This is a genomic window from Bradyrhizobium yuanmingense (genome assembly GCF_900094575.1).
In the GTDB taxonomy this organism is placed as follows: Bacteria; Pseudomonadota; Alphaproteobacteria; order Rhizobiales; family Xanthobacteraceae; genus Bradyrhizobium; species Bradyrhizobium yuanmingense.
Genome location: NZ_FMAE01000002.1, coordinates 902,995 through 957,136 on the forward strand (window position 1 = coordinate 902,995; position 54,142 = coordinate 957,136).

The 54,142-nt window shown below is 65.6% G+C and carries 58 protein-coding genes and 1 tRNA gene (2 of these 59 running past the window's edge); 32 read left to right on the forward strand and 27 right to left on the reverse strand.

From position 1 onward, the window contains the following. Positions 1-14 carry the final stretch of a GFA family protein gene (locus GA0061099_RS09310; protein ID WP_035996716.1) on the forward strand. It extends 409 nt beyond the left edge of the window, so 14 of the gene's 423 nt are visible here — the last part of the coding sequence; the start codon falls outside the window, past its left edge; its stop codon occupies positions 12-14. Between the two features lie 80 nt (positions 15-94). Here the strand turns inward: GA0061099_RS09310 and GA0061099_RS09315 are convergent, their stop codons facing one another. Continuing rightward, positions 95-319, reverse strand: coding sequence for a hypothetical protein (locus GA0061099_RS09315; protein WP_036020653.1), 225 nt, complete (start codon positions 317-319; stop codon positions 95-97). Positions 320-553: 234 nt separating this feature from the next. Between GA0061099_RS09315 and GA0061099_RS09320 the strand changes: the two genes are divergently transcribed. Beyond that, the gene (locus tag GA0061099_RS09320; protein ID WP_036020657.1) at positions 554-838 is read left to right on the forward strand and encodes a hypothetical protein; all 285 of its coding nucleotides are present in this window, start codon (positions 554-556) and stop codon (positions 836-838) included. A gap of 135 nt (positions 839-973) precedes the next feature. On the opposite strand, the gene GA0061099_RS09325 is transcribed toward GA0061099_RS09320, so the two are convergent. From GA0061099_RS09325 to GA0061099_RS09340, 4 genes are all read right to left on the reverse strand, one after another. Further along, positions 974-2,908 (reverse strand): sensor histidine kinase, encoded by a 1,935-nt coding sequence (locus GA0061099_RS09325; RefSeq protein WP_036020659.1) that lies wholly within the window; start codon positions 2,906-2,908, stop codon positions 974-976. Further along, positions 2,905-3,588 (reverse strand): response regulator transcription factor, encoded by a 684-nt coding sequence (locus GA0061099_RS09330; protein ID WP_036020692.1) that lies wholly within the window; start codon positions 3,586-3,588, stop codon positions 2,905-2,907. The genes GA0061099_RS09325 and GA0061099_RS09330 overlap by 4 nt, the downstream gene beginning before the upstream one ends. Positions 3,589-3,747: 159 nt before the next feature. Next, a complete protein-coding gene (locus GA0061099_RS09335; protein WP_036020661.1) occupies positions 3,748-3,975 on the reverse strand; it encodes a hypothetical protein in 228 nt (75 codons plus the stop codon). 137 nt (positions 3,976-4,112) lie between these two features. Further along, entirely contained in the window at positions 4,113-4,979 is an 867-nt protein-coding gene (locus tag GA0061099_RS09340) for an alpha/beta fold hydrolase (protein WP_036020665.1), read from the reverse strand. Positions 4,980-5,121: 142 nt separating this feature from the next. On the opposite strand from GA0061099_RS09340, the gene GA0061099_RS09345 reads away from it, so the two are divergent. Both GA0061099_RS09345 and GA0061099_RS09350 read left to right on the forward strand, forming a co-directional pair. Beyond that, positions 5,122-5,499, forward strand: coding sequence for a VOC family protein (locus GA0061099_RS09345; protein ID WP_035996730.1), 378 nt, complete (start codon positions 5,122-5,124; stop codon positions 5,497-5,499). Between the two features lie 19 nt (positions 5,500-5,518). Next, positions 5,519-6,403, forward strand: coding sequence for an arginase family protein (locus tag GA0061099_RS09350; RefSeq protein ID WP_036020669.1), 885 nt, complete (start codon positions 5,519-5,521; stop codon positions 6,401-6,403). 94 nt (positions 6,404-6,497) lie between these two features. On the opposite strand, the gene GA0061099_RS09355 is transcribed toward GA0061099_RS09350, so the two are convergent. After that, positions 6,498-6,582: transfer RNA gene (locus GA0061099_RS09355), tRNA-Leu, on the reverse strand. A 155-nt stretch (positions 6,583-6,737) separates the two neighbouring features. On the opposite strand from GA0061099_RS09355, the gene GA0061099_RS09360 reads away from it, so the two are divergent. After that, a complete protein-coding gene (locus GA0061099_RS09360; protein WP_036020670.1) occupies positions 6,738-7,277 on the forward strand; it encodes a disulfide bond formation protein B in 540 nt (179 codons plus the stop codon). 3 nt (positions 7,278-7,280) lie between these two features. On the opposite strand, the gene GA0061099_RS09365 is transcribed toward GA0061099_RS09360, so the two are convergent. Continuing rightward, the gene (locus GA0061099_RS09365; protein ID WP_036020673.1) at positions 7,281-8,366 is read right to left on the reverse strand and encodes an AbrB family transcriptional regulator; all 1,086 of its coding nucleotides are present in this window, start codon (positions 8,364-8,366) and stop codon (positions 7,281-7,283) included. A 100-nt stretch (positions 8,367-8,466) separates the two neighbouring features. Then, complete coding sequence (locus GA0061099_RS09370) at positions 8,467-8,748, reverse strand: PsiF family protein (RefSeq protein WP_036020676.1); 282 nt, start codon at positions 8,746-8,748, stop codon at positions 8,467-8,469. A 200-nt stretch (positions 8,749-8,948) separates the two neighbouring features. On the opposite strand from GA0061099_RS09370, the gene GA0061099_RS09375 reads away from it, so the two are divergent. Then, complete coding sequence (locus tag GA0061099_RS09375; RefSeq protein ID WP_035996745.1) at positions 8,949-9,431, forward strand: hypothetical protein; 483 nt, start codon at positions 8,949-8,951, stop codon at positions 9,429-9,431. A 108-nt stretch (positions 9,432-9,539) separates the two neighbouring features. Here GA0061099_RS09375 and GA0061099_RS09380 read toward each other — a convergent pair whose 3' ends face one another. Then, positions 9,540-10,088, reverse strand: a complete 549-nt coding sequence (locus GA0061099_RS09380; RefSeq protein WP_035996748.1) for a TetR/AcrR family transcriptional regulator — start codon at positions 10,086-10,088, stop codon at positions 9,540-9,542. Positions 10,089-10,195: 107 nt separating this feature from the next. Here GA0061099_RS09380 and GA0061099_RS09385 point away from each other — a divergent pair, with 107 nt between their 5' ends. The 3 genes from GA0061099_RS09385 (at position 10,196) to GA0061099_RS09395 (ending at position 11,842) form a co-directional block, all read left to right on the forward strand. Then, entirely contained in the window at positions 10,196-10,624 is a 429-nt protein-coding gene (locus GA0061099_RS09385; protein ID WP_035996751.1) for an acyl-CoA thioesterase, read from the forward strand. Positions 10,625-10,627: 3 nt separating this feature from the next. Further along, on the forward strand, positions 10,628-11,071 hold the full coding sequence (locus GA0061099_RS09390; RefSeq protein WP_036020678.1) for a PaaI family thioesterase: 444 nt from the start codon (positions 10,628-10,630) through the stop codon (positions 11,069-11,071). Between the two features lie 111 nt (positions 11,072-11,182). Next, positions 11,183-11,842 (forward strand): DsbA family protein, encoded by a 660-nt coding sequence (locus GA0061099_RS09395; protein ID WP_035996797.1) that lies wholly within the window; start codon positions 11,183-11,185, stop codon positions 11,840-11,842. 80 nt (positions 11,843-11,922) lie between these two features. Here the strand turns inward: GA0061099_RS09395 and GA0061099_RS09400 are convergent, their stop codons facing one another. The 3 genes from GA0061099_RS09400 to GA0061099_RS09410 all read right to left on the reverse strand — a co-directional run bounded on the left by GA0061099_RS09400 (position 11,923) and on the right by GA0061099_RS09410 (position 14,278). Beyond that, positions 11,923-12,129, reverse strand: a complete 207-nt coding sequence (locus GA0061099_RS09400; protein WP_035996755.1) for a hypothetical protein — start codon at positions 12,127-12,129, stop codon at positions 11,923-11,925. 80 nt (positions 12,130-12,209) lie between these two features. Beyond that, positions 12,210-13,280 carry a carboxylesterase family protein gene (locus tag GA0061099_RS09405; protein WP_074447651.1) on the reverse strand — a complete coding sequence of 357 codons (1,071 nt, stop codon included), beginning with the start codon at positions 13,278-13,280 and terminating at the stop codon, positions 12,210-12,212. Between the two features lie 26 nt (positions 13,281-13,306). Then, positions 13,307-14,278 (reverse strand): S1C family serine protease, encoded by a 972-nt coding sequence (locus GA0061099_RS09410; protein WP_036020684.1) that lies wholly within the window; start codon positions 14,276-14,278, stop codon positions 13,307-13,309. 264 nt (positions 14,279-14,542) lie between these two features. On the opposite strand from GA0061099_RS09410, the gene GA0061099_RS09415 reads away from it, so the two are divergent. From GA0061099_RS09415 to GA0061099_RS09440, 6 genes are all read left to right on the forward strand, one after another. Continuing rightward, the gene (locus tag GA0061099_RS09415; RefSeq protein WP_036020686.1) at positions 14,543-15,961 is read left to right on the forward strand and encodes a M20 family metallopeptidase; all 1,419 of its coding nucleotides are present in this window, start codon (positions 14,543-14,545) and stop codon (positions 15,959-15,961) included. Between the two features lie 259 nt (positions 15,962-16,220). After that, on the forward strand, positions 16,221-18,011 hold the full coding sequence (locus tag GA0061099_RS09420; protein ID WP_035996767.1) for a peptide ABC transporter substrate-binding protein: 1,791 nt from the start codon (positions 16,221-16,223) through the stop codon (positions 18,009-18,011). A gap of 26 nt (positions 18,012-18,037) precedes the next feature. Next, a complete protein-coding gene (locus GA0061099_RS09425; RefSeq protein ID WP_025033623.1) occupies positions 18,038-18,997 on the forward strand; it encodes an ABC transporter permease in 960 nt (319 codons plus the stop codon). After that, entirely contained in the window at positions 18,963-19,880 is a 918-nt protein-coding gene (locus tag GA0061099_RS09430; protein WP_035996800.1) for an ABC transporter permease, read from the forward strand. Before GA0061099_RS09425 ends, GA0061099_RS09430 begins: the two co-directional genes overlap by 35 nt. Beyond that, positions 19,880-20,875, forward strand: a complete 996-nt coding sequence (locus GA0061099_RS09435) for an ABC transporter ATP-binding protein (protein WP_035996773.1) — start codon at positions 19,880-19,882, stop codon at positions 20,873-20,875. Before GA0061099_RS09430 ends, GA0061099_RS09435 begins: the two co-directional genes overlap by 1 nt. Further along, a complete protein-coding gene (locus GA0061099_RS09440) occupies positions 20,872-21,840 on the forward strand; it encodes an ABC transporter ATP-binding protein (protein ID WP_036020704.1) in 969 nt (322 codons plus the stop codon). Before GA0061099_RS09435 ends, GA0061099_RS09440 begins: the two co-directional genes overlap by 4 nt. Positions 21,841-21,869: 29 nt before the next feature. On the opposite strand, the gene GA0061099_RS09445 is transcribed toward GA0061099_RS09440, so the two are convergent. Together GA0061099_RS09445 and GA0061099_RS09450 are read right to left on the reverse strand one after the other, a co-directional pair. Then, a complete protein-coding gene (locus tag GA0061099_RS09445) occupies positions 21,870-23,774 on the reverse strand; it encodes a sensor domain-containing diguanylate cyclase (protein WP_036020705.1) in 1,905 nt (634 codons plus the stop codon). 173 nt (positions 23,775-23,947) lie between these two features. Continuing rightward, positions 23,948-24,169, reverse strand: a complete 222-nt coding sequence (locus GA0061099_RS09450) for a dodecin (protein WP_036020706.1) — start codon at positions 24,167-24,169, stop codon at positions 23,948-23,950. A gap of 179 nt (positions 24,170-24,348) precedes the next feature. Between GA0061099_RS09450 and GA0061099_RS09455 the strand changes: the two genes are divergently transcribed. After that, the gene (locus GA0061099_RS09455; RefSeq protein WP_036020708.1) at positions 24,349-25,230 is read left to right on the forward strand and encodes a DMT family transporter; all 882 of its coding nucleotides are present in this window, start codon (positions 24,349-24,351) and stop codon (positions 25,228-25,230) included. Between the two features lie 20 nt (positions 25,231-25,250). Here the strand turns inward: GA0061099_RS09455 and GA0061099_RS09460 are convergent, their stop codons facing one another. The 6 genes from GA0061099_RS09460 to GA0061099_RS09485 form a co-directional block, all read right to left on the reverse strand. Continuing rightward, entirely contained in the window at positions 25,251-25,808 is a 558-nt protein-coding gene (locus GA0061099_RS09460; RefSeq protein ID WP_057028390.1) for an HNH endonuclease, read from the reverse strand. Between the two features lie 200 nt (positions 25,809-26,008). Then, positions 26,009-26,986, reverse strand: coding sequence for a peptidyl-alpha-hydroxyglycine alpha-amidating lyase family protein (locus GA0061099_RS09465; protein WP_036020714.1), 978 nt, complete (start codon positions 26,984-26,986; stop codon positions 26,009-26,011). A 144-nt stretch (positions 26,987-27,130) separates the two neighbouring features. After that, positions 27,131-28,891, reverse strand: a complete 1,761-nt coding sequence (locus tag GA0061099_RS09470; protein WP_036020728.1) for a flavin-containing monooxygenase — start codon at positions 28,889-28,891, stop codon at positions 27,131-27,133. Between the two features lie 163 nt (positions 28,892-29,054). After that, a complete protein-coding gene (locus tag GA0061099_RS09475; protein ID WP_035996868.1) occupies positions 29,055-30,581 on the reverse strand; it encodes an acyl-CoA synthetase in 1,527 nt (508 codons plus the stop codon). Positions 30,582-30,603: 22 nt separating this feature from the next. Then, complete coding sequence (locus GA0061099_RS09480) at positions 30,604-31,785, reverse strand: ABC transporter substrate-binding protein (protein WP_036020716.1); 1,182 nt, start codon at positions 31,783-31,785, stop codon at positions 30,604-30,606. Positions 31,786-31,819: 34 nt separating this feature from the next. After that, positions 31,820-32,794 (reverse strand): NAD(P)H-dependent flavin oxidoreductase, encoded by a 975-nt coding sequence (locus GA0061099_RS09485; RefSeq protein ID WP_036020731.1) that lies wholly within the window; start codon positions 32,792-32,794, stop codon positions 31,820-31,822. Positions 32,795-32,975: 181 nt separating this feature from the next. Here GA0061099_RS09485 and GA0061099_RS09490 point away from each other — a divergent pair, with 181 nt between their 5' ends. After that, positions 32,976-33,863: a LysR family transcriptional regulator gene (locus tag GA0061099_RS09490; RefSeq protein WP_036020719.1), complete on the forward strand. Its 888-nt coding sequence runs from the start codon at positions 32,976-32,978 to the stop codon at positions 33,861-33,863. On the opposite strand, the gene GA0061099_RS09495 is transcribed toward GA0061099_RS09490, so the two are convergent. Continuing rightward, complete coding sequence (locus GA0061099_RS09495; RefSeq protein ID WP_036020722.1) at positions 33,860-34,513, reverse strand: DNA-3-methyladenine glycosylase family protein; 654 nt, start codon at positions 34,511-34,513, stop codon at positions 33,860-33,862. The genes GA0061099_RS09490 and GA0061099_RS09495 overlap by 4 nt on opposite strands. Before the next feature lie 123 nt (positions 34,514-34,636). On the opposite strand from GA0061099_RS09495, the gene GA0061099_RS09500 reads away from it, so the two are divergent. The 3 genes from GA0061099_RS09500 (at position 34,637) to GA0061099_RS09510 (ending at position 37,688) form a co-directional block, all read left to right on the forward strand. Beyond that, positions 34,637-35,464, forward strand: coding sequence for a nucleotidyltransferase domain-containing protein (locus GA0061099_RS09500; protein ID WP_244429300.1), 828 nt, complete (start codon positions 34,637-34,639; stop codon positions 35,462-35,464). After that, on the forward strand, positions 35,461-36,333 hold the full coding sequence (gene gluQRS, locus GA0061099_RS09505; RefSeq protein ID WP_074447652.1) for a tRNA glutamyl-Q(34) synthetase GluQRS: 873 nt from the start codon (positions 35,461-35,463) through the stop codon (positions 36,331-36,333). The genes GA0061099_RS09500 and gluQRS overlap by 4 nt, the downstream gene beginning before the upstream one ends. A 101-nt stretch (positions 36,334-36,434) precedes the next feature. After that, positions 36,435-37,688: an ATP-binding protein gene (locus tag GA0061099_RS09510; protein WP_036020741.1), complete on the forward strand. Its 1,254-nt coding sequence runs from the start codon at positions 36,435-36,437 to the stop codon at positions 37,686-37,688. Here GA0061099_RS09510 and GA0061099_RS09515 read toward each other — a convergent pair. Next, positions 37,615-38,508, reverse strand: coding sequence for a YihY/virulence factor BrkB family protein (locus GA0061099_RS09515; protein WP_035996826.1), 894 nt, complete (start codon positions 38,506-38,508; stop codon positions 37,615-37,617). The two genes, GA0061099_RS09510 and GA0061099_RS09515, sit on opposite strands and share 74 nt — an antisense overlap. Before the next feature lie 312 nt (positions 38,509-38,820). Between GA0061099_RS09515 and GA0061099_RS09520 the strand changes: the two genes are divergently transcribed. The 6 genes from GA0061099_RS09520 (at position 38,821) to GA0061099_RS09545 (ending at position 42,889) form a co-directional block, all read left to right on the forward strand. Continuing rightward, positions 38,821-39,015, forward strand: coding sequence for a twin transmembrane helix small protein (locus GA0061099_RS09520; protein ID WP_036020744.1), 195 nt, complete (start codon positions 38,821-38,823; stop codon positions 39,013-39,015). Positions 39,016-39,018: 3 nt separating this feature from the next. Further along, on the forward strand, positions 39,019-39,591 hold the full coding sequence (locus tag GA0061099_RS09525; protein ID WP_035996833.1) for a cob(I)yrinic acid a,c-diamide adenosyltransferase: 573 nt from the start codon (positions 39,019-39,021) through the stop codon (positions 39,589-39,591). Positions 39,592-39,718: 127 nt separating this feature from the next. After that, positions 39,719-40,468 carry an electron transfer flavoprotein subunit beta/FixA family protein gene (locus GA0061099_RS09530; RefSeq protein ID WP_036020746.1) on the forward strand — a complete coding sequence of 250 codons (750 nt, stop codon included), beginning with the start codon at positions 39,719-39,721 and terminating at the stop codon, positions 40,466-40,468. Next, positions 40,468-41,412 carry an electron transfer flavoprotein subunit alpha/FixB family protein gene (locus GA0061099_RS09535; RefSeq protein ID WP_036020748.1) on the forward strand — a complete coding sequence of 315 codons (945 nt, stop codon included), beginning with the start codon at positions 40,468-40,470 and terminating at the stop codon, positions 41,410-41,412. The genes GA0061099_RS09530 and GA0061099_RS09535 overlap by 1 nt, the downstream gene beginning before the upstream one ends. A 196-nt stretch (positions 41,413-41,608) precedes the next feature. Continuing rightward, positions 41,609-42,490, forward strand: coding sequence for a 3-hydroxybutyryl-CoA dehydrogenase (locus GA0061099_RS09540; protein WP_036020751.1), 882 nt, complete (start codon positions 41,609-41,611; stop codon positions 42,488-42,490). 204 nt (positions 42,491-42,694) lie between these two features. Then, positions 42,695-42,889 (forward strand): glutathione S-transferase family protein, encoded by a 195-nt coding sequence (locus GA0061099_RS09545; RefSeq protein ID WP_036020754.1) that lies wholly within the window; start codon positions 42,695-42,697, stop codon positions 42,887-42,889. 4 nt (positions 42,890-42,893) lie between these two features. Here GA0061099_RS09545 and tlpA read toward each other — a convergent pair whose 3' ends face one another. Then, on the reverse strand, positions 42,894-43,559 hold the full coding sequence (tlpA, locus tag GA0061099_RS09550; RefSeq protein ID WP_036020769.1) for a thiol:disulfide interchange protein TlpA: 666 nt from the start codon (positions 43,557-43,559) through the stop codon (positions 42,894-42,896). A gap of 100 nt (positions 43,560-43,659) precedes the next feature. Here tlpA and argH point away from each other — a divergent pair, with 100 nt between their 5' ends. The 3 genes from argH to lysA all read left to right on the forward strand — a co-directional run bounded on the left by argH (position 43,660) and on the right by lysA (position 46,733). Continuing rightward, on the forward strand, positions 43,660-45,057 hold the full coding sequence (argH, locus tag GA0061099_RS09555) for an argininosuccinate lyase (protein ID WP_036020757.1): 1,398 nt from the start codon (positions 43,660-43,662) through the stop codon (positions 45,055-45,057). Positions 45,058-45,150: 93 nt separating this feature from the next. Continuing rightward, entirely contained in the window at positions 45,151-45,444 is a 294-nt protein-coding gene (gene lptM / locus GA0061099_RS09560; protein ID WP_036020760.1) for an LPS translocon maturation chaperone LptM, read from the forward strand. A gap of 23 nt (positions 45,445-45,467) precedes the next feature. Next, positions 45,468-46,733, forward strand: a complete 1,266-nt coding sequence (gene lysA, locus GA0061099_RS09565) for a diaminopimelate decarboxylase (protein ID WP_036020763.1) — start codon at positions 45,468-45,470, stop codon at positions 46,731-46,733. Positions 46,734-46,864: 131 nt separating this feature from the next. On the opposite strand, the gene GA0061099_RS09570 is transcribed toward lysA, so the two are convergent. Together GA0061099_RS09570 and GA0061099_RS09575 are read right to left on the reverse strand one after the other, a co-directional pair. Next, positions 46,865-47,755, reverse strand: coding sequence for an NAD(P)-dependent oxidoreductase (locus GA0061099_RS09570; protein ID WP_036020771.1), 891 nt, complete (start codon positions 47,753-47,755; stop codon positions 46,865-46,867). A 135-nt stretch (positions 47,756-47,890) separates the two neighbouring features. Continuing rightward, the gene (locus tag GA0061099_RS09575; protein WP_028134137.1) at positions 47,891-48,274 is read right to left on the reverse strand and encodes a carboxymuconolactone decarboxylase family protein; all 384 of its coding nucleotides are present in this window, start codon (positions 48,272-48,274) and stop codon (positions 47,891-47,893) included. 169 nt (positions 48,275-48,443) lie between these two features. On the opposite strand from GA0061099_RS09575, the gene GA0061099_RS09580 reads away from it, so the two are divergent. Then, on the forward strand, positions 48,444-51,134 hold the full coding sequence (locus GA0061099_RS09580) for a TIGR02302 family protein (protein WP_036020765.1): 2,691 nt from the start codon (positions 48,444-48,446) through the stop codon (positions 51,132-51,134). Between the two features lie 116 nt (positions 51,135-51,250). On the opposite strand, the gene GA0061099_RS09585 is transcribed toward GA0061099_RS09580, so the two are convergent. Then, entirely contained in the window at positions 51,251-51,625 is a 375-nt protein-coding gene (locus tag GA0061099_RS09585) for a response regulator (protein WP_074447653.1), read from the reverse strand. A gap of 37 nt (positions 51,626-51,662) precedes the next feature. Next, positions 51,663-52,541: an MJ0042-type zinc finger domain-containing protein gene (locus GA0061099_RS09590; protein ID WP_036020774.1), complete on the reverse strand. Its 879-nt coding sequence runs from the start codon at positions 52,539-52,541 to the stop codon at positions 51,663-51,665. A gap of 180 nt (positions 52,542-52,721) precedes the next feature. On the opposite strand from GA0061099_RS09590, the gene ftsE reads away from it, so the two are divergent. Both ftsE and GA0061099_RS09600 read left to right on the forward strand, forming a co-directional pair. Continuing rightward, the gene (gene ftsE, locus GA0061099_RS09595) at positions 52,722-53,381 is read left to right on the forward strand and encodes a cell division ATP-binding protein FtsE (protein ID WP_018646542.1); all 660 of its coding nucleotides are present in this window, start codon (positions 52,722-52,724) and stop codon (positions 53,379-53,381) included. Further along, positions 53,374-54,142 carry the 5' portion of a cell division protein FtsX gene (locus GA0061099_RS09600; protein ID WP_036020788.1) on the forward strand. It continues 200 nt past the right edge of the window, so the window shows 769 of its 969 coding nt (coding positions 1-769); it begins with the start codon at positions 53,374-53,376; its stop codon lies off the right edge, out of view. Before ftsE ends, GA0061099_RS09600 begins: the two co-directional genes overlap by 8 nt.

The following is a 54,142-nucleotide window of genomic DNA, read 5'->3' on the forward strand; positions in this document are numbered from 1 at the left end:
TGATGCAGGAATAGCGGCGCGCCTTTGGCATTTTTTCGAGAGGGCGGCAGAGCGCCGCCCTCTCTGGCTTCTTCCAAGAGAGAAGGATCAAGGACTAGCCTCCGCGCGATTCGACCACCTTGCGGCAGGAATCGGACAGCTTCGACTTGTTCTCGCGCAGGCAGGCGTTCATCTGCGGCGGCTTGCCGATATGCTCGGCGCAGAATTTGCTGGCGTCGCCGCGGCAGGCCATTTGCTCCTGCACAGATGGACCGGACTGTGCGGCAGCAGGCAGGGCGGCAGCTGCGAGCAGCAGCGCGGCAAGAACCGAAATCTTCATAGAGCACCTCTTTGGAATTCTCGTTGGTCCCGACCGGGATCAATCGGGCCGGACCATTCCGCAAAGGCCGGGCGCCGGTCCATGCCATGTTCATGGCAGCGGCCAGTCCTCCCGCCCGCGGTACCCCCATCTTCATGGCATGTATCCGCGCGCCGACTTTTGTCATTCAGGCTGCACCTCGGCTGCGAGACCCGGTGATTGCGTCGGGACGCCGAACGGAACCAGGAGAGCAAGATGTCGAAGAGAGCTGGAGCGCTGGGCGCAGGGCTGACGGTCATGGCGCTGGCGGGCGCGGCGACGGTGTCGCTGGGCACGAGCCCGGCGCAGGCCGTGGTCTATTGCAAGACCGTTGGCGTGCCCAAGGGCTGCGTGGTGCGGCCGACTGGCGCCGTGGTGGTGGGAGCGCCGGTCGCGCGGGCTGCCGTCGCGACCCCCGGTGTCGGCGCGCCCGGTGTCGGTGTGCGTGCCGGCACGCCGATGAATCGCGGCGGCCCGGTCAATCGCGTCGGCGTGCGCTGATATTTCCGCTTCATTGAATTGATGCATCGCTTCGGGCCAAGGGGCCTGCGGACGACCCCCCCGTCCTCCGCAGGCAATTTTACCCGGCCCGTCCCCTCTCTCCGTGCGCCCCACACGTTCGGGGAGGGGGCCCTTTCAGCCCGCGGCCATGTCGCTGTCGGGAAAACGTTGCGGCAATTTCAGCCGCACGCGCGTGCCGGAGGAATCAGACGTCAGGTCGAGCACCGCGCCGCAGCGCGCGGCGCGGCTTTTCATGTTGCGCAGGCCGCGCGCGGTCTGGCCGGCCCCCGCGGCCTCGCCATTGCCGGCCAGCGCAAAGCCGCCTCCGTCGTCAGTCACGCTGATCACGCCATACGGCCCCTGGCCCGCGTCGAACGTGTCGATGGTCACCGCGATGCGGCGGGCCTGCGCGTGCTTGACCGCATTGGTCACGGCTTCGTCGAGGATGCGCACGATCTGGACGACGTGCCATGGCCTGAGCTCGGGATGCAGCGGCAGGCCCTGCGGCGTCGCCACGCGCCAGTCGAGCGTGATGTCGTGCGGGCGCAATTGGGCCGTGGCGCGCTCGCGCCAGGAGCCGAGCGCCAGCATCAGGTCGCCGCCAATGTCGTCCATGGAATCGATCACGAGACGGAGATCCTTCAGCGCCGCGCGGGCGGCGTCCGTGATGCTCGCGCCCGTGCTGCCGCGTTCGGACAGCGCGACGATGCTCACCAGCTGGCCGCCGAGGCCGTCGTGCAGGTCTCGCATCAGGCGCGTGCGCTCGTTGGCGAGCGCCGCCGCGCGGGCGCGCTCCTCCTCGCGGGCAAAGCTCGCCTTCAGCCGCTCCTCGGCCTCCCGCACCCGCGTCACCAACTGGCCGGCAAAGCTGTCGACCTGGTTCAAGGCGCGGGCGAAGCGCCAGGTCAGCCCGGCGCCGATCGCGACCAGCATCGCCGAATAGGACAGGCGCGAGACGAAGATGCGATCGTTGCTCACGATGTCGAGCACCGTGAGCATGTCCTGGACCCAGCAGACCAGCACGATGGTCACCGCGCAGCCGATCGTGAAGCTCGCCGCGTCTTGCCGTCGCACCACCGCGGTTGCAGTGACGCAAGCCATCAGAAACAGGCAGAGCCCGACGGTGGGAATGCCGAGCACCAGGAACAGGATGCGCGGTAGCGGCGGGCCCCCGATCAGCCCGACCACGAACACGAGGACGCCGGGCACGAACAGCAGCGTGCCGTAGCGCGGCCAGCGCCAGCCGAAGAACAGCACGCCGAACACGACGATCAGCGCGCTCTCAATCGGTGCGGAGGCCAGCAGCACCGCGGCCAGGTGCGATACCGTAGCCGGCGGCACCGGCGGCGGCGCGAATGCCTGCACCACGCCGAGCACCATCGCCGTCGCCAGTACGCCATAGACCGGCTCGTGACGCCGCATCAGCCACATGATCGCGAGGATGACGGCCAGGATCGCCTGCCAGGCGGAAAACACCACCGGCAGGGTGACGAACAGCAGCGTGCGTGTCTCATAGGCCGGGCGCAAGGCGGCATCCGGCCCGACATAGACGGTGTCGAGGAAGCCCTTGAGCGGGCCCCATACGAACAGCCGCACCGTGATCTCGTTTCCGCCCTCGCGCAGCAGCGACGCGGGGATGGCGGCGATCTGCGGCGTGTTGCGGTCGGGCCGGTTGGCGTTGGTGTCGCGTCGGGAGTCGAGCACGACGACGCCGTTGACGGCGACCTCCACCGCGTTGCTGAAGCGCGGCAGGAACACCGACCAGCCCGAGGCCGCATCGCCGCTCCGGAACGTGAAGGTGCCGGCGTAGATCGGCGGGTCGGCCAGCGAATAGCGCGACGAGGTGAAATGGGGCAGCGTCACCGGGCGCGTCAGACCGTCCTCCCGCGCCGAGAAATCGTCCACCGCGTAGTCGTCGGGATCGCTCGGCTGCAGCAACCGAATCCCCAGGATCGTGACGATCACGATCAGCGCCTGAAGCAGCAGATAGGGCACGAGGCGCGAGGCGATTAGCCGGCGCCGCGGGCGTGTCGGTGCCTTCGTAGGTGCTTTGGCCGCGATCTCGCTCACAGCTTGATCAGGCCCTGCTGCACCGCCTCGAACACCGCCTCGCTGCGCGTATGCACCTCGAGCTTGCGATAGATGTTCTTGATATGGCCGGGGACGGTCTGTTTGGACAGGCCGAGATGGCTCGCGATCTCGGCATAGCTGAAGCCTTTGGCGATGCCCCACAGAATATCGATCTCGCGCGGGGTGAGCCTTGCCGTATTGAGCGCGGGGCCGGGCGGCGGCTCCGCCGAATTCTGCGCGGCACCTTGCGTCCTGCGCACGATGAAGCGGGCGATCGAGGCCGAGATCGGCGAATGTCCCGCGACCAGATCGCGCACCGTGGTGGCGATGTCGGTGGGGAAGGCGTCCTTGAGCAGGTAGCCGGTGGCGCCGACCGTGATCGCGGAGATCACGCTTTCCTCGTCGCCGAGCGCGGAAATCACCATGATTTCGGTGTCGGGGAAGCGCTGCCGCATCTCGCGGATCAGCTCGACGCCGTGGCCGTCGGGCAGTCGGAGGTCGGTCAGCAGCACGCGCGGCGCCCCGGCGGCGAGGGCCTGCCGCGCCTCCGCAAGCGTACCGGCGCTGCGGACCTCGTAACCGGCCTTGGCCAGCGCATCCTGCAGCCGCCAGCAGGTCGGCGCATCGTCCTCGACGAGGAGGATGGTGATGGCTTCACCCGTCTCGCCTTGTTCGGTCATGATCATGGTCCCGCGATCCGCGTGTCCCCCGCGGCGCGAGGCAAGTCTAACCGCAGCCCGAAGACGGTGACACCCATAATCATGGGGGCGGGAAAGTCACGGGACTGCCATGTGCCGACCCAACGTTGCCGCGCGACGGAGTGCCGCCGCCAATCCAGCTTACGAAAGATCAACCCGCGGCGGCGGATATCGCCGCGCCAGGACCGATAGCGACAGCGGCCGTTCGTCTTCCGGTAGCTCCAAATAGGCCAGCACGAGCGGCCGCTTCCAATCGCCGACGCCGAAATCCATCGCCGTCCATTTCTGCGGCTCGGGCCCTTCGAGCCCCCGGACCCAGACGAAATAGCGGGGAAGGTCGTCCGTGTCCGTCGTGCGTCTCCTGGCCATCGAAGCGGTCCGCTGCGTCAAGATCGTTGCCGCACGATATAGGGAATATCTGGGGGAAGTCGAACGTCCCGGGACGATCGGGGAAGCTTGCCGCCCGCGCCGGTGCCGGTTGGCGACAAAAGCGCTGTCGTTGCCCGTTAAGGTTCGATCCGTTCGAGAAATGATCGCGTCAGCGCGACAACCTCATCGAGGTTGGTTTCGAGCAGCCAATGGCCGCCATCCAGGAAATGCAGTTCGGCATCCGGCAGGTCGCGGAGATAGGCCCGCCCTGACTCCTCAGGCATGTAATGGTCCTGCGGCCCCCACAGGATCAATGTTGGCGGCTTGTGCTGCTGAAGATATCGGCGGTGCTCGGGAAACCATTGGCGGTTCGCCTTGAGGCCAAACAGAACGTCTGCGGCGGCGTCTTTCCGCCGCTCGGTCATCAGCGACCAGTGCAATCGCCAAAGGTCCGGCGCGATGAGCCCAGCCAGATCCGCACGCACGTCATTCAGGAACTCGTCGCGGAAATTCTCTTCAGTGATAGCTTCCCTCATCGCCGCACGCATCTCCTGATCGGGCAGTGACCAGAACTTCTCGATGTCGGCGTATGCCGGGCCAAGCGCATCTTCGTAAGGTATGTCGCCGTTTTGAATGATCTGGGCCACCACCCTTTCAGGCCGCATGATCGCCAGCCTGGCTCCGATCGGTGAGCCGAAATCATGAAGGTAGATCACGAAGCGTTCGATCTTCAGCTGCTTCACGAACTGGTCGAGCCACGCGGCATAGCCGTCGAAGCTGTAATCGAAGTCATCAGGTGTCCCGCTATAGCCGAACCCGGGATAGTCGGGAGCAATCAGCCGCCATTTATCGGCCAGTCGCGGCATCAGATTGCGGAATTCGTAGGATGAACAGGGATAGCCGTGCGGTAGCAGAACGACGGGCGCGCGTTCAGGACCGGCTTCTCGGTAGAAGGTATCCACGGATCCGATCCGGACCCTGCAATGTCTGACGCGTGTGTCCATGTCTTGCTTCCTTTGTAGATAAAGCAACTTCGGGGGCGGGGTTCCCGGCATCTGCTTCGTGGTGGGTAGAACCGCAGGCGGCTCTGCGGAACAACGACCGGAAGCTCACCGTTACGAAGCAACACCGGAACGGGAGGTCGTTGTGATCCATCATGTCTCCGTCGGTACGAATGATGTTCAGCGTGCGAAGCGCTTCTACGATGCGGTCTTGCCGGTCGTCGGGATCACGCCGATGGCCGAGGACGAGGGTGGACTGGGCTACGGAAGCGGGACGTTTCACTTCAGCGTTCAAGTTCCGATCGATGGAAAACCCGCGACCGTGGGTAACGGCAGTCATATCGCCTTTGCCGTCGAGAACCGCGCGATGGTCGATCGCTTCTACGCAGCAGCATTAGAGCATGGTGGCAGCGACGCTGGCGCTCCCGGGCTGCGGCCGAGTTACGACCTCAACTATTATGGGGCGTTTGTCCGCGATCCAGACGGTCACAAGATCGAGGCCGTGACCTACTCGGCACAATAGTCGCGAGCGGGAAGGCGCCATGCCGACCATGCCCTATGCAATTATCGAAGCGCCTTCGACGCTCGGCCTTGCGACCGACGGCGTGGAGCGCTTGCCCGAACAGCTGCTGAAGCTTCGACTTGCGGAGCGCATCGGCGCACGCCGCGCCGGGCGGCTGGTGGTGCCTTCGAAAGATCCGGTGCCGGATCCCGAGACCGGCATCTTGAACGCCGGCGCAATAGCGGCGTGGTCGCCCCAGCTCGCCGACGCGGTGGAAGCGGTGCTTGTCGCGGGCGAGTTTCCGCTGGTGCTGGGCGGCGATTGCACGATCTTGCTGGGCTCGATGCTCGCGCTTCGACGGCGCGGCCGCTACGGCCTGTTGTTCATCGACGGCCACGCCGATTTTTTCCAGCCCGAGGCGGAGCCCAATGGTGAGGGCGCCTCGATGGACCTTGCCTTCGTTTCCGGCTACGGCCCGTCCCTCCTGGCCGACATCGAAGGTCACGGTCCTCTGGTCCGCCCTGAAGACATTGTGGCGTTTGGATATCGCGATCACCAGGATCAGGCGGAATATGGAAGCCAGCCGCTTCCCGAAGAGCTCAAGGTGCTTGATCTTCCGGCTGTGCGGGCGCGGGGCATCGAGGCCGCTGCACGCGAAGCCGTCGATTACCTGATGCGAGCCGAGCTGGACGGCTTCTTCATCCATCTCGACGCCGATTGTCTCGACGATGCCATCATGCCGGCTGTCGATTTTCGCGTGCCGGGTGGGTTGTCGTGGGACGAGCTATCGACCGTGCTCCGGGTTGGCTTGGCGAGTGGCAAGGCGGTCGGCCTGGAGATCACCATTTACAATCCGGGCCTGGATGAAGACGGCAGCGCCGGGCGTGGCCTGGCCGATGTGCTCGCAGCAACGCTCGGGTCGTAGCTCGAGTTTGCTGAACCAGTTCGACTTCGCCAAGAGGCTTCGCCGGACACGCTTCGCCCTTCTAGCCCCCACGCGAAGCCCAAAGGGCGAAGCGTGGTGCCCCTGGCCGGAATCGAACCAGCACTCCTTGCGGAACTCGATTTTGAGTCGAGCGCGTCTACCAGTTCCGCCACAGGGGCCCTCGGTCGGCCCCATAGGCGGCGTCGCGAAGCCGGCGGACTATAGCCATGGACGGGACGGGGTCAACCCGCGCCAAAGTGATCCCGGCCGTTCTCGACAGCCGCATGGGCCGGGGCTAGAGGCTTAGGGCGCGCGAGATACGAAAGAGGCTGCCGTGACCACCCAGAGTGCCGCCATACCTGCGTTCAAGCCGGGCGCCACGAGCCCCGCGCTGACCGCCGCGGTCCTGGTCACGCTGATCGGCGCAGCCACGATTGCGGGCGCCTGGTTCTTCCAGCTCGTCCTGGAGATCCTGCCCTGCCCATTGTGCCTGGAGCAGCGCTACGCCTATTACCTTGCGATACCGCTCGGTGTGCTGACGGCGCTGGCGGCGCGAAGCGGCGCGCCGCGGCCGCTGCTGCTGGCTGGGCTGGCGATCCTCACCCTGGCCACGCTCGCCAATGCCGGCCTCGGCGCCTACCATTCCGGGGTCGAATGGGGGTTCTGGAAGGGGCCGACCGATTGCTCCGGTCCGGTCGTCAACCTCGGCAGCGCCGCCGATCTCTTGTCGAAGCTCGACACCGTGAAGGTGGTGCGCTGCGACGAGGTGCAATGGCGCTTCCTCGGCCTGTCGCTCGCCGGCTACAACGTGCTGATCTCCCTCGTGATGGCCGCCATCGCCGCGTGGGGATTCGTGCGGACCGCGAAGCGCTAAAGCTCAATCATCCACGTCGTCCTGCGTGCGCCCGAACAGGTGCACGATGCCCGGCGTTGCGATCGTCACGAAGACGAAACGCGACAGGTGGTGGGCGCCGACGAAGATCGGGTCGATGTGCAGCGTCAAGGCCAGCGCCAGCATCGCGTCCATCGCGCCCGGCGCGAAGGCGACGACGACGTCGGAGAATTTCACCGGGGTGGTCAGCGCCACGATGCCAACGAAGATGGCGGAGACGGCGATGGCCACGGCAAACGAGCCCAGCGCAGCGCGGAGGTGGCCGGCGAGCGTCTTGATCCGCATCCGCGCGAAACGGCTGCCGATCAGTGCGCCGATCCCGATCAGCGCAACGCCACGCACCCAGTCCGGCAGGCCGCCCTCGACCCATCCGGCACCATGCAGCACGCTCGAGGCGATCATCGCGCCGAACATCCAGCTCGCGGGAAACCTGATCAGCCGCAACACGAGCGCTGCGGCCAGCGACGCGGCGGCTAGCTCGAGCAGGTCGAGCGGCGAGGCGATGGTCGTCGTCAACGACGGTGCAGCGGAGGGCGTGACGCCTGCAATCGCCAGCACCATCGGCAGCGCGGCGGTCAGGATCATGACGCGCATGGTCTGCACCACCGCAATGCCCGGCAGGTCGGCGCCGCGCTCGACCGCCAGGATCGTGATCTGCGACAGCGCGCCGGGACTGCCGGCCAGGAAAGCGGAGGTGCGGTCCCAGCCATGCATGCGCTGGAGGTAATAGCTCGACCCGAACGTGGAGCAGAACGTGGCGAGCGCAAGCAGGCCGATGGTGACGGGGTAGGCGCTGACCTGCTGAAGCAAATGGCGCGAGACGACCGAGCCCAGCGAGATGCCGAGCAGCACCAGCACGGTCTGGGTCAAAATCGGCGGCAAGGTCAGCTGGCGGCCGGCGATCGCGGCGATCCCGACCGCGATCATCGAGCCGGAGATCAGCCCGCCGGGAAGGCCGGCGAGCAGAAACACAAGGCCGCCGGCGGTGCCGATGACGAGCGTCTCCACCGTGCTCAGGATCGTGGCACGGCTCGGCCATTCGAACGACAGGGAGGCGGTGATGTGCTTCACGCCACCTTATCGCAAATCAGCGCGAGGCGCACAATTGCAGGCTCATCATGCCGCAATGCGCGAGGCCTTCCGCGGAGGCTCGGAAGGAATCGTGACGGGCTTATTTCTTGTCGGCTGCGGGAGCGGCGACTGCGCTGCCGGCCTTCGCCTCCTTTTTGCATTCGCGACGGAATTTCTTGCGCTCCTTCCCCTTCAATCCCTTGGCGTCCGCCTGCCTGGAGCATTCCAGCGATTCCGCCGATCGCTCCTTCGTTGCCTTCTTGTCGTCGACGGTGGCGGCAGTGTCGGTCTTGGCGGCCGGCGCGGCGGTCTGCGCGAAAGCGGTGCCGGTGACGAGCAGGGAGGCGAGAGCAACGGCGGCGAGGCGGGACGTGAAGGTCATGTGGTGCACTCTGCTTGCGAGAATTGCGAAGGGCTGGAACGTTGGCTCGCGTTGCTGAACGCGACATGAATGAGTTGAGCGGCAGGATCACTATATTTTGCCGGCGCAACCCATCGCATCCTTGTCGCAAGCGGCCGGCACGCTAGGATAGCAATCCTCAATTCACTTCCGTCGGGGAAGATCAAGCAGGAGACCCAGGGATGACCATTCAGACGAAATTGTTGTATGCGATCGCAGCGTCCGGTGTCGCGGCATTGCTGACGAGCGCGCCGGCACAGGCACTGACAGCGCAGGAGTGCAGCGCGAAGTACCAGGCCGCCAAGAAGGACGGCTCGCTCGGCACCATGAAGTGGAATGACTTCCGCAAGGCCCAATGCGGTGCCGATGCGACGCCCGCCGCTGCGCCGACAGCGGCTGCGCCCACAGCTCCCGCGGAGCCGAAGCAGGCCAAGAAGGAAGAGGCACCCGCCGCCGCGCCGGCCCTGCCGGCCGGTCCTGCGGTCTACCCAAACGCGGTCGATCCGAAATATGCCAAGGAGACGCCCGGCAAGGCGCGCCTGCACACCTGCGTCGACCAGTACAATGCCAACAAGTCCACCAACGGCAACGGCGGCTTGAAATGGATTCAGAAAGGCGGCGGCTATTACAGCGAATGCACCAAGAAGCTGAAGGGCGCCGCCTGAGCTTCGCAGCGAAGGCCGGAGCAAGGCTCCGGCCGATTCGCCTGAATTCTCGCGCATGATCTTGGCAGAACACCTGCGCTCACCCGGCCCTTGGGGTCCGGATCATGCTTAGTCCAGCAGCTTCTCGGCAGATTTCGCCACGAGCTGCGACCGCTTGCGCGGACCGCTCTCGACGAACAACAGGCTCTGGCCGAAGATGAAGCAGTAGAACAGAAAGGCCTGCGCGTCGGCCTCCTCGGCCGCAAGACCGGTTGCGCGATAGAGGTCGCCGACGTGCCTGAGCCGCGCCGCGTCGACGCTCGCCACCGCCGCCGCGGCGTTGTCCTCCGATCGGGCCCATTGCCGGATCGCGAGCTCGATCGCCATCCCTTCTGGATTGAGCCGCTCGGAATAAAGCTGGATCACCGCCTTCAGCCGCTCGCGGGGCGCTTGTCCGTCGAGGCTCGTCTGCTGCGCGATCGCGGCGATGCGGCCCTTGCGCCAGGCTTCGAGCATGGCCTCGAGCAGTGCGGCGCGGTCGGCGAAGCGCCGGTAGAAGCCGCCCTTGGTGACGCCGAGATTCTTGGCGAGCACCTCGACCCGGACGCCCTCCACCCCCGCGCGGGCGAGCTCGGCAAACCCAGCCTCGACCCAGACGTCGCCCTTGCCGTCGCTCATGAAGAAAGCCTCACCCGGTCTTGATACGGTGCCGTATTGCTAACGTGACACGGGTTTGATACGCTACCGTATCAACGAGCAAGGACGAAATTGCGGGAGGAAATGCGATGGAGCAGGAGGCGACCTATCGCGGCACGGTCTATCCGTGGCAATGCGACCATGTCGGGCACATGAACATCATGTGGTATGTCGGCAAGTTCGACGAGGCCAATTGGAATCTGTTCGCTCGTCTCGGCCTGACGCCGAGCTATTTGCGCATCTCCGGCCGCGGCATGGCCGCGGTGCAGCAGAACATCGCCTACAAGCGCGAGCTGCTCGCCGGCGACATCGTCGAGATCCGCAGCCATCTGCTCGAGATCAGGGACAAGTCGATCCGCTTCCGGCACGACATGACGAATGCGGAGACCGGCGAGCTCGCGGCGACGTGCGAGATCACCGGCGTGCACATGGACCGTCAGCTCCGCAAGTCCGCCCCGTTCGCCGATTGCATTCGCGAAGCTGCCTTGAAGCATCTTGCCGAACCAGCCGAGGTGTGAGCCATGACCGCATTCGAGCCGAAAAACCCGGGCTATCGCGCGGCGGCGATCGCCATGTTCGATGCCCAACCGGCCATGCGCACGCTCGGTATCGTGATCGTCCGGCTCGCGCCGGGCGAGGTCGAGCTGGCGATGCTGCATGCGCCGGCCCTCACGCAGCAGAATGGTTTCATCCATGCCGGCATCATCACGGCCGGGCTCGACAACGCCTGCGGCGTTGCGGCCTTCAGCTTGATGCCGGCGGAGGCCGGTATCCTCACCGTCGAATTCAAGACCACGCTGCTCGCGCCTGCCCGCGGCGAGCGTTTCGTCTTCAAGGCCGAAGTGGTCAAGCCCGGCCGCACGCTGACCTTCTGCGAGGCAAAGGCCTACGCCGAGCATGACGGCAAGACCACGCTGATCGCCATGATGAGCGGGACCTTGATGGCGATGCTGCCGGCGGCTTAGTCGAGCCGGACGCGATTCGCGTGGCAATCGCGCCCGCGGCATTCTATATGACCCGTAACAATGACCGGTGCGCGGGCGTATATCCGCAAGACGGGACCGGAACGGGACGATATGACTGGATTTGGGAATAATGGCCTTGGGCCGAGCCGGCGCGCAGCCTTGACGCTGATCGGAGCGGGCGCTCTCGCCGTGGGTGGGATCGTTTCGGCGCGCGCCGCCACCGGCGATGACGAGGTGCTGACCGAAGCCAAGGTGCTGCGCGATCCCGACACGCCGGTCGCAGGCAATCCCGACGGCAACATCACCATCGTCGAATGGTCCGACTACAATTGTCCCTATTGCCGCAAGCTCGAGCCCGAGCTGCGCCAGGTGGTCCAGGACGACGGCAAGGTGCGGCTGGTCATGAAGGACTGGCCGATCCTCGGGCCGGTTTCGGTCACCGCGGCGCGGAGCGCGCTGGCGGCCAAGTTCCAGGGCAAGTATCACCAGGCCCATGACGCCCTGATCGGCGTCAGCTCGCGCCTGACCGAGCCGCGCATCAACGAGCTGCTCGCGGCTGCCGGGGTCGACATGGACCGCTTGAAGCGCGATCTCACCGGCCACGCCAAGGACATCGACGCCATCCTCAAGCGCAACAACGAGCAGGCTGAAGCTTTCGGCTTCCAGGGCACCCCGTCCTTCATCGTCGGCAAGTATCGCGTGCCCGGCGTGCTCAGCATGACCGAGTTCGAGCAGGTCATCGCCGACGCCCGCAAGGCCAAGATGAACTGAGCCGGCGATATTTCAGGACGCAATACAAAGGCGCCGTCGCGGGTCTGCGACGGCGCCTCGTTCATGTCGATCGGACGAAATTACTTCGACGAGATCCGGACCCAGTCCTTGTGCGCGCGATCGCGCAGCGCATCCCAATCGGCCTTGGCGACGTCCCAGTTCACGATCGTTCGGTTGGTGGTCGCGATGTCGCCTTTGGCGACTGACGACGTCTGCATGGAATCATAGACGTAGACGCCGCCCGCAAGCAGCAACGCGCCCAGGATCATTCCGAAAAAAGTCTGCATGGCGAACCTCCGGTGACGGGCGATAACGTCGGCCCGGAGTGATGGTTCCGCGACTATGCGGCGCATCCAAGTGAGGTTGTTCATTCTCCATTCCGCCACTCCATCAGCTCCGCATTGATCTCGCGCGGATAGGTGTGGCTGAGGTCGTCGATCTCTCGATAGGTGACTTGGGCACCGGCGGCGGACAGCGCCGCCTGCGTCTGCCGTGCGGTCTGCACCGGAAACATCCAGTCGAGCTTGCCGTGAGTGGTGAAGACCGGCAAGCCTTGCAGGCGCGTTGCGTCGGCCATCTCCGCCATCAGCGGATGGAAGGTCGCCGCAACCGGGGCGAGATGCGTGAAGGGCGAGGCGCCGTCGAGGCCGGTGACGTAGCAGAAGGTGCCGCCGTCGCTCATGCCGGTCAGCAGCATGCGCGAGGGGTCGATGCGCCAGCGGCCGCGTACAGTATCGATGATGCGCATGAGGTTCGGTGTGTCGGTGTCGTCGCCCATCAGCGCCCAGGTCGGGCCGGTCGCGGTCGGCGCCACCAGGATCGACCCGAGAGTGCGGGCGTCGCGGAGCCAGCTCCACAGAAAGCCGCGTCCGTTGCCGCTGCCGCCATGCAGCGCCATCACCAGCGGCATGGCACGCTCGGGCGCATAATATTCGGGGACATAGACCGAGAAGCCGCCGCGGCTGCCAGGCTCGTTGTGGTCGTGGAAGATGCCGGTATCTTCGCCCGCGCTGGCTTGGAGCCGCGACAACAAATCCGCATTGTCGCGTTTGGCGGCGTTGAGGAAGAAGCTGCTCACCGGCGGAAACTGCGCTGCCAGCGGATAGAGCGCCTCCTGCGCGCGCGGGACAAGGCGCAGCGCGCGGAACACCGCGACGAGATCGCCATGGCCACGCTCGACCTCACGAATGCCGGCAAAGGCAGCGAGCGTCTCGCCGCAGGCGCGATCGAGCCGCTCGCGCAAGCCTCCGAACTGCTCCGGCCAGTCCCCGATTGCTGCGTGCGCCGCCTGCAGCGCCTCGTCCGGCGTGCCGATCGCATCCATCACCGAGGCGAAGGCCGGTGGATGCAGATGCCGCTGGAAGAAGCCGAGCGCTTCCAGCGCATTGAGCAGCGGCGGCAGCACGGCCACGATGTCGTCCACCACGGCCTCGGTCATCGCCCGCTTCCTCAAAGCCTTTTGGATCAGTGCAGCTTCGGCGCCTTCAGGAGCTTGAAGCGATCGGTCGACGTCACGGTGACGTCGAAGGTGACGCCTTCGTGATGAACGGTGAGCGGCACGTCGACGCCGGCGGCGCCGAGCGCCCACATTTTCTTGTAGAAGGCGGTCTGGCTCGTCACCCTGTCACCGTTCACGGCGAGAATGACGTCGCCGGTCTTGAGCTCGGCGCGGGCGGCCGGGCCATTGGCGGAGATCCCGATCACCACCACGCGGTTGTCGATCTCGGTCGAGTAGAGTCCGAGCCAGGGTCGTGCCGGCTTGTTGACACGGCCGAACTTGCGCAAGTCCTCCAGGACCGGCTTCAGGAGGTCGATCGGCACGATCATGTTGACGTGCTCGGCCTCGCCGTCACGTTCGCGATCGAGCTGGAGCGAGCCGATGCCGATCAGCTCGCCGCGTTCGTTGAGCAGCGCCGTACCGCCCCAGTTCGGATGTGCGGGAGCGGTGAAGATGGCCTCGTCCAGCAGATATTCCCAGTAACCGGCGAATTCCTGCTTGGCCACGACCTGGCTCGCGACCGAGCGCGTGCGTCCGCCGGCGCCGCCGACCACGACGCGGTCGCCGATTCGTGTCGCCGCCGACGAACCGAGCGGCAGCGGCGCAATGTCGAGCTGGCCGAGCGCCTGCACCAGCCCGAACCCGGTCTCGGAATCGAAGCCGAGCGCATGGCCCTCCACCACTCGTCCGTCGGCGCGGTGCAGCCAGACCGACTCTGCCTCGGTGATGAGATAACCTATCGTGAGCACCAGGCCCTCATCGATCACGACGCCGTTGCCGGCGCGTTCGGTGCCCAGCGTCTCGGCACTGAAGGCGTCCGGAGGGATGATGGCGTGCAGGCCGACGACGGAGCCGAGTGCGCGGTCGAGATCGAAACCATAGTCGCTCGCCCGCGGCTGGTTCGCCGGCGGCACTCTCCATTCGGTCAGAGCGCTCATGGAGTTCTCCTGGCTGAGAGCATCGCTCCGGCAAGGCTGGCGGAGCGACGCGCGAAGCACGCCTAATTTAGGCCGGAGCAGGCCGTCTTGAAAGCCTCGTTCCCAACTATTCGGGAGAACGCCGCGTGAAATCTTGGAAAGGCCTGGAAACACATCGTCATCTGATCCGGCGCATGGCTGCTGTCCGGCGCGGCGCTAGGCGCCGTGCAGTGAAGCTGCTAACCATTGCCGCCTCGTTTGACCAAGGGATCACGGACGACAAGCATGGACAACCGCAGCGACATCTGGCGTGGCATCGACACGATCAAGGCACGCTTCATCGACCTCAGCGACAGGGTCTGGGGCATGCCTGAGGTCTGCTACACCGAGGCGCGGTCCGCCGCCGAGCATCTCGCCGAGCTCCGTCATCAGGGCTTCCGCATCACCGAGAACGTCGCCGGCATCCCGACTGCGCTGATCGGCGAGTGGGGCGAGGGCGGTCCGGTCATTGCCTTCATGGGCGAGTACGATGCGCTGCCGGGCCTCAGCCAGGAGGCGGGTGTCGCCGAGCATCGCCCGATCGAGACCGGCGGCCATGGCCATGGCTGCGGTCACAACCTGCTCGGTTCCGCAGCGCTGCTCGCCGCGACCGCGGTGAAGGACTGGCTGGCCGAGAACAAGGTGCCCGGCCGCGTGCGCTATTACGGCTGTCCGGCGGAGGAAGGCGGCGCGGCCAAGGCCTTCATGGTGCGCTCCGGCGCGTTCGAGGACGCCGACATCGCCATCACCTGGCACCCGCACAGCTTCTGGGAGGTGGCGGTAACGCCCTCGCTTGCGAATACGCGCGCGGATTTCATCTTCACCGGCCGCACTTCGCATGCGGCGGCCTCGCCGCATCTCGGCCGTTCGGCGCTCGATGCGGTGGAATTGATGAATGTCGGCGTGAACTACATGCGCGAGCACATGCCGAGCGACGCGCGCGTGCACTATGCCCTGCTCGACACCGGCGGCATCGCGCCGAACGTGGTGCAGGCCCATGCCCGCGTGCGCTATTCGATCCGCGCGCGCGATCTTCCCGGCATGGACGAGTTGGTCGAGCGTGTGTCCAAGATCGCGCAAGGCGCGGCGTTGATGACCGAGACCAAGGTCGAGATGAAGATCATCTCCGCGGTCTCCAACATCCTGCCCAACACGCCGCTGGAGCAGGCGCTGCATCAGGTCATGGAAGAGCTCGGACCGCCGCATTTCGACGATGCGGACAAGAGCTTTGCCGGCCAGATCCGTGCGACCTTGAGCGACAAGGATATCGCCTCGGTCTATTACGCGATCGGCATGGAGCCGACCGATCGGCCGCTGGCCGACTTCCTGGTGCCGCTCGATGCCAAGCGCAATCCGCTGGTCGGCTCCACCGATGTGGGCGACGTGAGCTGGGTGGTGCCGACCGTGCAGGTGCACGCACCGACGGTTGCAATCGGCACGCCCTTCCACACCTGGCAGGTGGTGGCGCAGGGCAAGAGCCCGCACGCGCACAAGGCCATGGTGCAGGCCGCCAAGGCGATGGCAGGTCTCGGCATCAAGGCGTTGACGGAACCGGAGCTGATCAAGGTTGCCAAGGCGGATCTCCAGAAGCGGACGGCCCGCACTCCTTACGTCTGTCCGTTGCCGGATCACGTCGCGCCGCCGCTCGACATGTCCGTGGCGTAGGAATTCGCCTCGATACTTCGTCTGATCCAGCGAACAAATTTTCCGCAGTGCAGCGCGCTATCCAGCAGATTTTGATGCTGGATTGCCGAACGGATGGGCTGCGGAGCGCAATTTTGCCCAACGGACAGCCAATAGACCGTTTGCATACACACGGTCCCAGTTGACGTGCACCCCATTCGGTGTGCCATCTACCGCCAGCCAAACCCGGCGGTCGCGAGCGGCCGCCTGCATCCATGTCGGAACCAGACGGGGGACAACCATGCTGGACAAAGAGCTGCGTTCGATGATCGGTCAGGTGAAGGACGGGCGGATGGACCGCCGCGCCTTCGTCAAGCGCCTCGCCGCGGTCGGTCTCACCGCTCCCCTCGCCAACCAGCTCCTCGCGCTCGGCGGCGTTGCCATGGCGCAGAGCCCCGCGGTCTACAAGCCGACCAAGCGCGGGGGCGGCGGCCCTCTCAAGGTGCTGTGGTGGCAGGGGCCGACGCTGCTCAATCCTCATTTCGCCACCGGCACCAAGGACCAGGACGGATCGCGGCTTTTCTACGAACCGCTCGCCAGCTGGGACGCCGACGGCAATCTCAACCCGATCCTCGCGGCAGAGATTCCCTCGCTTGCAAACGGCGGTCTCGCCGCCGATGCCAAATCGGTGGTCTGGAAAATCAAGCCGGGAGTCAAATGGCACGATGGCAAGCCGCTGACTGCCGACGACTTCGTGTTCACCTGGCAATACGCCAGCGATCCCGCCACGGCTGCCGTCAGCATCAGCACCTATGGTGACATCACGGTCGAGAAGGTCAGCGATCTTTCGATTCGCATCCTGTTCAAGACCCCGACGCCGTTCTGGGCCAACGCGTTCGTCGGCGCTTATGGATGCGTTCTCCCCAAGCATCTGTTTGCCGACTACAAAGGCTCGAAGTCCCGCGAGGCGCCGAACAATCTTGCCCCGGTGGGCACCGGTCCCTACAAGTTCGTCGAGTTCAAGCCGGGCGATGTGGTCCGCGGCGAGCTCAATCCCGACTATCACATGCCCAACCGTCCGCATTTCGACACGATCGAGATGAAGGGCGGCGGCGATGCCGTCTCGGCGGCGCGCGCGGTGATCCAGACCGGCGAATTCGATTTCGCCTGGAACATGCAGGTCGAAGACGACGTGCTGCTGCGTCTGGAGAAGGGCGGGAAGGGCAAGACCGTCTATGCCACCGGCGGCGACATCGAGTTCATCGCGATCAACTTCACCGATCCGAACACTGAGATCGACGGCGAACGGTCCTCGATGAAGACCAAGCACCCGATCTTCTCCGATCCGAACGTGCGCAAGGCGCTCGCCCTGCTCGTCGACCGCGACTCCGTCAAGAAGGCGATCTATGGTCGGGCCGGCCGCACCACGGCCAACTACCTCAACGGCCCCGAGAAGTTCGTCTCCAAGAACACCTCGTGGGAGTTCAACATCGAGAAGGCGTCGAAGATGCTCGATGACGCCGGCTGGAAGGTCGGCGCCGACGGCATCCGCGAGAAGGACGGCAAGAAATTCAAGCTTCTGTACCAGACCTCGACCAACGGTCCGCGCCAGAAGACCCAGGCCATCGTCAAGCAGGCCTGTCAGAAGGCCGGCATCGACGTGGAGCTGAAATCGGTCGTCGCCTCGGTCTTCTTCTCGTCTGACGTCGCCAACCCGGACACCTATCCGAAGTTCTATGCCGACATCGAGGAGTTCCAGATCCCGATGACGCAGCCCGATCCGGCCCTGCACATGCGGCGCTACATCTCCGCCAATGTGGCCACCAAGGAGAACAAATGGCAGGGGCAGAACTTCCCGCGCTACGTCAACAAGGAGTATGATGACGCCATTGCTGCGGCTGAGACCGAGACCGATCCAGTCAAGCGCGCCGCGCTCTACATCAAGTGCAACGACCTGTTGTGGCAGGACACCGTGTTCATTCCGGTGATGCATCGCCTGCTGGTGGATGCCTGCTCCAACACGTTGCGGCCGGCGCTCTCGGGCTGGGCCAATCGGACCGATAACCTTCAGGACTGGTACCGGGAGGCATGAGCGCAGGCTAGACGGGATTCTTCCCTATGAGTCAGTATGTCCTGCGTCGCCTCCTGATCGCCGTTCCGAGCCTGCTGGCGATTTCGCTGGTGCTGTTCGTCGTGCTTGCGCTCGCGCCCGGCGATCCGTTCTCCGAACTGGCCACCAATCCGAACGTGCCGCCCGAAGTGCAGGCGGCACTCCGGGCCAAGTTCGGTCTCGACGACCCGATCTACCTCCGCTACCTGCACTGGCTCAACGCCATGCTGCACGGCGACTGGGGCTTCTCCTTCGTCAGCCGGATGAACGTCGACACGCTGATCCTCCAGCGCCTGCCCGCCACGCTCTACGTGATCGGCTCGGCGCAGATCCTGGCGCTGCTGATCGCGATTCCGGTCGGCGTCTATGCCGCGACCAGGCCGTATTCGCTGTTCGACCAGATCGCGAATACGCTCGCCTTCGTCGGCTTCTCGCTGCCGACCTTCTTCACCGGTATCCTGTTCATCCTGATCTTCTCGGTCACGCTGGACTGGCTGCCTTTCGTCTACACCACCGACATCAAGGCCACCGGCATCCGCTGGGTGCTGGAGATGATCCGTCAGGCGATCATGCCGGTGGCGGTGCTCGGCCTGTTCCAGGCGGCATCGATGACGCGCTTCGTGCGCTCGGCGATGCTCGACGTCATCCGGCTCGATTACGTCACCACGGCGCGGGCCAAGGGCCTCGGCCAGACCACGGTGATCATCAAGCACGTGATGCGCAACGCCATGATCCCCGTGGTCACGCTGATCGCGTTGCAGATGCCCGCGGTGTTCGGCGGCGCCATCGTCACCGAGCAGATCTTCCGTATTCCCGGCATCGGCTCGCTGCTGATCTCCTCCATCCTTTCCAACGACACGCCGGTGGTGATGGCCGTCACCTTCGTCTTCGCGTGCCTCGTGGTGCTGTTCAATCTCATCGCGGACGTGCTTTATGGCTGGCTTGACCCTCGCATCTCCCTCCGCTGAGCGGCGCGCCTATTCGCCCTGGCGCGAAGCATGGCGGCGTTACAGCCGCCACCGGCTCGCGGTGGTCAGCGCTGTCCTGCTCCTCATCCTGGTGCTCGCCGTCGTGCTTGGGCCGTTCGTGTGGCGTGTGAAGATCAACGAGATCGACATCGTCGCGGGCCTGCAGGGTCCGTCGCTCGCCCATCCCTTCGGCACCGACGATCTCGGCCAGGACATTCTGGCGCGCATGATCTATGGCGGCCGCATCTCGCTCGCGGTCGGGCTCGCCGCGATGCTGGTCGCTGTCATCATCGGCACAGTGATCGGCGCGCTCGCCGGTATGTCGCGCGGCGCGCTCGGACACGGATTGATGTGGCTCACCGACCTGTTCCTGTCGCTGCCGCAGCTGCCGCTGCTGCTGCTGCTGATCTATCTGTTCCGCGACGGGCTGAAGCAGGTGTTCGGGCCCGAAGGCGGCATCTTCATCTTGATCGTGCTCGTGATCGGAGGTCTGCGCTGGATGCCGGTGGCCCGGCTGGTGCGTGCCCAGTTCTTGTCGCTCCGCGAAAAGGAGTTCGTCGAAGCCGCCCGTGCGCTCGGTGCCAGTCCGGTGCGGCAGGTGGTACGGCACATCCTGCCCAATGCGGTCGGCCCGGTGATCATCGCCGGCACCATCGACGTCGCCGCCGCGATCATCGCGGAATCGACGCTGTCCTTCCTCGGCCTCGGCTTCCCGCCGGATACCCCGACCTGGGGCCGGCTGCTGTTTGACGCCAAGGATTTTCTCGACATCGGTCCGCACTGGGCGCTGTTTCCGGGCGGCGCGATCTTCGTCGCGGTGGTGGCCATCAACTTCATCGGCGACGGTCTGCGCGACGCGCTCGATGCGCGACGGGTGATCTGATGGCGCCGCTGCTCGAGATCAAGGGCCTGAAAACCCACTTCTCCACGGATGACGGCATCCTCCAGGCCGTCGACGGTGTCGACATCTCCATCAACAAGGGCGAGACGCTCTGCGTCGTCGGCGAATCCGGCTGCGGCAAGACCGTGACCGCGATGTCGATCCTGAAGCTGATCGCGATGCCGCCGGGCCGGATCGCGGCGGGCCAGATCATCTTCGAGGGGCGCGATCTGGTGCCGCTGACCAGCAACCAACTCGACGAGATCAGGGCGAAGGAGATCGGCTTCATCTTCCAGGAGCCGATGACCTCGCTCAATCCGGTGCTCACCATCGGCGAGCAGATCGCAGAGAGCCTGCGGCGGCACGAAGCGGTGACCAGGAAACAGGCGCTCGAGCGCACCATCGAGATGCTGAAACTGGTGCAGATCCCGAACGCCGAAGGCCGCGTGCACAATTATCCGCATCAGTTTTCCGGCGGCATGCGCCAGCGCGTGATGATCGCGATGGCGCTCGCCTGCAAGCCGAAGCTGATCATCGCCGACGAGCCCACCACCGCGCTCGACGTCACCATCCAGGCGCAGATCCTCGACCTGTTGCAGGACATGAAGGACCGCTTCGGCATGGCGGTGATGCTGATCACCCATGCCATGGGCGTCGTCGCCGAGACCGCGCAGCGCGTCGTCGTGATGTATGCCGGCAAGGTGGTGGAGGAGGCGCCCGTCGACGATCTCTTCGGCGATCCCCGTCACCCCTATACGCAAGGCTTGATCCGCTCGATCCCGCGCATCGATCTCGACAGCGAGCACAAGACGCGGCTCGAGGCGATCGGCGGCTCTGTGCCGATCCTGATCAACCCGCCGGCCGGCTGCCGCTTCGCGCCGCGCTGCAAGTTCGCCATGAATGTCTGCACCGAGAAGGAGCCGCTGCTGCGCGAGATCGCGCCCGGTCACCGCATGGCCTGTCATCTCGGAGATACTAGCGTGGGAGCCGCGTCATGAGCGAGCCCTTGCTCCGCGTCAGCGGCCTGAAGAAACATTTCCCGGTGCTCGGCGGCCTCTTGTCGCGCCAGGTCGGCACCGTCTATGCGGTCGACGGCGTGTCGTTCTCGGTCAACCGCGGCGAGACGCTCGGCCTCGTCGGCGAATCCGGTTGCGGCAAGTCGACGACCGGGCGCTGCGTGCTGCGCCTGATCGAGCCGACCGACGGCGAGGTCACCTTCGACGGCCAGAACGTACGCAAGCTCGGCGGCAACGATCTGCGCGCGATGCGGCGGAACATGCAGCTGGTGTTCCAGGATCCGTTCGCCTCGCTCAATCCGCGCATGACGGTCGGGGCCATTCTCGGCGAGGCCTTTACCATCCACAATCTCGCCTCCTCCTCGAAAGAGCGCGAGGAGCGCGTTGCGGGGCTTCTGGTCAAGGTCGGGCTCAAGGCCGAGCACATGCGGCGCTATCCGCATGAATTCTCCGGCGGCCAGCGCCAGCGCATCGTGATCGCGCGCGCGCTCGCGGTCGAGCCGAAGCTGATCGTCTGCGACGAGCCGGTCTCCGCGCTCGACGTGTCGATCCAGGCCCAGGTCATCAACCTGCTGGAGGACCTTCAGGCCGAGCTGAACCTGACCTATCTGTTCGTCGCGCACGATCTCTCGGTGGTCGAGCACATCTCCGACCGCGTCGCGGTGATGTATCTCGGCCGCATCGTCGAGCTCGCGAAAGCCAGCGACCTCTACCGCAACCCGCAGCATCCCTACACCAGGGCGCTACTGTCGGCGGTGCCGGTGCCAGATCCAAAACTCAAGCGCGAGCGCATCCGCCTCAAGGGCGACGTGCCGAGCCCGATGAAGCCGCCCTCCGGGTGTCACTTCCACACCCGCTGCCCGATCGCCCAGCCACGCTGCGCGGAAAGCGCGCCGCCGCTGAAGGAGGGCGCGGGCGGCCATTTCGTGGCGTGCCATCTGGCGTAGTGCTATGAATCCGTAGACGGCCGATCAGCTCACGCGCTTTTCGCGGGCCATGCTATCACCTGGCCCGACATCACCAGCCGGTCTCGGCCGCTCTCCTTGGCGACGTAGAGCGCACGGTCGGCGGCGGCGACCAGCGTACTAGAGTCCATCGCGGTCTGGGACGGAAGAGCCGCGGCGCCGCCGATGCTCGCAGTCACCAGCCGCGAAGGCGGATTTTGCGCGTGCAGCATGGCGAGATCGAGCAGCGCCTGGCGAATCGCTTCGCCGACCTCGGCGCAGCCTTCAGGACCGGTGTTCGGCAGCAGCACGGCGAATTCCTCGCCGCCATAGCGCGCCGCGAGGTCGGCCGGACGCCTGGCCTGGGCGGATAAAATCCGGGCCAGCGCGCGCAGGCAGGCGTCGCCCGCCAGATGCCCATAGAGATCGTTGAATTTCTTGAAATGATCGACATCGATCAGTAGCAGCGAGAGCTGGGTTCCGTCGCGCCGAGCCCGCGCCCATTCGTCGGCAAGGTGGTCGTCGAAGGCGCGACGGTTGGCGAGGCCGGTGAGACCGTCAGTGATTGCCAGCGAGGCGAGCCTGTCCTGAAGATCCTTCTGCTCGGTCATGTCGCGCACGACCGCGACGACGCCGTCGATCACGCCGCTGTCGGACGCCACGGTGACGTGTAGCGCCGCCTCGGCCCAGATCTCGCCTTTGTCGCGATGACGCTGCCGATAGACGAACCGCGCTTCCTCCGCCTCGCCATTCTTCAGCGCGGCGATGGCCTGCTCAACTCGTTCCATGTCGTCGGCGTGAATGCCGGCCAGGGCCGAGGTGCCCATCAGTTCTTCGGCCGACCAGCCGGTGATGCGCGCGCAGGCGGGAGAGACGTAGAGCAACCGGTTATCCAGCCCGATGCGGGTCACCATGTCGCTGGATTGCTCGGCCAGCAGGCGGAAATTGGCTTCCTTGGCGACCAGGGCCTGTGCCGTGCGCTGCCGCTGCAGCAACTGACGGACCAGATAGTAGCCGATCACCGCGATCAAGAGGACGAGTCCGAGGACGAAGCTCATGCGTGCTGCTGCCGCGCGTCGCCAGGGGGCGAGCACGTCGGCCTGCGACTTGCTCGCCAGCACCATCAGGGGATAGCGGCTGCTGCGCTGGTAGTAGCTCAGCCGCTCCGCGCCATCGAGCGGCGATTTGAAGTAATAGACCGCTGCGGCGGGGCGGCTTTTCCAGCTTCTGAACAAGGGCGCATCGGACAGGTCGCGTCCGACGAAGGCGCCGCTCTCGTCACGGCTGCGCGCCAGCATGATGCCGCTGTCGTTGAGCAGAGATGCCGAGCCGTTCGGCCCGATGTCGAACCGCTCGTAGAATTTGACGAAATAGCTGACGTCGATCGTGAGCAGGGCGACGCCGGCGAAGCCGCCGTCGGAATCGTTGATCCGACGGGATGCGGTGACGATCCACTGACCGCCGGAGCGGCTCTTGACGGGTCGCCCGATCAGCGTGCCCGTGTCCGTAGAATCGCGATGGCGTTGGAAATATTCACGGTCGCTGTTGTTGAGCTTGGAGAAATCGAGGTGCTCCGTCGTGGCGAGCCAGCGGCCGGTCGCATCATAGATGAAGATGCCGCGGATGCGTTCCGATGATTTGCGGGTGGGCAGATAGGCCTGGAGCTTCATGATCGTGTCCGGGCCCATCCCGTCGATCTCGAGCCGGTGGACCAGCCCGACAAGAATCGTATCGGCAAGCTCGAACGTGTCGTCCGCGTGCTGGATCAGCGACTGAGCGAGGTTGGTGACGTCGATTTCGGCGTTCCTCAGATCGGCGTTGCGCGCCTCCCATTCGCGCCACGCACTCAGGCCGAGGATAGCCACGCAAGTCAGCACGACGAATCCGGCCGCCCAGAGCGGAAGGCGCGTCTTGCCGAGTTCGCGGCTTGTGACCATCAGGCTTGCTCCAAATCGGAGCAAACCTCTCACTTTCACCTTAACGGCCTGTTGCAATATCCGCGATGATTGTGCGGGGTCCGTACTGGACCGGGAACATGGCCGACATCGAGTTCCACTCTCGTCGGCCCGCGTTCATCATGGTACCGCGGCGCGATGGGCGGCCTGACGTCTCATCCTTCCAACGTGAAGCCGACGCGCAGCGTCACCTGAAAATGACGCACGGCGCCGTTCTCGACATGGCCGCGCGTTTGCACGACCTCGAACCATCTTATTTCGCGAACGGTCTTGGAAGCGCGGCTGATGGCGTTCTTGATTGCATCCTCGATCGAGGTCTCGGACGATCCGACGAGGTCGAGGATCTTGTAGACGTGATCGTGCTCGGCTGTGGGCATGGCCTTCCCTCATTTGGTATCTTGCCATCCGAAAAAATGCGTATGGCGGAACGTGCGCAGGCGAGCATGCCTGGCCCACGGTCTGAACGGTCGTGGGAGCTTCGGGTTCCTTGCTCCGCGATGGCCCGCATGCACCAGGCGAGGTGGAGCGGCCGGCGCTGGCCTGCTAAGCGCTGGGTATGGACACGGCGCGACGCGACAGGACGATCGGCTCACTCTGCCTGTGCGTAACGGCGTTCGGCTGGGCGTTGAACTGGCCGCTGATGAAGCTGCTGCTGCAGCAATGGCCGCCTTTGTTCGCGCGCGGCCTTGCGGGTGTTTGCGCCTCGCTCATTCTCGGCACCCTGGTGCTGATCCGGAAGGAATCCTTCGCCGTCCCGCGCGAGGCGGTGCCGCCCCTCTTGTTTGCGACCTTCACCAACGTCTTGGCCTGGATGGGTCTCGGCACGGTCGCGATGAAATATGTGAGCGTGAGCGAGGGCGCGCTGCTCGCCTATACGATGCCGATCTGGGCGATGCTGTTCGCCTGGCCGGTGCTGCACACGCGGCCGGCGCGACGAGATGTTCTCGGGCTTGTCCTCGGCATTGCCGGCGTCACGCTGCTCCTGAGCGGCGACGGTCTTGCGTTCAGCACCGACAAGCTGGTCGGCATTGCGCTCGCACTGCTCTGCGCCATCCTGTTCGCGCTCGGCAATGTGCTCAACCGCAAGCCGCTGCCGATGCCGCCGCTGGTCGTCGTCGCCTGGCAGGTCGGGCTGGGCTGCGCCACGATGCTGGTCCTCGGCGTGCTGTTCGAGCGCCCTGACGTCACCGCCATCACTCCGCTGGGGCTCGGCTGCTTCGTCTACATGACGCTGGTGCCGATGGGCCTCTGCTACGTCACCTGGTTCGAGACGCTGCGCCGTCTGCCCCCAACCACGGCGTCGACCGGCATGCTGATCGTGCCCGTGATCGGCGTCGTCTCAGCGGCGATCATTCTCGGCGAGCCGCTCGGCTATCGCGAATGGACGGCGATGGCGCTCACGCTCGGCGGCGTGACGCTGGCGTTGCAGCGGGGGTAGCAGAGCGCGCTGGCTCGCACCTACGGATCCAGCTCCGTATCCCAGTACAGATAGTCCAGCCAGCTGTCGTGCAGATAGTTCGGCGGAAACAGCCGGCCGTTGCGGTGGAGCTGGTGCACGGTGGGCGCGAACGCGGTCTGGCGCGGAAACATTTTGGACTGCGCCGGTGTGAGATTGCCCTTGCGCAAATTACACGGCGAGCACGCCGCGACCACGTTCTCCCAGGTGGTCTGGCCGCCTTTGCTGCGCGGGATGATGTGATCGAAGGTGAGGTCTTCGGGCGAGCCGCAATATTGGCAGGCGAAACGATCGCGCAGGAAGACGTTGAAGCGGGTGAAGGCGGGGTGGGTGGTCGGCTTGACGAAGGATTTGAGCGAGACGACGCTGGGCAGCTGCATTTCCAGCGTGGGACTTCGAACCGCCTGATCGTAATGTGCGACGATGTTGACGCGGTCGAGGAACACCGCCTTGATCGCGTCTTGCCACGACCACAACGACAGTGGGTAGTAACTCAGCGGCCGGAAGTCCGCATTCAGCACCAACACCGGCCAACTGCCTTGCGAGACATGTGCGTTCAAGTAACGCTCCCGGCCTCCAATATACGCTGCGAAGCAGCATGTAGTGACATACTACATGCAGCGTGACGGGATTGTGAAGCCCGTTGAGCGACTTATTCAAGCGCAAGCAATGCGGCGGCGGGGTGGCAAACGGGCTCAAAAAGCCGCGATCCAGGGGGCGCGCGGAACCGCCCCAGCATGGGCTGCCGTTGCCATGGCAGCTACTCCCGTACCCGCTCCAGCTTCTGCAGGCACCGCGTCGCGCGCACCACAGCAGGCATCTCCTCGTCTGGGAAGCTCGTCGTCCAGTTGGTGACGCCGACCTCGCCGACATAGATATCGCCCTTCGAGTCCAGCGCGATGCCGTGCGGCGCCAGGAATTTGCCGCTGGCGACGCCCGGCCCCTCCTCGCCGCCGAGCCGCGCGATGCGATTTCCCTTGGCGTCCACGATCGACAGCCGCGGGCCGAGATTGGGTACATTGCGGTTGATGGCGAGGCCGGGGCCGAGCTCGCCGATCACGAAGGTCGGGCTCTTGGCCCCGCCGCAACAGCACAGCGCGCAGGGTCGGTGCAGATTGTTCCACTGCGTCTCGTATTTGCCCTCGCCGTCGAACACCAGGACGCGGTGGTTCTCGCGATCGGCGACATAGACCCAGCCGTCGGCATCGGTGGCGATATTGTGCACGATGTTGAACTGACCGGGATCAGTGCCCGGCTCGCCCCAGCTCTTGATCAGCTTGCCGTCGGGCGTGAATTTGTGCACGCGCGCATTGCCATAGCCGTCGGAGACGTAGATCTCGCCCTTCGGCGACAGCGCGGTGTGGGTGCAGCGGTGGAACGGCTCGCCGCTCATGAACGGCGCCGGCTTTGCAGGAATGCCGATCGTCAGCAGCACCTTGCCGTCAGTGGTGCATTTGCGCACGGTATGGTCGCCGTCGTCGGTGCAATAGAGATTGTCGTCGGCGTCGATATGTAGGCCGTGCGCGCGCGAGAACAGGCCTTCGCCAAAACTGCGCAGGAAATTGCCCTCCCGGTCCAGCACCACCATCGGGTGGGCGCCGCGGTTGAAGACGTAGACGCGGTCCTTGCTGTCGACCGCCACCGAGGCGACGTCGGTGAGCTGCCAGCCGTCCGGCAATTTCGCGAAGTTGTCGACGACGCGGTAGCGGTGCTCGCCGGTGCCGAGAATGGCTGGCATTGATCTCTCCTCTTGTCATTCCGGGGCGCGCGAAGCGTGACCTATGATGCGCAATTGCGCATCTGAGAATCCATTGGGCAGCATACTCTGTGGTTAGATGGATTCCGGGTTCGCGCTTCGCGCGCCCCGGAATGACGGCTGTAGCTAAATTCGTGCCAAAATCCCTTCCTCGATCGCCTTGATCTGCAGCGCCAGATACTTCGAGTTGATCCGGCATTGCGCCAGGCTCCCGGCGATGAACCAGAGGCCGGGCTGCCTGGTGCGCGCATACATGTTGCGCAGCTCGAAGCCTTCGCCAAAACCCCAGATCGGCCCGACGCGGTCGGCGATGCCGTCGCCGAACAGCTTGCGCACCAGATATTCCTGCGGCTTGTAGCCGGTCGAGAGCACGACCAGGTCGGCGGTAATGATCGAGCCGTCCTTCATCCGCGCGCCCTCAGCGTTGAAGCTTTCGATGTCGGAGAACTGCCTGAGGCTGATCTTGCCCTCGACGATCAGGTTGGAGCAGCCGACGTTGAAGTAATAGCCGCCGCCGCGGGTGAGGTATTTGAACTGCCAGCCGGTGCCGGCTTCGCCGAAATCGAGCTTGAAGCCGACGCGCGCGAGGCCGTCGAGTAGCTCCTTGTCGAGCTGCTTGGATTGCTCGGTCAGCATCACATGCGTCTTCTTCGCGAGCGGCGTCGGCATCGAGGCCGCAATCAGATCGTTGTCCTCGAGCGTGCCCTCGTTGTAGGTCGCGTAGGCCAGCTGCGCCGACGGCTCGATGTTGGTGACCAGCGTCGGCGAACGCTGCACCAGCGTCACCTCGGCGCCGCTGGAATGAAGATCCTGCGCGATGTCATGACCGCTGTTGCCGGTGCCGATGACGATGGCGCGCTTGCCGGTCCAGTTCTCGCCGTCCTCGTAGCCGCTGGAATGCACCAGCGTCCCCTTGAAATTGTCGAGGGTCGGAATGTCGGGAATGTTGGCGATGCCGCTGACGCCGGTCGCCATGATCACATGGCGCGGATGCATGGTGCGCTTGCTGCCGTCGGCGCGTCGCAGCGTGACGGTCCAGTGGCCCTTGGCCTCGTCATAGGCGCCACCCTCGAACTCGGTGCCGGTCCAGAAGTTCAGCTCCATCGCATCGACATAGGCCTCGAACCAGTTGGCGAGCTTGTCCTTGGGGATATAGACCGGCCAGTTCGGCGGAAACGGCATATAGGGCAGGTGATTCACCTGCACCTGGTTGTGCAGGGTCAGCGCGTGATAGCGCTTGCGCCAATTGTCGCCGATCCGCATCTCGCGATCGACGATCAGGGTGTCGACCTTCAGCTGCTTCAGCCGCGCGGCAATCGCGAGCCCGGCCTGGCCACCGCCGACCACCAGCACGGCCGGATCGTGATCGGCATAGGCGCGCGCAGCGTTGCGCTGGTCGAGCCAATTCGGCCCGCGGAAGTCGCGAGAATAGGCCTGCCCCCGCGGCCGCGAGGTGCCGAGCTGTTCCTCGAAGCCTTTCAATTCGTCGAGCGCGGTGAGCAGCGTCCAGGCTTTCAGGCTGTCGTCAGGGCCGTCGGGAATGAGCCGGACAATGCCGCTGCCGCGGCCGAGCGCGGTCTCAAAATTGAAGATCGCTTCGATGTTGTTGGTGCCGGCGCGCGTCACCCAGCGCGGCGGCGCCCGGTTCGGCGCGATCTTGAAATTGCTGGGCGCCGCCTTGGGCGCGCGCGCCGCAAGCTCCTGCGCGATCGCATCGCGGCCCGCGATGGTCTGCAGGTTCCAGCTCAGCGCCAGCACGTCGCGCCAGAAGCCGTCGGCGAGGAAGAGCGGGCCCAGCGTCGCGGGATCAGGTCTGCTTAAGGTGCGCTCGAAGTCGTCGAGCCAGGCCTGTGCGGCGATGGAAATATCCTGCGTCCGGTCCAGCATGCGCGACCTCATGGCCGTCTTCGCGGCGTTTTCTCAGAGATCGAACGCTATACGGTTTCGCCGCCCGCCAAAAGCCGCGGACCTGAGCGAGGCCGGCATGCGGCCCTGCCCGGACGGAATATGGCCCGGAATTCCGCACGTGCGGACGCGGCCGGAGAACGACTTAAGCGCCGGCCGGCCTGTGGTCCGCCCAATAGGGGTCGCGCAGCTTGCGCTTGAAGATCTTTCCGGTTGCCTCACGGGGCAGCGCATCCAGGAACTTGACCTCCTTCGGCACCTTGAAGTTGGCCAGACGCTCGCGCAGATAAGCCTGCACCGCGGCGGCGGAGAGCTGCTCGGCCCTGTCGGGCTCGATGCAGGCGCACAGCCGCTCGCCATATTCCGCGTCCGGGATGCCGAACACGGCGCAATCGCGCACGCCGGGCATCGCGATCAACACGTTCTCGATCTCGGCGGGATAGATGTTGACGCCGCCCGAGATCACCATGTCGCGCTTGCGGTCGCACAGGAACAGATAGCCGTCCTCATCGAGATAGCCGACATCGCCGACGCTGACGAGACCGTCGCGCCCCGCCTCGGCGCGCGCCTGTGCCTTGCCGTGATAGTCGAAATCCGGCACCGCGGTCTGGCGCATATAGATCTCGCCGACCTCACCAGCATCGCAGAGGCTGCCGTCGTCGCGAAAGATCTTGACGATGCCACCTTCGATGGCGCGGCCGACCGTGCCGGGCTTCTTCAGCGCCTCTTCGGCCGAGTGCCAGACCGGGATGCCGGTCTCGGTCGAGCCGAAATATTCGTTGATGACCGGTCCCCACCACTCGATCATCGCCCGCTTCACCTCGGGCGGGCAGGGCGCCGCGCCGTGCACGACGAAGCGGAGCGACGACAGGTCGTAGCGCTGCCTGACCGCTTCGGGCAGGCGCAGCAGACGGACGAACATGGTCGGCACCATGTGGATATGCGTCACACGGTGGCGCTCGATCAGCGCCAGCAGCTCCTCGGCGTCGAACCGCGGCTGAAGCACGATGGTGCAGCCGTTGCGGAAGGCCATCATGCCGTAGGAATGCGGCGCCGAGTGATACATCGGACCGTTGATCAGCACGACCTGGTCCTCGCGCGGCTTGATGCCGTAGGCGATCGCGCCGACGCGCTCCGAGGCGGCGGCCTGCTCCGGCGGCATCGGCATGCGCCGCACGCCCTTCGGCATGCCTGTGGTCCCCGACGTGTAGATCATCGCCGCGGCCCGGCGCGGCGGCTCCTCTGTTTCCGTGTGGCCGTCGCGCCAGCGGTCCCAATCGGTCAGGCCGGAAGAGACCTCGGTCAGCTCACGGGGAATGGCGAAGGTCGCCGCCAGCTCGGGCGGCGTTGCGACCACGAGCAGGCGGACATCCTCCGGGATGCCGCCGCGGATTTGCGGCAGCAGGTCGGCGTGGCAGATCAGGATCTTCGCGCCGCTGTCGGTCAGGATGTAGCGGACCTCCTCGGCCTTCAGGTGCCAATTGATCGGCACCACGGGGCTGCCCAGTGCGGCCGAGGCCGCGACCACCTCGAACAAGGCGAAGTCGTTGCGCAGCATCATGGCAACCGGTGCGCCTGCGGCAAGGTCGAGGGCGCGCAGCCCGCTCGCCGCGCGTCTGATGCGCGCCTGGATCTCGTCATGGCCGATCCGGCGTTCGCCGCTGATGATCATGGTCATTCCCATTCCGTTGGAGTCAGCGATCGTCCAGCACGTCGCCGAAGCCGACCCAGCTCTTGCCGTTGAAGCGCCGCAGCTGCAGCTGCTGGAACGGCAGATAGTCGTCGGCGGCGGTGCTGACGGATATGCCGGGCAGCAGCAGCGGCAGCTTCACCTCTTTCAGCGAGGCGGACTGGCGCATGATGTTGTCGCGGCTGAAATCGTCCTTGCACGCCTTCAGCACCGTCATCAGCAGCGTCGCGTAATGGTAGCCGGCCGCATAGTTGGAGTTGGAGAGATCCGCGTTCGGCATGTACTGCTTCATGAAGGCGAAATACTCCTTCACGCCGGGATCGCTGGCCCATTGCGGGTCCATCGTGTCCTTCTGGTTGCTCGACGAGATCAGGCCGACGGCGTTGTCGAGCCCGGCCGGCTCCAGGAACGAGATCGACGAGGCCGAGGTCGGCACGAAGAACAGCTCGGGCTTCCAGCCGAGCTCGGCGACGCCCTTGATCATCTGCGAGGTGAACTTGCCGAGCACGACGCCGAACAGCACGTCGGCGCCCGATGCCTTCAGGGTCGAGAGCTGCGAGCTGATCGTCGGCGCGCTGGTCTCGTAGGTCGCTTCCGCAACGATCATGCCGGCAGCCTTGTCGCCGAGCGCGCGCTTGAAGCCGGCGACGTAGTCGCGGCCGAAATCGTCGTTCTGGGAGAGGATGGCGATCTTGGCGCCCGGCTTGGTGCGCAGCACGTGCTTGGCATAGACCACGCCTTCGGATTCATAGGCGGCCATGCCGGGCATGGTCCATGGATATTTCTGCGGATCGGCCCATTTGGTCGCGCCGGAAAGCACGAACAGCTGCGGCACCTTCTTGCCGTTGAGGTAGCGATGCACGGCGCTGTTGGTGGCGGTGCCGAGCGAGCCGAACAGCATCAGCACTTCGTCCTGCTCCACCAGCTTGCGGGTCTGCTCGACCGTCTTCGGCGGCGAGTAGGCATCGTCCAGCGTGATGAACTTGACCTTGCGGCCGTTGATGCCGCCTTCGGCATTGATCTTCTCGAAGAACGCCTCCTGCGTGCGGCCGATCGCGCCGAAGCCGGAGGCCGGGCCGCTATAGGGCAGGGTCTGTCCGATGCGGATCTCCGTGCCTTCGGCGTGGGCGCTGTCCGTGGCGAGCGCCAGCAGGGACAGACCGATCAGTGCGGCTGCCAGCTTCATGATATCCTCCCGTTTGTCTTGTCAGTTGGAGACGTCAGGCGCTGACGCGCATCAGGAAATCCTGCCTCGCCTGATCGAATTCACGCTTCATGCGGTCGACGAGCTCCGCGACGGGCGGGGCATCGGTGATCTGGCCGATGCCCTGGCCCGATCCCCAGATGTCGCGCCACGCCTTGGATTTCATGTTGCCGCCGGAGCCGAAATTCATCTTCGATTTGTCGGCGGCGGGGAGGTTGTCCGGATCGAGGCCGGCGGCAGCGATCGACGGACCGAGATAATTGCCGTGCACGCCGGTGAACAGGTTGGTGTAGACGATGTCGTGCGCGGCGTGCTGCGTCAGCGCCGATTTGTAGGCTTGGTCGGCATTGGCTTCCTGCGTCGCGATGAAGCGCGTGCCCATATAGGCGAGGTCGGCGCCCAGCGTCAGCGCCGAGGCGATGCCATAGCCGTCGCTGATCGCGCCCGACAGCAGGACGGCGCCTTCAAACCATTGCTTGACCTCGCGCACCAGCGCAAAGGGCGACAGCGTGCCGGCGTGTCCGCCCGCACCGGCGCAGACCAGGATCAGGCCGTCGACGCCCTGCTCGGCCGCTTTGCGCGCGTGCTTGACGTTGATGACGTCGTGGAACACCAGTCCGCCATAGGAATGCGCGGCCTCGACGATCTCCGCCGGCGGCCGCAGCGAGGTGATGATGATCGGCGCCTTGTGCTTGACGCAGGTCTCCATGTCCTTCATCAGCCGGTCGTTGGAGGCATGGCAGATCTGGTTGACGGCGTAGGGCGCGACCTTCTTGCCGGGATTGCGCGATTTGTACTCGCCGAGCTCGTCCTCGATCCGGCTCAGCCATTCGCCGAGCTTCTCGACCGGGCGGGCATTGAGCGCGGGAAAGGAGCCGACGACGCCCGCCTTGCACTGGGCGATCACCAGTTCCGGGCCGGAGACGATGAACAGCGGCGAGCCGACCACGGGCAGCTTGAGCGAATCCTTCAAGAGAGTGGGCAGTGCCATCATGTCCTCCCGAAACGCGGCCCCGCCGGCGGGCGGATCACGAGGCGTTTCCGTTTTGATTGTCGCGCGGGCGGATGGGCCGCCCGTGGCCGCGGATTTGATCCCATTATAAGGTTGGACGGCGCCGCCCGGGCCGTTCAATAATGAACGGACGATCATTCAGGTATGAACAGGGCCGCCGATGGATTGGGACCTTTGCAAGACCTTCGTCGCGGTCGCCGATACCGGCAGCTTCACCGCCGCCGCCCGCCGCCTGCACACCAGCCATCCCACCGTCAGCCGCAAGATCGCAGCGCTGGAAGCCCAGCTCGGCACCAGATTGGTGGCGCGGGCTGCCGATGGCCTGGCGCTGACCGCGGATGGACGGACCTTGCGCGAGCACGCCGAGGCCATGGCGGCCGCAGCGCTGCGGGCCGAAACCGCAGTGGCGGCGGGTGGACACAAGGCGCGCGGCATCGTCAAGCTGTCGATCGGCGCGACGCTGGCCTCGCACTGGCTGATGCCGCGTCTGCCAGCCTTCCTGCGCGCGCACGATCATATCCAGCTCGAGATCATCACCCATCCATTTCCGGCGAGCGTGCGCCGGCGTGAGGCGGACGTGGTGCTGCGGCCCTTCGATACCGGGGAGGAGAACCTGGTCGGCCGCAAGATCGGCCGTCTCGGCACCGGCTTCTATGCCTCGCGCGATTATGCCGCCGGGCGGTCCCTGCCGGAAAGGCGCGGCGATTGGAAGGAGCACAGCGTCATCGGCTTCGCCGACCAGACGTCCAATGCGCAGCTTGCGCGCTGGAGCGACGTCGTCACGCGGCAGGCAAGGGTGGCGATGCGCTGCTCGTCCCAGGGGGACATGCTGGCGGCGGTCCGCGCCGGCATCGGAATCTCCGCGCTGTCGTGCTTCGTCGCCGAAGCCTATTCCGATCTCGTGCGCGTCGCCCCGCAGAAGCTCGCCAGCGTTGCGGATCTCTGGCTGCTGGCCCATCCCGACCTCATCGAGCTCCCGGCGGTACGCGCCGTGATCGATTTCGTCGCCGAATGCGCCCGGACCGACCGCGCGCGGCTGCGGGGCTAGCCCGATCCCGCGAGCACGCCCTCGCGTTTCTTCACCGCGCGGTAATAGCTCCACCACAGATGCGCCGCCGCACCGCGCAGCGGACGCCAGGGCTCGGCGATCGGCGCCATCTGCTTCTCCGTCGGCCGCGCCTTGAGGCCGAGGCCGATGCGGATGCCTTCCTGTACAGCGAGGTCGCCGGCCGGCCAGGCATCGCCGTGGCCGAGACAGAACAGCAGGTAGAGGTCGGCCGTCCAGGGGCCGATGCCGGGCAGCGCGATCAGGGTGTGATGCGCCGCGTCGGCATCCTCCTCCGCGAGCACGTCGAGGTTCAGCCGCTGCGCGGCGATCTCGCGGGCGAGATGCTTGAGCGTCTTGATCTTGGCGGCGGACAGGCCGAGCCGCCCCAGCCGGTCGGCGCGGGCGCGGCGCATCGCGTCATGGTCGAACGGATCGAACGCGGCCGACAGCCGCCCCCAGATCGCCGCGGCGCTCGCGGTGGAGAGCTGCTGCCCGCAGACGATGTGCGCGAGCCCCGTAAACCCCGGCTCGCGCCGCCGCAACGCCGGCATGCCCGCGATCTCGAGCACGGGCTTGAGGCGCGGATCGCGCTTGATCAGCGCGTGAACGGCCTCTTCGAGATCGGACTGGGTTTCGAGGTGGATGGTCATGGCGTCATCAGCTTGCCGCAATGCGGATTTGGCGTCCTGTGGACGGCTTAGGACGATAGGATTAAGACCATACTATCGGAATCCCGGAAGCGTTCGATGACTTTGAGAAGTATTCCCGTGGAGATGGACGGCGAAAAAGTCGCCTTGATCGATGCCATGCTGGATCGCGTCGTCGAGGAACACCGAGTCTTCCTTCCACTGGCCATCGAAAGCGGAAGCCGAGCTTGGGGGTTTGCGTCTCCTGATAGCGACTATGATTGTCGTTTTGTCTATGTGCGCCGCGCGATGGATCACATTACGCCGTGGGTCAGCCGCGACGTCATCGAACTCCCCTTCGAGGGAGATCTTGACGCCAACGGTTGGGATTTGCGCAAGGCGCTCCAGCTCCTGTTGAAGGGTAATGCGGTGATCGTGGAGTGGCTGTGCTCGCCCGTCGTTTACCGCGGACGAGCATGGTTTCGCGATGAATTTCTGGCCTTTGCCAGAGAGGCTGCGAGCCGGGAGGCGATCTGCCGACATTATCTTCATCTCGGCGAGCGTCAGCGACGGGTTTATTTCGGCGATGGGACGAGCGTTCCGCAAAAGAAGATCTTCTACGCGCTTCGACCCGCGGCCGCTTTGCGATGGCTGCGCATGCGTCCGGAGGAAGCCGTCGCGCCGATGAATTTCCCCACCCTCATGAAGGAGTGTGATCCGCCGGACGAATTGAAAGCGGAGATTGCCGGTCTCATGGAGCGGAAGGCGATTTCGCACGAACTCGGCTCAGCCCCGTTGCCACGCGCGGTGGCCAATTTCGTCGATTCGGAATTCGAGCTCGCGCGCGGAGCATTCGAAGGAGGTGGGGCGAGTGCATCGGAAGAATTGGTCCTTCGGGCAGAGCAGTTCTACCGTGGCGTCGTGGAGCGCCTCGAAGGGGAGAACGGCGTCAGCTTCCCGTTCCAACCTGCATGATGCTACCCGTTTTCCGATTCGCCCCGAGCCCGAACGGCTTCCTGCATCTCGGCCACGCCTATTCCGCGCTGCTCAATTTCGACCGAGCGCGCGAGTCCGGCGGCCGATTGCTGCTGCGGATCGAGGACATCGACGCGACGCGGTGCCGGCCGGAGTTCGAGGCGGCGATCTACGAGGATCTCGCCTGGCTTGGGATTGCCTGGGAGACCCCGGTGCGGCGTCAATCCGAACATCTCGCCGATTATCGCGCTGCGCTGGACAAGCTCTCTGCGCTCGGTCTCGTCTATCCCGCCTTCGAAAGCCGCGCCGAGATCGCAAGGCTGGTGGCGGCGCGCGAGGCCGGCGGGCCGTGGCCACGTGATCCCGACGGCCCGCCGCTTTATCCGGGCGAAGCCAAATCGCTCTCGGCTGACGCGCGCGCGCAGCTGATCGCCTCGGGCGCGCCCTATGCGCTGCGGCTCGACATGGCGGCCGCCTGCCGTCACGCCCCCGGCGTGAGCTGGAACGAGCTCGGCGAGGGGCCGGACGGCGAGCGCGGCGTGGTGCCGGCGCGGCCGGAGGCCTGGGGCGATGTCATCCTGGCCCGCAAGGAGACGCCGACCAGCTACCATCTCTCGGTGGTCGTCGACGACGCGCTCCAGGGCGCCAGCGAGATCGTGCGGGGGCAGGACCTGTTTTACGCCACCGCGGTGCACCGCCTGCTCCAGGTTCTGCTCGGCCTGCCCGAGCCGGCCTATCGCCATCACCGGCTGATTCGCGATGAGGCGGGTCGGAAGCTGTCGAAATCGGGCCGCTCGACCGGTCTGCGCGAATTGCGCGCGGCCGGCCTCACGCCTGCCGCGATCCGCCGGCTGGTGGGATTAGGTTAAGTTTCTCTGGGGGTTAGCGAAACGTCGCCGTGACTCCGGGCGTTCCTCCGTGCCATGCTTGGCCAGCGCGGGGTTCGAAGAGGGTACTTCGAAGGGGATTCATGGCGGCGAAAACGCGTCCAGTGCGCACCACCCGGACGTCCAGGCGGCGGCCGCTTCGGAAGCGGCCCAAGGCGGGCGGTCAGCTGCGCAAGCGCAGCACCAAGGCGGTTGCGCCGGATGTCGTCCAAGCGGCGCTGGCCGCGTTTGCCCATGAGGTCCGCACCCCCCTGACCGGCATTCTCGCGATCAGCGACCTGCTCGCGACCTCCGACCTAGGCGAGCGGGAGCGGCGCTGGGCCGACACCATCAAGGCCGGCGCCGAGCATCTGGCGAGCCTCGCCACGCTGTTCGTGGATGCTGCCAGAACGGAGAAGGGCGGCAGCACGCCGCGCCAGGATCTGTTCGATCTCAAGGCGCTCGCCCGCACCGCCGGCGATTCCCTGGCCGGCCGCGCCGCGGCCAAAGGTCTCCAGGCCAAGGTCGAGATCGCCGACAAGATCCCAGGGCTCGTGGTCGGTGATTCCGTCCGCCTGCGCGCCGCGCTTGAGAACCTGATCGACAACGCCGTGAAATTTACCGACCAGGGCGGAGTAGCCCTCGCCGTCGAGCCGTGGCGTCCCGCCAAAGGCAAAGCAAAGGGCAGGGTCGGCGTCGCTTTCGCCGTGTCCGACAGCGGCATCGGCCTGACCATGGCCGAGATCAAGCGGCTTTTCCGCCCGTTCACCCAGGCCAATGTCACCATCGCCGCACGCTTCGGCGGCGCCGGCTTGGGGCTCTCCTCGGTCAAGCAATTGGCGCGGGCGATGGGCGGCGACATCACCGTCGCTCCGCGCCGCGGTGGCGGCGCCACCTTCACATTGACGGTGTCGCTGGACTTGGCGGGACGGGGCAAGACCCGCAAGGCAAAGGACGGCAGCGAGCCCGAGGCGGCCGCTGCGCTTCGCGTTCTCAGCGTCGAGGACAATCCGTTCGGCCGCGTCGTGCTCAACACCATCCTGACCGAGCTCGGCCATCACGCCGAGTTCATCGGGCGCGGTGAGGACACCGTGAACCGGCTGGAGCAGGGCGCATTCGACGCGGTGCTGATGGACATGGTGCTGCCGGGCATCGACGGCATCGAGGCCATCCGGCGGATCCGCAGGCTGCCAACCCCGCTGGCTCGGATCCCGATCATCGGCGTGTCCGGCCGCGGCGAGGACGAGGCCGCCTCGCGCGAAGCCGGGGCCGACGCCTTCCTGGTCAAGCCTGTGTCTCCGAGGGCTTTAGCGACTGCGCTGCTTGAAGCGACACGCCGTGAGGAAGCCGCGACTTGATGATCGCGGCATTGAGCTCGCCGCCGTAAACGAAGATCGCGGCGATGAAGTACAGAAACACCAGCGCGATGATCACCGAGGCGAGGCCCGCATACATGGTCACGTAGTTGTTGGCAAAGCGGGCCAGGTATTGGCCGAACACGATGCTGGAGATCAGTGACGCCACGATGGTGAAGACGATGCCGGGCAGTATCTGCAGGAAGCTGCGCCGTCCCGCCGGCAGCCAGGCGTGCAGGATGATCAGCGCCACCACCAGCGCGCCGATGGAGATGCCGTAGCGCACCCAGGTGAGGATGCTCTCGTTGGATTCGACGAACAGCGGAATGTGGCGCCGCGCCGCCTCGATAATGAGCGGACCGAGCACGATCAGGAACGCCATGGCGAGCGCCGTGAAGGCGGCAATGATCGTATAGGCGATTGATTCCAGCCGGAGCCAGTACCAGCTTCGCATCTCCACCACCGCATAGGCGCGGTTGAGCGCCACCCTGAGCGCCTCGACGCCGTTCGAGGCGAAATAGACCGACAGCGCCGCGCCGATGGTCAAAAGGCCGGTCCGGGTGGTGGTCAGCACGTCATGCACCTCGCCCGAGATCGAATCGGCGACCTGCTTGGGCCAGACCTGGAGCATCAAGCTGGCGGCCTGGTCGGCGAGTTCCTTGGAGCCGAAGAAGCCGGCGAGCGCGGTCAGCACGATCAGGAATGGGAACAGCGCCATCAGCGTCGACAGCGCGATGTGGCTCGCGATCGCCCAGCCGTCATCGGCGAGGAACGTGTAGAATGCGTCCTCAACGACGCAGTAAATGTAGCGGATGGCTTTCACTTGGCACCTACACCGCTGCTCTCTCCCTCTGCACGTAGGGAGAGGCCAGGAGAACGAGCAATGGGCGCAAATCGAAAAATCATCGCGCTACCATCTGATATTCTTGGCCCAAAAGCCAGTTCGCGAAGCCCCCTTTGTCATTCCGGGGCGCGCGCAGCGCGAGGCCGGAATCCATCTAGCCGCGGCGCAAGTGGCGCGATGGATTCCGGGCTCGACGCGCCGGGTCTCGCTGCGCTCGATCCCGCCGCATCGCCCCGGAATGACGAGCTGGGGAGATGGCGGACCGGCACACACGGTGTTATCTACCCTCAAATGGCATCTTTCCTGAGTACTTTCATCCTGCCGGCCGCAGCCGGCGCCGTGGCGCTGGTGCTGCTGCTCGGGCTCATCAACATGATGCGCGGCGGCTCGCCCAACACCTCGCAGAAGCTGATGCGCTGGCGCGTGCTGCTTCAGTTCGTGGCGATCATCGTCGCGATGCTCGCGGTCTGGGCGATGGGACGCTGAGTCATGGTGGTGCTGAACCGCATCTACACGAAGACCGGTGACGATGGCACGACGGCGCTCGGAACCGGAGAGCGGCGTCCGAAATACGATCTGCGAATCGAGGCCTATGGCACCGTCGACGAGACCAACGCGGCGATCGGCGTGGTCAGGCTCTACACCGCGGAGATGCCCGAGCTCGATGCGATGCTCGGCCGCATCCAGAACGATCTGTTCGATCTTGGTGCCGATCTCGCCGTGCCGGAGCGGGAAGGCAAGGCCGAGCGGCTGCGGGTGGTGGCGAGCCAGGTCGAGCGGCTCGAGCGCGACATCGACATGCTCAACGACAAGCTCGCGCCGCTGACCTCCTTCGTGCTTCCCGGCGGCACGCCGGCCGCGGCCCATCTGCATGTGGCGCGCACGATATGCCGCAGGGCGGAACGCGTGATCGTGGAACTGGCGGCCCAGCCGGGCGAGCCGGTCAGCGCGGCTGGCATCCAATATATGAATCGCCTGTCCGACTTTCTCTTCGTGGCCAGCCGGGTCGTGAACGGCAATGGCGCCGGCGACGTGCTCTGGGTTCCCGGCCAGAACCGCTGACCCATCGCGCTCCCGCATTTCAGAAGGCCAAAATTAGACCCGTTCGCGCGTTGACCGGGGAAGATCGGGCCTTTAGGTTCCGCGCCAGTTGATAACCCCCCCTCCCAAATTGAGTGAAAGAGGATCGATGAAGGTCTTAGTGCCGGTAAAGCGGGTGGTCGATTACAACGTCAAGGTCCGCGTCAAGGGCGATGGATCGGGCGTTGAACTCGCCAACGTCAAGATGTCCATGAACCCCTTCGACGAAATCGCTGTCGAGGAAGCGCTGCGCCTGAAGGAAGCCGGCAAGGCCACCGAGGTCGTGGTGGTCTCGATTGGACCTGCGCAGGCGTCCGAGACGATCCGCACCGGTCTTGCCATGGGCGCCGATCGCGGCATCCTGGTGAAGGCGGACGGCACCGTCGAGCCGCTCGCCGTCGCCAAGATCCTGAAGAAGGTTGCGGACGAAGAGCAGCCGGGCCTGATCATTCTCGGCAAGCAGGCGATCGACGATGACTCGAACCAGACCGGCCAGATGCTGGCCGCGCTGCTCGGCTGGTCGCAGGCGACCTTCGCCTCCAAGCTCGAGGTCGAAGGTACCGACTTCAAGGTGACGCGTGAAGTCGATGGCGGTCTGCAGACCGTGAAGCTGAAGGGACCGGCGATCGTCACCACCGATCTCCGCCTCAACGAGCCGCGCTACGCCTCGCTGCCCAACATCATGAAGGCGAAGAAGAAGCCGATCGCGGAGAAGACGGTCGCCGATTACGGCGTCGACATCGCCGCGCGCCTCGAAGTTCTGAAGACGGCTGAGCCCGCGGGCCGCAAGGCCGGCGTCAAGGTCAAGGACGTCGCCGAGCTGGTGTCGAAACTCAAGAACGAAGCCGGGGTGCTCTGATGACGACGCTTCTGATTGCCGAACACGACAATGCGTCGCTCAAGGACGCCACCAACAAGGCCCTGACCGCAGCTGCCGCGCTTGGCGCGGATGTCGAGGTGCTGGTCGCCGGCCAGAACGCCAAGGCCGCGGCGGATGCCGCTGCCAAGCTCGCTGGCGTGAAGAAGGTGCTGCTCGCCGATGGCGACCTCTACGCGCACGATCTCGCCGAGCCGCTGGCTGCGCTGGTGGTGTCGCTGGCGTCCGGCTATGACGCCATCGTCGCGCCGGCGACCTCGCGCTTCAAGAACGTGATGCCCCGCATCGCCGCTCTGCTCGACGTCATGCAGGTCTCGGAGATCACCAAGGTGGTCGCGCCCGATACCTATGAGCGCCCGATCTACGCCGGCAACGCCATCCAGACGGTGAAGTCGAAGGACGCCAAGAAGGTCATCACGGTCCGCACCTCGACCTTCGCCGCAGCAGGCGAGGGCGGCAGCGCCCCGGTCGAGACCGTGGCGGCGGCGGCCGATCCGGGCCTGTCGACTTTCGTCGGTGAGGAAGTCGCCAAGAGCGATCGCCCCGAGCTGACCTCGGCCAAGATCATCGTCTCCGGTGGCCGCGCCATGCAGAGCCGCGAGAACTTTGCCAAGTACATCGAGCCGCTCGCGGACAAGCTTGGGGCCGGTGTCGGTGCCTCGCGCGCCGCGGTCGATGCCGGCTATGCGCCGAACGACTGGCAGGTCGGCCAGACCGGCAAGGTGGTGGCCCCCGAGCTCTATGTCGCGGTCGGCATTTCCGGCGCGATCCAGCATCTGGCCGGCATGAAGGACTCCAAGGTGATCGTTGCGATCAACAAGGACGAGGACGCGCCGATCTTCCAGGTCGCCGACTACGGCCTGGTCGCCGATCTCTACCAGGCGGTTCCGGAGCTGACCGCCGAACTCGGCAAGCTCGGCAAGTAAAAGGCATCGAAAACACCGGCCGGAGGTATAAACTCCGGCCGGTGTTGCGTTTCAGAGGCGTTTTCTTTGGCGTGGGGCGCGCCTTGGAGGCGATCCAATCTAGGTTTCGAGCCAAGGTTCTGATTAAATCGGACCTCCCGGCTCGAGGGGAAAAGGCAGGGCGCGCCCCCCGCGCGCCGTTCCGGTGGATGACAATATGGCGGCAGTGATCAAGAAGGTCGGCGTGATCGGCGCGGGTCAGATGGGCAATGGCATCGCGCATGTCGCGGCGCTCGCTGGCTTCGACGTGGTGCTCAACGACGTTTCGGCCGACCGCCTCAAGTCGGGCATGGCCACCATCAACGGCAATCTGGCGCGTCAGGTCTCCAAGAAGGCCGTCACCGAGGACGACAGGGCCAAGGCGATTGCGCGTATCAAGCTAGCCGAGAAGCTGGACGATCTCGCCGATTGCGACCTCGTCATCGAGACCGCGGTCGAGAAGGAAGAGGTCAAGCGCAAGATCTTCCACGAGCTCTGCGCCGTATTGAAGCCGGAGGCGATCGTCGCCTCCGATACGTCCTCGATCTCGATCACGCGCCTCGCCGCCGCCACCGACCGCCCGGAACGCTTCATCGGCATTCACTTCATGAATCCGGTGCCGTTGATGGAACTGGTCGAGCTGATCCGCGGCATCGCCACCGACGACGCCACCTTCGAGACCGCCAAGGAATTCGTCGGCAAGCTCGGCAAGCAGGTCGCGGTCTCCGAGGATTTCCCGGCCTTCATCGTCAACCGCATCCTACTGCCGATGATCAACGAGGCGATCTACACGCTGTATGAAGGCGTCGGCAACGTCGAGGCGATCGACGCGGCGATGAAACTGGGCGCCCACCATCCCATGGGTCCGCTCGAGCTTGCCGATTTCATCGGGCTCGACACCTGCCTCTCCATCATGCAGGTGCTGCACGAGGGGCTGGCCGACTCCAAGTACCGCCCGTGCCCGCTGCTGGTCAAATACGTCGAGGCCGGCTGGCTCGGCCGCAAGACCCAGCGCGGCTTCTACGACTACCGCGGCGCCAAGCCGGTGCCGACGCGGTAAGGTGGTCTTGTGCCCCGGACGCAGCGCGGAGCGCTGCAGAGCCGAGGCCCAGGAGCCGCGCGCTGAAGGCTAGGTCCCGGCTCTGCGGTGCGTCACTTGCGTGCCGCCCCTTGTCCGGGACACGATTGCCCGTACTGCTCCATGACAATTCATGTCGCGTTAACCTCTCGCGCCTAGGTTACGGCCGGCACGAGGGTTCGCGTAATGGACATGATGGCAATGGTCAGCAGCATGCTGGCCGCACAGCAAGGCGCGCTGCAGTCGAATATCGCGGCGACGCTGACCAAGCAGAACGCGGATATGGAGAAATCCACCGTCCTGACGCTGCTCGGCACCGGCCAGCCCTCGCTCGCCAATGTCGCCCCCGGCGTCGGCGGCAATCTCAATGTGACGGCCTAAACCCTTAAAGCGCCGCGGCGGCCTTGCCGGTTGCCGCGCGGATCAGCTTGAGCGCGTCCTCACTCGCCCATTCCGCCGGCCCCGCGATCGTCGCGATTTCACACCCCTGCGGGTCGACCAGCACGGAGGTGGGCATGCCCAGTGCCCGTCCCACGGCCTTAAGATCCTGGAACACCTTGGCTTTCTGGTCGCTGAAATAGGCGAGCCGGGTCAGGTTGGCCTCTTTCAGGAAGGTTTTCGGCTTCTCCAGGTCGCGGGTGTCGATGTTGATCGCCACCACCTCGAAATTCGGGCCCGATAGCTTGCCCTGGAGCTCGTCCAGCGCCGGCATCTCCTTGCGGCAGGGCACGCACCAGGTGGCCCAGAGGTTCACCAGCAGGGTCTTGCCGCGGAAGTCGGACAGCTTCTTCGGCTTGCCCTCGGCATCCTCGAAGGTGAGGTCGGGCAGCTTCAGCGGGGCGCTCGCCATGGTCAGCGCCGCCACCTCGCCATGGGCGAACGGGGCGATCTTCTGCGCCGTCGCCACCGCCGCCTTGCAGGTCGGATCGCCCAAGGGCGCCCGGCTCGGGCCGAGCCCGTACAGCGCGGCGAAGCCGGCCAGCCCGACGATCGCCACGGCGGCGATGACGAAGGGGATGCGGCGCGTGGCGGAGGGCTTCTGGTCGAGCATATCGTTTGTCATCCGGTCGCAGATATGGCTATCAGGGGCCTCTTAATACGGCTGGCCGCGGCCAGCAAACGTGCGGCAAATCAGGCGTGAGCAGGGGATCATGAGCAACAAGATGTGGGGCGGCCGGTTCTCGGAACGTCCCGACGAGATCATGGAAGAGATCAACGTCTCCATCGACGTCGATCGTCACCTCTTCGCCCAGGACATTGCCGCGTCCAAGGCCCACGCCGCGATGTTGGCCAATCAGGGCATCATCACGGCTTCTGATGCGAAAAATATCGGCAAGGGTCTAGACACAATCCTGTCAGAGATCGGTAAGGGCGGCTTTGAATTCAAGCGCGCGCTCGAGGACATCCATATGAATGTCGAGAGCCGCCTGTCGGAGCTGATCGGCCCGGCCGCCGGAAGGCTGCACACCGCGCGTTCGCGCAACGACCAGGTCGCGACCGACTTCCGCCTGTTCGTCCGCGACGTCATCGACGAGACCGATGCCGCGCTCGCCGCGTTCCAGCAGGCCCTGGTGGAGCGGGCGCTGGAGCACGCCGCAACCGTGATGCCCGGCTTCACGCATCTGCAGACCGCGCAGCCCGTCACTTTCGGTCATCACCTGCTGGCCTATGTCGAGATGGCCGCGCGCGACCGCGGCCGCTTCCAGGACGCCCGCAAGCGGCTGAACGAATCGCCGCTCGGCGCGGCTGCGCTCGCCGGCACCTCGTTTCCGATCGACCGCCACGCCACAGCGAAGGCGCTCCTGTTCGACCGGCCGATGGCGAACTCGCTCGATGCCGTCTCCGACCGCGACTTCGTGCTGGAGACGCTGTCGGCTGCCTCGATCTGCGCCGTGCACATGTCGCGCTTTGCCGAGGAGATCGTGATCTGGACCTCGCCGCTGGTCGGCATGATCCGGCTCAGCGACAAGTTCACCACGGGATCCTCGATCATGCCGCAGAAGCGCAACCCGGATGCCGCCGAGCTGGTGCGCGCCAAGACCGGCCGCGTCATCGGCGCGCTCAACGGCCTCCTGATCGTCATGAAGGGCCTGCCGCTCGCCTATCAAAAGGACATGCAGGAGGACAAGCAGGGCGCCATGGAGGGTTTTGCCGCACTGTCGCTGGCAATCCGCGCTATGACCGGCATGGTCCGTGATCTCGTTCCGGACGAAGCCAAGATGAAGGCGGCCGCGGGCGAGGGTTACGCCACTGCGACCGACCTCGCCGACTGGCTGGTGCGGACGCTGAAGATGCCGTTCCGCGAGGCCCACCACGTCACGGGCCGCATCGTCGCCAAGGCCGCCGAGGGGGGCGTTGCGCTGCACGAGCTGCCGCTCAAGGAGATGCAGGCGATCGAGCCCAAGATCACCAAGGACGTGCTCGGCGTGCTCTCGGTCGAATCGTCGGTGAAGAGCCGCACCAGCTTTGGCGGCACCGCGCCGAAGAATGTGACGTCCCAGGCAAAGGCCTGGGCGAAGCGGCTGGAAAAAGAGCGAAAATTGGGCTGAAGGCAAAATTTCGCTTATGTTTCATGGTCATCCGGCTCTCGCCAGAACGCGCCAATCTCTGTATGGTGCGCCGCGCGTAGTGGGGATTTCGTCGTGACGTCAAAGTTTCGCCCGGCCGGCTCGGGGTGGGCCATCATTATCTTGAGCCTGACGGCGCTCGCGCTTGCCGGTTGCGGCCGCAAGGGCCCGCTGGATCTGCCGCCGACCGCCTCCAACACGTCCGCGGCCACGGGCGCCGCGCCCGTCGAGCCCGAGACGGCGGCCCAGAAGGCGCCGAGCCTGTTCGAGCCCACCGCCAGCGCGGATACCGCGCCCGCGGCGGCCAAGGGCCGGAAGAAATCGTTTATTCTCGATCCGCTCCTGGACGAACCTCCCGGCAGGAAATAAGCCGGGACAACCGAGCCTGCGCCATGAACCATTTCGACTATCGCAACGGCGTGCTGCACGCCGAGGCGGTGAACCTGTCCGAGCTGGCCGCCACCGTCGGCACGCCTTTCTATTGCTATTCGACCGCAACGCTGGAGCGGCACTACCGCGTCTTCACCGAGGCCTTTGCCGGCGAGAAGGTGCTGGTCTGCTACGCCATGAAGGCGAACTCCAACCAATCGGTGCTGCGCACGCTCGCCAAGCTCGGCGCCGGCGCCGACGTGGTTTCGGGCGGCGAGTTGAAGCGCGCTTTGGCCGCCGGCATTCCCGCCAGCAAGATCGTCTTCTCGGGCGTCGGCAAGACGGAGGCAGAGCTGCGCGCGGCGCTCACCGCCGACATCCTCTGCCTCAACGTCGAATCCGAGCCGGAGCTCGAGTTGCTGTCGCGACTCGCGACCGAGATGGGCAAGACCGCGCGCATCTCGCTCCGCGTCAATCCCGACGTCGATGCCGGCACGCACGCAAAGATCTCCACCGGCAAGTCCGAGAACAAGTTCGGCATCCCGATCGTGCATGCCCGCGAGGTCTATGCGCGCGCGGCGAAGCTGCCCGGAATCAAGGTGACCGGCACCGACGTGCATATCGGCAGCCAGATCACCGACCTGTCCGGCATGGAGACCGCGTTCCGCATCCTCTCCGAATTCGTGCAGACGCTGCGCTCCGATGGCCACGACATCAGCCACGTCGATTTCGGCGGCGGTCTCGGCATTCCCTATTACATGGATCGCGAGGCGCCGCCGGCGCCCGCCGCCTATGCCGCCATGGTCAAGCGCGTCAGCCACAATCTCGGCTGCACGCTGATGTTCGAGCCGGGTCGCATGATCGTCGGCAATGCCGGCATTCTCGTCGCCAAGGTGATCTATGTGAAGCACGGCGACGGCAAGAACTTCGTCATCATCGACGCTGCCATGAACGACCTCATCCGCCCGACGCTGTACGAGGCGCATCACGACATCCTGCCGGTGAAGCAGCCGGCCAAGGGCGCCGCCACCATCAAGGCCGATGTCGTCGGCCCGGTCTGCGAGACCGGCGATTATCTCGCCCTCGACCGCACGCTGCCGACGCCCGCGCCCGGCGATCTCCTCGCCATCATGACCGCAGGCGCCTATGGCGCCGTGCAGGCCGGCACCTACAACACCCGGCCCTTGGTGCCGGAGGTGCTGGTGAAGGGCGACCAATACGCCGTGGTGCGCCCGCGCGTGGAGGTGGAGCAGCTCATTGCGATGGACACGCCGGCGCCGTGGCTGTGAGGCCGCGACCAAAACCTGCAAAACAACCCCATGCACAGTAGACCAGGGGTTTCGGAATGATGCGTGGTCGTCGAGCAAAACCGCTTGAACTATCGGGCAAATTCAGCACGACCGCGCAATTTCGCTGAACGTCAGTTTTTTCCGCCAACGATCACACCCGCCTTCTTCTCGATCGGCTTGATCGCCGCGGTGAAATCGGACTCGGCGCCTTCCGCAGCGATCACGGTCTCCCACAGCCGCCCGACCGCGTCGGCGACCTCCATCGACAGGCCGAGCTGCCTCATCTCCTCCAGTGCCAGCCGGACGTCCTTCACCATCAATCCCGTGGCGAAGCCGAAGTCGAAGCTGCGCGGCAGCACCGCGCGCGGAAACTTGTCGCGGCTCGCCGTGTTCATGCCGGAGCCGGCATTGATGACGTCGATCATCACGGCGGGATCGAGCCCGGCCTTGACGCCCATCACCACGGCTTCCGACGTCGCCACGATCGCGGTCGCCGACAGGAAATTGTTGGCGAGCTTCATGGTCTGCGCCGCGCCCGGCTTCTCGCCGATGAAGAACACCTTTCCGATCACCTCGAGCGCGGGCCTGAGCAACTCGAACTCGGCTTTCGGGCCCGACACCATCACGGCAAGCGTGCCCTTCTCCGCGCCGCCGACGCCGCCGGAGACGGGACAGTCGATCTGCACGATGCCGCGCTCTCTGAGCAGGCCGTGAATCTTCGCGGCCATCGCCGAGCCGACGGTCGAGAGATCGACGAAACGTTTGGCGCGCTTGCCCTCGATCACGCCGTCCGCGCCGGTGGCAACGTCCAGCGAAGCCTGCAGCGAGGGCAGGCTCGCCATCACGGTCTCGACCTGGTCAGCGACGTCCTTCGGCGACGACGCGGCAATGGCACCGCGCGCGACCAGCTTGTCCATGACCTCCTTGCGCGTGTCGAACACGACCAGCCTGTGCCCCGCCTCGATCAGCCGCCGCGCCATCGGGAAACCCATGTTTCCGAGCCCGATGAATCCGATGTCCATGGTGTTCTTTCCTCCCGTCGTCATGCGAGGAGCGAAGCGACGAAGCAATCCAGGAGCGTTTCCGTGGACGAATTCTGGATTGCTTCGCTCCGCTCGCAATGACGGAGCAATACGATTCAGAGCGGTTAGTCTGTCTCACGCCTTCCCGTCGATCTCCGCGAACACTTCGCGCGCGATGCGGAAGCTGTCGACCGCGGCCGGCATGCCGCCATAGATCGCGACCTGCATCAGGATCTCGCGGATCTCCTCGCGGGTGACGCCATTGGTCAGCGCGCCCTTGAGATGCGCGCGAAACTCGTGCTGACGGTTGAGGATCGCGATCATGGCGATGTTGAGCATGCTGCGGGTCTTGCGCGGCAGCTCCTCGCGGCCCCACACCGTGCCCCAGCAATATTCGTTGAGCATCTCCTGGAACGGGCGGTTGAAATCGTCGACGTTCTTCAGGGCGTTGTTGACATAGGCCTCGCCCAGCACCGCTTTGCGGACTTCCAGGCCCTTGTCGTGCATCTTCTTGTCCATGGCGTTTCCTTCGTTTCCCTCGAGATTGGCGCGCGGAAATTACGGGGTTGCACCCGGCCAGTCACGTCCTCGTGTTATGCGGGAAAAGGAGGCGCTCCCGTACAGGAACGGATGCCTCAGTGCTGCCGTTGTGATAGGCTCTGCTCTACCGGGCAACCTGGAGAGTTGATTGAACGGCCTCACCCCCGAGCCGTCAGACCCGATCCGCGACAGTGATGCGCTGTCGCGGCTCAAGCTGGCGCAGGCCCTTGATCGGGCGACTTATGCCATCGCGTGGGAGCGTGCCTGGCCCAATGCGGCGCGCCTTCTGACCGTCGTCGGCCTGTTCCTGGTGGTGTCCTGGGCCGGCCTCTGGCTGGCGCTGCCGTTCACGGCCAGGGCCGTCGGCCTCGCCCTCTTCGCCGCGATCGCGGCGGCCGCCCTGTTCCCGCTGATTCGCTTCCGCTGGCCGAGCCGCGAGGAAGCGCTCGCCCGGCTCGACCGTGGCTCCGGCATCCGGCACCGCCCGGCCACCACGCTCACGGACACGCTGACCTCGCAGGATCCGGTCGCGCAGGCGCTGTGGCAGGCGCAGCGCGAGCGGACGCTCGCCTCCATCAAGCGCATCCGCGCCGGTGTGCCGCAGCCCCGGCTCGCGCTTCACGACCCCTGGGCGCTCCGTGCTCTCGTGATGGTGATGCTGGTCGCGACCTTCTTTGCCGCGGGTGACGAGCGTGCGATGCGCCTTGGCGCCGCCTTCGACTGGAACGGGGTGCTGGCGCCGACCAATGTTCGCGTCGATGCCTGGGTCACGCCGCCGCTCTACACCGGCAGGCCGCCGGTGATCCTGTCGGCCGCCAACAAGGAAGCGGCGGCGCTGCCCGCCAGCGGCCCGCTCGCCGTTCCCGCCGGCTCGACCCTGATCGTGCGCTCCTCCGGCGGCAATTTGGATGTCGCCGTCGCCGGCGGCCTCAAGGAGGTCGCCCCCACTGAGGCCAGCCCCAAGGGGACCAACGAAAAGCATTTCGCGATCTCCGGCGACGGCACCGCGCAGGTCCGGGCGCCCTCCGGCCAGCCGCAATGGGCCTTCGCCGCCACGCCGGATCGTCCGCCGACGATCGCGCTCGCCAAGGATCCCGAGCGCCAGGCGCGCGGCGCGCTCCAGCTCTCCTACAAGATCGAGGACGATTACGGCGTCACCGGCGCCGAGGCGAAATTCGTCCCGCGGCCGGCCGACGCCAAAGATGGTGCCAAGGATGGTTCCAAGGATGGCCCTAAGGATGGTCCGAAGGCCGCGGCCGGTGATGGCGACAGCAGGACGGCGCCGCGGCCGCTGTTCCAGCCGCCGAAATTCCCGCTCGCGCTGCCGAATGCGCGCACCCGCAACGGCGTCGGGCAATCCGTGAAGGATCTCAGCGAGGATCCCTATGCCGGCGCCGAGGTCACGCTGACGCTCACGGCCAAGGACGAGGCCGGCAACGAGGCCGCCAGCGAGCCGTTCAACATGCGCCTGCCCGAGCGGCTCTTCACCAAGCCGCTGGCCCGTGCATTGATCGAGCAGCGCCGCATCCTCGCGCTCGACGCCAACAAGAATTCGGACGTCTATGCCGCGCTCGACGGCCTGATGATCGCCCCGGAAATGTTCACGCCGGAGCCGGGACAATATCTCGGCCTGCACAGCGTGGCCCGGCAGCTCGAGGCGGCGCGCACCGATGATGCCCTGCGCGAGGTCGTGGCGAGCCTGTGGGCGCTTGCGGTGACGATCGAGGACGGCAAGATCTCCGACGTCGAGAAGGCGTTGCGTGCGGCCCAGGAGGCGCTGAAGCAGGCGCTGGAGCGCGGCGCGAGCGACGAGGAGATCAAGAAGCTCACGCAGGATCTGCGCCAGGCGCTGAACGATTTCATGCGTCAGCTCGCCGAGCAGTTCCGCAACAACAATGACCCGCAGCAGCTGGCGCGGCCGCTCGATCCGAACACCAAGGTCCTGCGTCAGCAGGATCTGCAGAACATGATCGACCGGATGGAGCGCCTGTCGCGCTCCGGCGACAAGGATGCCGCCAAGCAATTGCTCGACCAGCTCCAGCAGATGCTGGAAGGCCTGCAGATGGCGCAGCCCGGGCAGTCCGGCGAGAGCGACATGGAGCAGGCGCTCAATGAGCTCGGCGACATGATCCGCAAGCAGCAGCAATTGCGCGACAAGACGTTCAAGCAGGGCCAGGATTCCCGGCGCGACCGCTCGCGTGGCAAGCAGCAGCAGGGCGATCAGTCCATGTCGGAGCTGCAGCAGGACCAGCAGGGACTGCGCGACCGTCTGAAGAAGCTGCAGGACGAGCTTGCCAAGCGCGGCCTCACCCAGAAGGGGCAGAAAGGCCAGCAGGGCCAGCAGGGCCAGCAGGCACAGAAGGGCCAGAAGGGTCAGCAAGGCGAGCAGGGCCAGCCCGGCCAGAACGGCGATCAGGACGGCGACCAGGGCGATGACGGCAGCCTGGATGCAGCCGACGGTGCCATGGGCGATGCCGGATCAAAGCTCGGCGAGGGCAATGCCGACGGCGCCGTGGACTCGCAGGGCAAGGCACTCGACGCGATGCGCAAGGGTGCGCAGAAGATGGCCGAGGCGATGCAGCAGGGCGATGGCGACGGCCAGGGCGACGGCCCCGGCCAGCGTGCCGGCCGTCAGCAGAGCGGCGGCAACCAGACCGATCCGCTCGGCCGGCCGCTGCATGGCCGCGAATACGGCGACGATTACACGGTCAAGATTCCCGGCGAGATCGACACGCAGCGTGTCCGCCGCATCCTCGAAGAGCTTCGCCGCCGTCTCGGCGATCCCTCGCGGCCGCAGATCGAGCTCGACTATCTCGAGCGGCTGCTGAAGGAATTTTGAGGGACGGCTGCATCCTCGTCATTGCGAGCGTAGCGAAGCAATCCAGAATCTTTCCGCGGAGGGACTCTGGATTGCTTCGCTGCGCTCGCAATGACGATGTGAGGCTACCGCCGACGCTAGGTCTTCTTCGCCGCCAGCGCATCGGCGACCGCCGTGCGGATATCCGCGACCGAGAACGGCTTGGTCACGACGTCATGCACCAGCGCGTTCAGGTTCGAGGCGCGCTCGCGCTGGTCGGCAAAGCCGGTCATCAGCAGGATGGTCAGGTCGGGGAAATCGCGCGCGGCGGAGAGCGCCAGCGCGATGCCGTCCATCAGCGGCATCTGGATGTCGGTGAGCAACAGGTCGAAGGCGCCATCCTCGCGGGTCAGGATCTCCAGCGCCTCAGCGCCGTCCTGGGCGGTGACGATCTCGTGGCCGTCCATGGCGATGGCGCGCGCCACCAGCGTGCGCATCGAATCCTCGTCGTCGGCGATCAAGATTTTCGGCATGACACGAACCTTGGTATCGACCTCCCCTGGGGGGCGATTATACGCTGCCGCCGGCAATGTCGCGCCGGTTGAAGAAACGAACGTCGATGTTGCGGCCCTCCGGCGGCGGCGAGGCCAGGCGCGAGCGGAAGAAGGCGCGCTCACCGGGCCGCAGCACGGTCTGCTCCAGCACCGCATTCCAGGCATAGATCTCCGCGCCTTGGGCGTCGCGCACGGCAAAACGCAGCCGCGGAATGTCGAGCGGCTTCTTGCCCTCACCGACAATCACACCCTCGATCACCAGCACCTGCTTACCGTCCACGGTCTCGCTGGAGAGCTTGACGTCCTTGAAGGCGAGGCCGCGCAGGTTCACCTCGAGCCCGACCATCTTGTAGAAGGCTGCCGTCTGCGGCAGCAGCCGCACCACATCGCCCCGCCAGAGCATTAGTGCCAGCACCAGCGCGCCCATCGCGGCGCAGGCGGTCGGCAGGCCAAGATAGGATTTGCGCGGAGCTGTGGTGGCGACCGGGCGGCTCACCCGCGCGCCGCGGCGGGGGAACAGGCTCCGGAACCAGGACTGGTGTTGCGCGCCGACGGCCTCCTCTTCGGCCTGCCGGGCCGCTGCCGACCATTCGTCCTCGGTTTCGCGGGCCTGCTCGTCCGGCCAGTCGCTGGCGATCGATGGGCTGTCGACGACGGGCGCATCAGTGGCGCCGTCGTCCTTGGCATAGGAGTTCCATTGTTCGGCGAGGTCGGACTGGTCGTCGGCTCGGCTGGCCGCCGCCATGGCCGGAACGGACGCCTCCTCGATGGCATCCTCGGCGTGGGCGATCCAGGTCTCCTTGCAGCGGGAGCAGCGGACCGCCCGCCCGTTCGCCCCAAGGCTCGCGAGCTTGATGGCGTAGGATGTCATACAATGGGGGCAGACGATATGCATGGACGAGCCTTGATGCATGAACGAAGGTCTTGACGATGCCACGGTCGCGGAGACCGGGCGCCCCTTATGCTACTGGGCGACCGTTAACGAACCGGAAACCATAACGGCGGCAAAACCCGGTGATCGCGTATGGCGGAGCGCCGCAATGCGGCCCGCGCCCCCTCTCGAACGGAGCTGAGCTTGGTTCGGTTCGAAAATGTCGGATTGCGTTACGGTCTGGGGCCGGAGATTTTGCGCGACCTCAGCTTCCAGATTCCCGCGCATTCCTTCCAGTTTCTCACCGGACCGTCAGGTGCCGGCAAGACGTCCCTGCTGCGCCTGTTGTTCCTGTCGCATCGACCGACGCGGGGCCTCGTCAACCTGTTCGGCCACGACATCTCGCAGCTCGGCAAGGACGAGATCGCGGATTTACGCAAGCGCATCGGCATCGTGCTCCAGGATTTCCGCCTGCTCGATCACATGACAACCTATGAGAACGTCGCGCTGCCGTTCCGCGTCATGGGCCGCAGCGAGTCGAGCTATCGCAAGGAGGTGATCGACCTGTTGCGCTGGGTCGGCCTCGGCGACCGCATGGACGCGCTGCCGCCGATCCTGTCGGGCGGCGAGAAGCAGCGCGCCGCGATCGCGCGCGCCGTGATCTCGCGGCCGCAGCTGCTGCTCGCGGACGAGCCGACCGGCAGCGTCGATCCGACGCTCGGCCGCCGCCTGCTGCGACTCTTCATCGAGCTCAACAAATCAGGCACCGCCGTCATCATCGCCACCCACGACATCGGGCTGATGGACCAGTACGAAGCACGGCGGCTGGTGCTGCACCAGGGACGGCTGCACGTCTATGAGTAGGCTGGACGAGCGCGGCGTGCTGGTCGACCTCGGGCAGGAGCGTCCGCAGCTTCCGGCCAGGGCACGCAACATGTCGCCGATCGTGCCGCGCGCCTCGATCCACGGCAGAGCGCTGCTCGCGGTGGTCGCCATCATGACCTTCCTCGCCTCGATGGCCACGGGCACGGTGCTGCTGGTGAGTGCCTCCGCGGCCGAATGGCAGTCGGACGTCGCGAGCGAAATCACCATCCAGGTTCGTCCGCAGGCCGGCCGCGATCTCGAGCGCGACACCGCAGCCGTGGCCGAGGCGATGCGCGCGCAAGCCGGCATCGTCGAGGTCAAGCCGTTCACCAGGGACGAGAGCGGCAAGCTGCTCGAGCCCTGGCTCGGCACCGGCCTGTCGATGGACGATCTGCCGGTGCCGCGCATGATCATCGCGCGCGTGCAGCCGGGCACGCCGCTCGATCTCGGCGCCTTGCGCGCGCGCGTGGCGCAGGTCGCCCCTAGCGCCAGCGTCGACGATCACCGCGCCTGGATCGAGCGCATGCGCCTGATGACGAACGCCATTGTGCTGGCCGGCCTCGGCATCCTCGCGCTCGTCATCGTCGCCACCATCATCTCGGTGTCGTTCGCGACCCGCGGCGCCATGGCGGCGAACCGTCCGATCGTCGAAGTGCTGCATTTCGTCGGCGCCGGCGACCGTTACATCGCCAATCACTTCCTGCGTCATTTCCTCCGGCTGGGCCTGGAGGGCGGCGTGATCGGCGGCGGTGCCGCCATGC

Bases quoted from the DNA above. Each gene is read 5' to 3' on its own strand.
- GA0061099_RS09315 (WP_036020653.1), bottom strand. From the start codon at position 319: ATGAAGATTTCGGTTCTTGCCGCGCTGCTGCTCGCAGCTGCCGCCCTG.
- GA0061099_RS09320 (WP_036020657.1), top strand. From the start codon at position 554: ATGTCGAAGAGAGCTGGAGCGCTGGGCGCAGGGCTGACGGTCATGGCG.
- GA0061099_RS09330 (WP_036020692.1), bottom strand. From the start codon at position 3,588: ATGACCGAACAAGGCGAGACGGGTGAAGCCATCACCATCCTCCTCGTC.
- GA0061099_RS09335 (WP_036020661.1), bottom strand. From the start codon at position 3,975: ATGGCCAGGAGACGCACGACGGACACGGACGACCTTCCCCGCTATTTC.
- GA0061099_RS09340 (WP_036020665.1), bottom strand. From the start codon at position 4,979: ATGGACACACGCGTCAGACATTGCAGGGTCCGGATCGGATCCGTGGAT.
- GA0061099_RS09350 (WP_036020669.1), top strand. From the start codon at position 5,519: ATGCCGACCATGCCCTATGCAATTATCGAAGCGCCTTCGACGCTCGGC.
- GA0061099_RS09370 (WP_036020676.1), bottom strand. From the start codon at position 8,748: ATGACCTTCACGTCCCGCCTCGCCGCCGTTGCTCTCGCCTCCCTGCTC.
- GA0061099_RS09375 (WP_035996745.1), top strand. From the start codon at position 8,949: ATGACCATTCAGACGAAATTGTTGTATGCGATCGCAGCGTCCGGTGTC.
- GA0061099_RS09380 (WP_035996748.1), bottom strand. From the start codon at position 10,088: ATGAGCGACGGCAAGGGCGACGTCTGGGTCGAGGCTGGGTTTGCCGAG.
- GA0061099_RS09385 (WP_035996751.1), top strand. From the start codon at position 10,196: ATGGAGCAGGAGGCGACCTATCGCGGCACGGTCTATCCGTGGCAATGC.
- GA0061099_RS09390 (WP_036020678.1), top strand. From the start codon at position 10,628: ATGACCGCATTCGAGCCGAAAAACCCGGGCTATCGCGCGGCGGCGATC.
- GA0061099_RS09395 (WP_035996797.1), top strand. From the start codon at position 11,183: ATGACTGGATTTGGGAATAATGGCCTTGGGCCGAGCCGGCGCGCAGCC.
- GA0061099_RS09400 (WP_035996755.1), bottom strand. From the start codon at position 12,129: ATGCAGACTTTTTTCGGAATGATCCTGGGCGCGTTGCTGCTTGCGGGC.
- GA0061099_RS09405 (WP_074447651.1), bottom strand. From the start codon at position 13,280: ATGACCGAGGCCGTGGTGGACGACATCGTGGCCGTGCTGCCGCCGCTG.
- GA0061099_RS09410 (WP_036020684.1), bottom strand. From the start codon at position 14,278: ATGAGCGCTCTGACCGAATGGAGAGTGCCGCCGGCGAACCAGCCGCGG.
- GA0061099_RS09415 (WP_036020686.1), top strand. From the start codon at position 14,543: ATGGACAACCGCAGCGACATCTGGCGTGGCATCGACACGATCAAGGCA.
- GA0061099_RS09420 (WP_035996767.1), top strand. From the start codon at position 16,221: ATGCTGGACAAAGAGCTGCGTTCGATGATCGGTCAGGTGAAGGACGGG.
- GA0061099_RS09425 (WP_025033623.1), top strand. From the start codon at position 18,038: ATGAGTCAGTATGTCCTGCGTCGCCTCCTGATCGCCGTTCCGAGCCTG.
- GA0061099_RS09430 (WP_035996800.1), top strand. From the start codon at position 18,963: ATGGCTGGCTTGACCCTCGCATCTCCCTCCGCTGAGCGGCGCGCCTAT.
- GA0061099_RS09435 (WP_035996773.1), top strand. From the start codon at position 19,880: ATGGCGCCGCTGCTCGAGATCAAGGGCCTGAAAACCCACTTCTCCACG.
- GA0061099_RS09440 (WP_036020704.1), top strand. From the start codon at position 20,872: ATGAGCGAGCCCTTGCTCCGCGTCAGCGGCCTGAAGAAACATTTCCCG.
- GA0061099_RS09445 (WP_036020705.1), bottom strand. From the start codon at position 23,774: ATGGTCACAAGCCGCGAACTCGGCAAGACGCGCCTTCCGCTCTGGGCG.
- GA0061099_RS09450 (WP_036020706.1), bottom strand. From the start codon at position 24,169: ATGCCCACAGCCGAGCACGATCACGTCTACAAGATCCTCGACCTCGTC.
- GA0061099_RS09455 (WP_036020708.1), top strand. From the start codon at position 24,349: ATGGACACGGCGCGACGCGACAGGACGATCGGCTCACTCTGCCTGTGC.
- GA0061099_RS09465 (WP_036020714.1), bottom strand. From the start codon at position 26,986: ATGCCAGCCATTCTCGGCACCGGCGAGCACCGCTACCGCGTCGTCGAC.
- GA0061099_RS09470 (WP_036020728.1), bottom strand. From the start codon at position 28,891: ATGCTGGACCGGACGCAGGATATTTCCATCGCCGCACAGGCCTGGCTC.
- GA0061099_RS09475 (WP_035996868.1), bottom strand. From the start codon at position 30,581: ATGATCATCAGCGGCGAACGCCGGATCGGCCATGACGAGATCCAGGCG.
- GA0061099_RS09480 (WP_036020716.1), bottom strand. From the start codon at position 31,785: ATGAAGCTGGCAGCCGCACTGATCGGTCTGTCCCTGCTGGCGCTCGCC.
- GA0061099_RS09485 (WP_036020731.1), bottom strand. From the start codon at position 32,794: ATGGCACTGCCCACTCTCTTGAAGGATTCGCTCAAGCTGCCCGTGGTC.
- GA0061099_RS09490 (WP_036020719.1), top strand. From the start codon at position 32,976: ATGGATTGGGACCTTTGCAAGACCTTCGTCGCGGTCGCCGATACCGGC.
- GA0061099_RS09495 (WP_036020722.1), bottom strand. From the start codon at position 34,513: ATGACCATCCACCTCGAAACCCAGTCCGATCTCGAAGAGGCCGTTCAC.
- GA0061099_RS09500 (WP_244429300.1), top strand. From the start codon at position 34,637: ATGGACGGCGAAAAAGTCGCCTTGATCGATGCCATGCTGGATCGCGTC.
- gluQRS (WP_074447652.1), top strand. From the start codon at position 35,461: ATGATGCTACCCGTTTTCCGATTCGCCCCGAGCCCGAACGGCTTCCTG.
- GA0061099_RS09510 (WP_036020741.1), top strand. From the start codon at position 36,435: ATGGCGGCGAAAACGCGTCCAGTGCGCACCACCCGGACGTCCAGGCGG.
- GA0061099_RS09520 (WP_036020744.1), top strand. From the start codon at position 38,821: ATGGCATCTTTCCTGAGTACTTTCATCCTGCCGGCCGCAGCCGGCGCC.
- GA0061099_RS09525 (WP_035996833.1), top strand. From the start codon at position 39,019: ATGGTGGTGCTGAACCGCATCTACACGAAGACCGGTGACGATGGCACG.
- GA0061099_RS09530 (WP_036020746.1), top strand. From the start codon at position 39,719: ATGAAGGTCTTAGTGCCGGTAAAGCGGGTGGTCGATTACAACGTCAAG.
- GA0061099_RS09535 (WP_036020748.1), top strand. From the start codon at position 40,468: ATGACGACGCTTCTGATTGCCGAACACGACAATGCGTCGCTCAAGGAC.
- GA0061099_RS09540 (WP_036020751.1), top strand. From the start codon at position 41,609: ATGGCGGCAGTGATCAAGAAGGTCGGCGTGATCGGCGCGGGTCAGATG.
- GA0061099_RS09545 (WP_036020754.1), top strand. From the start codon at position 42,695: ATGGACATGATGGCAATGGTCAGCAGCATGCTGGCCGCACAGCAAGGC.
- tlpA (WP_036020769.1), bottom strand. From the start codon at position 43,559: ATGCTCGACCAGAAGCCCTCCGCCACGCGCCGCATCCCCTTCGTCATC.
- argH (WP_036020757.1), top strand. From the start codon at position 43,660: ATGAGCAACAAGATGTGGGGCGGCCGGTTCTCGGAACGTCCCGACGAG.
- lysA (WP_036020763.1), top strand. From the start codon at position 45,468: ATGAACCATTTCGACTATCGCAACGGCGTGCTGCACGCCGAGGCGGTG.
- GA0061099_RS09570 (WP_036020771.1), bottom strand. From the start codon at position 47,755: ATGGACATCGGATTCATCGGGCTCGGAAACATGGGTTTCCCGATGGCG.
- GA0061099_RS09575 (WP_028134137.1), bottom strand. From the start codon at position 48,274: ATGGACAAGAAGATGCACGACAAGGGCCTGGAAGTCCGCAAAGCGGTG.
- GA0061099_RS09585 (WP_074447653.1), bottom strand. From the start codon at position 51,625: ATGCCGAAAATCTTGATCGCCGACGACGAGGATTCGATGCGCACGCTG.
- GA0061099_RS09590 (WP_036020774.1), bottom strand. From the start codon at position 52,541: ATGCATATCGTCTGCCCCCATTGTATGACATCCTACGCCATCAAGCTC.